Annotated in this window: 54 protein-coding genes and 1 pseudogene (1 of these 55 only partly in view); 33 read left to right on the forward strand and 22 right to left on the reverse strand. The window is 46.1% G+C overall.

Translation table 11 applies throughout. The features are described from left to right. Both QMK20_RS03085 and QMK20_RS03090 read left to right on the forward strand, forming a co-directional pair. On the forward strand, nucleotides 1-248 hold the 3' end of the coding sequence (locus QMK20_RS03085; protein WP_283654545.1) for a beta-glucoside-specific PTS transporter subunit IIABC. 1,609 nt of this gene lie to the left of the window's left edge; only the last 248 of its 1,857 coding nucleotides appear in the window; its start codon lies off the left edge, out of view; it ends in the stop codon at nucleotides 246-248. Beyond that, nucleotides 245-916 (forward strand): DUF4867 family protein, encoded by a 672-nt coding sequence (locus QMK20_RS03090; protein WP_283654546.1) that lies wholly within the window; start codon nucleotides 245-247, stop codon nucleotides 914-916. The genes QMK20_RS03085 and QMK20_RS03090 overlap by 4 nt, the downstream gene beginning before the upstream one ends. 91 nt (nucleotides 917-1,007) lie before the next feature. Here the strand turns inward: QMK20_RS03090 and QMK20_RS03095 are convergent, their stop codons facing one another. Continuing rightward, nucleotides 1,008-1,358: an Asp23/Gls24 family envelope stress response protein gene (locus tag QMK20_RS03095; RefSeq protein WP_283654547.1), complete on the reverse strand. Its 351-nt coding sequence runs from the start codon at nucleotides 1,356-1,358 to the stop codon at nucleotides 1,008-1,010. A 45-nt stretch (nucleotides 1,359-1,403) separates the two neighbouring features. Next, nucleotides 1,404-1,976, reverse strand: coding sequence for a TetR/AcrR family transcriptional regulator (locus QMK20_RS03100; protein ID WP_283654548.1), 573 nt, complete (start codon nucleotides 1,974-1,976; stop codon nucleotides 1,404-1,406). Between the two features lie 324 nt (nucleotides 1,977-2,300). Between QMK20_RS03100 and nirB the strand changes: the two genes are divergently transcribed. Next, nucleotides 2,301-4,730 (forward strand): nitrite reductase large subunit NirB, encoded by a 2,430-nt coding sequence (gene nirB, locus QMK20_RS03105; RefSeq protein ID WP_283654549.1) that lies wholly within the window; start codon nucleotides 2,301-2,303, stop codon nucleotides 4,728-4,730. 41 nt (nucleotides 4,731-4,771) lie between these two features. Next, entirely contained in the window at nucleotides 4,772-5,092 is a 321-nt protein-coding gene (gene nirD, locus QMK20_RS03110; RefSeq protein WP_283654550.1) for a nitrite reductase small subunit NirD, read from the forward strand. Between the two features lie 58 nt (nucleotides 5,093-5,150). On the opposite strand, the gene QMK20_RS03115 is transcribed toward nirD, so the two are convergent. Together QMK20_RS03115 and QMK20_RS03120 are read right to left on the reverse strand one after the other, a co-directional pair. Further along, the gene (locus tag QMK20_RS03115) at nucleotides 5,151-6,647 is read right to left on the reverse strand and encodes an exosporium glycoprotein BclB-related protein (protein WP_283654551.1); all 1,497 of its coding nucleotides are present in this window, start codon (nucleotides 6,645-6,647) and stop codon (nucleotides 5,151-5,153) included. Nucleotides 6,648-6,797: 150 nt separating this feature from the next. Next, complete coding sequence (locus QMK20_RS03120) at nucleotides 6,798-7,715, reverse strand: LysR family transcriptional regulator (RefSeq protein WP_283654552.1); 918 nt, start codon at nucleotides 7,713-7,715, stop codon at nucleotides 6,798-6,800. A gap of 126 nt (nucleotides 7,716-7,841) precedes the next feature. Between QMK20_RS03120 and QMK20_RS03125 the strand changes: the two genes are divergently transcribed. After that, nucleotides 7,842-8,888, forward strand: a complete 1,047-nt coding sequence (locus tag QMK20_RS03125) for a 2,3-butanediol dehydrogenase (protein ID WP_283654553.1) — start codon at nucleotides 7,842-7,844, stop codon at nucleotides 8,886-8,888. A gap of 107 nt (nucleotides 8,889-8,995) precedes the next feature. Here the strand turns inward: QMK20_RS03125 and QMK20_RS03130 are convergent, their stop codons facing one another. Both QMK20_RS03130 and QMK20_RS03135 read right to left on the reverse strand, forming a co-directional pair. Further along, nucleotides 8,996-12,898 carry an immunoglobulin-like domain-containing protein gene (locus QMK20_RS03130; RefSeq protein ID WP_283654554.1) on the reverse strand — a complete coding sequence of 1,301 codons (3,903 nt, stop codon included), beginning with the start codon at nucleotides 12,896-12,898 and terminating at the stop codon, nucleotides 8,996-8,998. 46 nt (nucleotides 12,899-12,944) lie between these two features. Further along, nucleotides 12,945-13,286 (reverse strand): tail fiber protein, encoded by a 342-nt coding sequence (locus QMK20_RS03135; protein WP_283654555.1) that lies wholly within the window; start codon nucleotides 13,284-13,286, stop codon nucleotides 12,945-12,947. A gap of 312 nt (nucleotides 13,287-13,598) precedes the next feature. Here QMK20_RS03135 and QMK20_RS03140 point away from each other — a divergent pair, with 312 nt between their 5' ends. Genes QMK20_RS03140 through QMK20_RS03150 form a run of 3 tightly spaced genes read left to right on the forward strand, consistent with a single transcriptional unit; the run spans nucleotide 13,599 to nucleotide 17,626 of the window. Further along, on the forward strand, nucleotides 13,599-15,308 hold the full coding sequence (locus QMK20_RS03140; RefSeq protein WP_283654556.1) for a spore germination protein: 1,710 nt from the start codon (nucleotides 13,599-13,601) through the stop codon (nucleotides 15,306-15,308). 30 nt (nucleotides 15,309-15,338) lie between these two features. Then, nucleotides 15,339-16,424, forward strand: a complete 1,086-nt coding sequence (locus tag QMK20_RS03145) for a GerAB/ArcD/ProY family transporter (protein ID WP_283654557.1) — start codon at nucleotides 15,339-15,341, stop codon at nucleotides 16,422-16,424. Nucleotides 16,425-16,426: 2 nt separating this feature from the next. Then, nucleotides 16,427-17,626, forward strand: a complete 1,200-nt coding sequence (locus QMK20_RS03150; protein ID WP_283656185.1) for a Ger(x)C family spore germination protein — start codon at nucleotides 16,427-16,429, stop codon at nucleotides 17,624-17,626. 98 nt (nucleotides 17,627-17,724) lie between these two features. Here QMK20_RS03150 and QMK20_RS03155 read toward each other — a convergent pair whose 3' ends face one another. Continuing rightward, nucleotides 17,725-18,273 (reverse strand): PadR family transcriptional regulator, encoded by a 549-nt coding sequence (locus QMK20_RS03155; RefSeq protein WP_283654558.1) that lies wholly within the window; start codon nucleotides 18,271-18,273, stop codon nucleotides 17,725-17,727. Between the two features lie 166 nt (nucleotides 18,274-18,439). Between QMK20_RS03155 and QMK20_RS03160 the strand changes: the two genes are divergently transcribed. Next, on the forward strand, nucleotides 18,440-18,931 hold the full coding sequence (locus QMK20_RS03160; RefSeq protein ID WP_014279672.1) for a phenolic acid decarboxylase: 492 nt from the start codon (nucleotides 18,440-18,442) through the stop codon (nucleotides 18,929-18,931). Nucleotides 18,932-19,033: 102 nt separating this feature from the next. Here the strand turns inward: QMK20_RS03160 and QMK20_RS03165 are convergent, their stop codons facing one another. Together QMK20_RS03165 and QMK20_RS03170 are read right to left on the reverse strand one after the other, a co-directional pair. Then, on the reverse strand, nucleotides 19,034-19,258 hold the full coding sequence (locus tag QMK20_RS03165; RefSeq protein ID WP_283654559.1) for a hypothetical protein: 225 nt from the start codon (nucleotides 19,256-19,258) through the stop codon (nucleotides 19,034-19,036). Between the two features lie 201 nt (nucleotides 19,259-19,459). Beyond that, entirely contained in the window at nucleotides 19,460-21,175 is a 1,716-nt protein-coding gene (locus QMK20_RS03170) for an MFS transporter (RefSeq protein WP_283654560.1), read from the reverse strand. Between the two features lie 168 nt (nucleotides 21,176-21,343). Between QMK20_RS03170 and QMK20_RS03175 the strand changes: the two genes are divergently transcribed. Continuing rightward, a complete protein-coding gene (locus QMK20_RS03175; RefSeq protein WP_283654561.1) occupies nucleotides 21,344-21,811 on the forward strand; it encodes an Lrp/AsnC family transcriptional regulator in 468 nt (155 codons plus the stop codon). Between the two features lie 72 nt (nucleotides 21,812-21,883). On the opposite strand, the pseudogene QMK20_RS03180 reads toward QMK20_RS03175, so the two are convergent. Together QMK20_RS03180 and QMK20_RS03185 are read right to left on the reverse strand one after the other, a co-directional pair. Further along, a pseudogene (locus QMK20_RS03180) lies at nucleotides 21,884-22,274 on the reverse strand (winged helix-turn-helix transcriptional regulator). Between the two features lie 155 nt (nucleotides 22,275-22,429). Next, entirely contained in the window at nucleotides 22,430-23,773 is a 1,344-nt protein-coding gene (locus tag QMK20_RS03185; RefSeq protein WP_283654562.1) for a glycoside hydrolase family 30 protein, read from the reverse strand. Nucleotides 23,774-23,968: 195 nt separating this feature from the next. On the opposite strand from QMK20_RS03185, the gene QMK20_RS03190 reads away from it, so the two are divergent. From QMK20_RS03190 to QMK20_RS03220, 7 genes are all read left to right on the forward strand, one after another. Further along, nucleotides 23,969-24,649 (forward strand): response regulator transcription factor, encoded by a 681-nt coding sequence (locus tag QMK20_RS03190; protein WP_283654563.1) that lies wholly within the window; start codon nucleotides 23,969-23,971, stop codon nucleotides 24,647-24,649. Beyond that, nucleotides 24,646-26,415 (forward strand): sensor histidine kinase, encoded by a 1,770-nt coding sequence (locus QMK20_RS03195; RefSeq protein WP_283654564.1) that lies wholly within the window; start codon nucleotides 24,646-24,648, stop codon nucleotides 26,413-26,415. Before QMK20_RS03190 ends, QMK20_RS03195 begins: the two co-directional genes overlap by 4 nt. A 24-nt stretch (nucleotides 26,416-26,439) precedes the next feature. Then, nucleotides 26,440-26,964 (forward strand): CDP-diacylglycerol--serine O-phosphatidyltransferase, encoded by a 525-nt coding sequence (gene pssA, locus QMK20_RS03200; protein ID WP_044645397.1) that lies wholly within the window; start codon nucleotides 26,440-26,442, stop codon nucleotides 26,962-26,964. A gap of 6 nt (nucleotides 26,965-26,970) precedes the next feature. Continuing rightward, entirely contained in the window at nucleotides 26,971-27,465 is a 495-nt protein-coding gene (locus tag QMK20_RS03205; protein WP_283654565.1) for a DedA family protein, read from the forward strand. Between the two features lie 86 nt (nucleotides 27,466-27,551). Further along, complete coding sequence (gene psiE / locus QMK20_RS03210) at nucleotides 27,552-27,968, forward strand: phosphate-starvation-inducible protein PsiE (RefSeq protein ID WP_283654566.1); 417 nt, start codon at nucleotides 27,552-27,554, stop codon at nucleotides 27,966-27,968. A gap of 56 nt (nucleotides 27,969-28,024) precedes the next feature. Beyond that, nucleotides 28,025-29,032 carry an AI-2E family transporter gene (locus tag QMK20_RS03215; protein WP_283654567.1) on the forward strand — a complete coding sequence of 336 codons (1,008 nt, stop codon included), beginning with the start codon at nucleotides 28,025-28,027 and terminating at the stop codon, nucleotides 29,030-29,032. Between the two features lie 98 nt (nucleotides 29,033-29,130). Next, the gene (locus tag QMK20_RS03220) at nucleotides 29,131-29,685 is read left to right on the forward strand and encodes an NADPH-dependent FMN reductase (RefSeq protein WP_283654568.1); all 555 of its coding nucleotides are present in this window, start codon (nucleotides 29,131-29,133) and stop codon (nucleotides 29,683-29,685) included. A 76-nt stretch (nucleotides 29,686-29,761) separates the two neighbouring features. On the opposite strand, the gene QMK20_RS03225 is transcribed toward QMK20_RS03220, so the two are convergent. From QMK20_RS03225 to QMK20_RS03235, 3 genes are all read right to left on the reverse strand, one after another. Next, the gene (locus tag QMK20_RS03225) at nucleotides 29,762-30,685 is read right to left on the reverse strand and encodes a ketopantoate reductase family protein (protein ID WP_349362255.1); all 924 of its coding nucleotides are present in this window, start codon (nucleotides 30,683-30,685) and stop codon (nucleotides 29,762-29,764) included. After that, nucleotides 30,685-31,026 (reverse strand): 3-methyl-2-oxobutanoate hydroxymethyltransferase, encoded by a 342-nt coding sequence (locus tag QMK20_RS03230; RefSeq protein WP_283654570.1) that lies wholly within the window; start codon nucleotides 31,024-31,026, stop codon nucleotides 30,685-30,687. The genes QMK20_RS03225 and QMK20_RS03230 overlap by 1 nt, the downstream gene beginning before the upstream one ends. A 385-nt stretch (nucleotides 31,027-31,411) precedes the next feature. Next, nucleotides 31,412-32,293 (reverse strand): metal-dependent hydrolase, encoded by an 882-nt coding sequence (locus QMK20_RS03235; RefSeq protein ID WP_283654571.1) that lies wholly within the window; start codon nucleotides 32,291-32,293, stop codon nucleotides 31,412-31,414. A 141-nt stretch (nucleotides 32,294-32,434) separates the two neighbouring features. Between QMK20_RS03235 and QMK20_RS03240 the strand changes: the two genes are divergently transcribed. From QMK20_RS03240 to QMK20_RS03250, 3 genes are all read left to right on the forward strand, one after another. Next, entirely contained in the window at nucleotides 32,435-32,806 is a 372-nt protein-coding gene (locus tag QMK20_RS03240) for an MmcQ/YjbR family DNA-binding protein (RefSeq protein ID WP_283654572.1), read from the forward strand. A 316-nt stretch (nucleotides 32,807-33,122) separates the two neighbouring features. Next, the gene (locus tag QMK20_RS03245; RefSeq protein ID WP_283654573.1) at nucleotides 33,123-33,749 is read left to right on the forward strand and encodes a nitroreductase family protein; all 627 of its coding nucleotides are present in this window, start codon (nucleotides 33,123-33,125) and stop codon (nucleotides 33,747-33,749) included. A gap of 46 nt (nucleotides 33,750-33,795) precedes the next feature. Then, nucleotides 33,796-34,746 (forward strand): ring-cleaving dioxygenase, encoded by a 951-nt coding sequence (locus QMK20_RS03250; protein WP_283654574.1) that lies wholly within the window; start codon nucleotides 33,796-33,798, stop codon nucleotides 34,744-34,746. Nucleotides 34,747-34,876: 130 nt separating this feature from the next. Here the strand turns inward: QMK20_RS03250 and QMK20_RS03255 are convergent, their stop codons facing one another. Continuing rightward, a complete protein-coding gene (locus QMK20_RS03255; RefSeq protein WP_283654575.1) occupies nucleotides 34,877-35,332 on the reverse strand; it encodes a MarR family winged helix-turn-helix transcriptional regulator in 456 nt (151 codons plus the stop codon). Nucleotides 35,333-35,656: 324 nt separating this feature from the next. After that, nucleotides 35,657-39,019, reverse strand: a complete 3,363-nt coding sequence (locus QMK20_RS03260) for a DEAD/DEAH box helicase (protein ID WP_283654576.1) — start codon at nucleotides 39,017-39,019, stop codon at nucleotides 35,657-35,659. A 273-nt stretch (nucleotides 39,020-39,292) separates the two neighbouring features. On the opposite strand from QMK20_RS03260, the gene QMK20_RS03265 reads away from it, so the two are divergent. The 6 genes from QMK20_RS03265 to QMK20_RS03290 all read left to right on the forward strand — a co-directional run bounded on the left by QMK20_RS03265 (nucleotide 39,293) and on the right by QMK20_RS03290 (nucleotide 43,430). Continuing rightward, the gene (locus QMK20_RS03265) at nucleotides 39,293-39,664 is read left to right on the forward strand and encodes a hypothetical protein (RefSeq protein ID WP_283654577.1); all 372 of its coding nucleotides are present in this window, start codon (nucleotides 39,293-39,295) and stop codon (nucleotides 39,662-39,664) included. A 136-nt stretch (nucleotides 39,665-39,800) separates the two neighbouring features. Beyond that, nucleotides 39,801-39,998, forward strand: a complete 198-nt coding sequence (locus QMK20_RS03270) for a hypothetical protein (RefSeq protein ID WP_283654578.1) — start codon at nucleotides 39,801-39,803, stop codon at nucleotides 39,996-39,998. A gap of 323 nt (nucleotides 39,999-40,321) precedes the next feature. Then, nucleotides 40,322-40,597 (forward strand): hypothetical protein, encoded by a 276-nt coding sequence (locus QMK20_RS03275; RefSeq protein WP_283654579.1) that lies wholly within the window; start codon nucleotides 40,322-40,324, stop codon nucleotides 40,595-40,597. A 53-nt stretch (nucleotides 40,598-40,650) separates the two neighbouring features. Further along, on the forward strand, nucleotides 40,651-41,928 hold the full coding sequence (locus QMK20_RS03280; protein WP_283654580.1) for a Tle-like phospholipase domain-containing protein: 1,278 nt from the start codon (nucleotides 40,651-40,653) through the stop codon (nucleotides 41,926-41,928). Between the two features lie 65 nt (nucleotides 41,929-41,993). Continuing rightward, nucleotides 41,994-42,236 (forward strand): hypothetical protein, encoded by a 243-nt coding sequence (locus tag QMK20_RS03285; RefSeq protein ID WP_283654581.1) that lies wholly within the window; start codon nucleotides 41,994-41,996, stop codon nucleotides 42,234-42,236. Between the two features lie 105 nt (nucleotides 42,237-42,341). Beyond that, nucleotides 42,342-43,430, forward strand: coding sequence for a site-2 protease family protein (locus QMK20_RS03290; RefSeq protein WP_283654582.1), 1,089 nt, complete (start codon nucleotides 42,342-42,344; stop codon nucleotides 43,428-43,430). A gap of 142 nt (nucleotides 43,431-43,572) precedes the next feature. Here the strand turns inward: QMK20_RS03290 and QMK20_RS03295 are convergent, their stop codons facing one another. Then, entirely contained in the window at nucleotides 43,573-44,490 is a 918-nt protein-coding gene (locus QMK20_RS03295; RefSeq protein WP_283654583.1) for an AraC family transcriptional regulator, read from the reverse strand. A 377-nt stretch (nucleotides 44,491-44,867) separates the two neighbouring features. Between QMK20_RS03295 and QMK20_RS03300 the strand changes: the two genes are divergently transcribed. From QMK20_RS03300 to QMK20_RS03325, 6 genes are all read left to right on the forward strand, one after another. Continuing rightward, entirely contained in the window at nucleotides 44,868-46,874 is a 2,007-nt protein-coding gene (locus QMK20_RS03300) for a beta-galactosidase (RefSeq protein WP_283654584.1), read from the forward strand. A 133-nt stretch (nucleotides 46,875-47,007) separates the two neighbouring features. Further along, nucleotides 47,008-48,804: a sensor histidine kinase gene (locus tag QMK20_RS03305; RefSeq protein ID WP_283654585.1), complete on the forward strand. Its 1,797-nt coding sequence runs from the start codon at nucleotides 47,008-47,010 to the stop codon at nucleotides 48,802-48,804. Next, nucleotides 48,801-49,868: a response regulator transcription factor gene (locus QMK20_RS03310; RefSeq protein WP_283654586.1), complete on the forward strand. Its 1,068-nt coding sequence runs from the start codon at nucleotides 48,801-48,803 to the stop codon at nucleotides 49,866-49,868. The genes QMK20_RS03305 and QMK20_RS03310 overlap by 4 nt, the downstream gene beginning before the upstream one ends. Before the next feature lie 173 nt (nucleotides 49,869-50,041). After that, on the forward strand, nucleotides 50,042-51,322 hold the full coding sequence (locus tag QMK20_RS03315; RefSeq protein WP_283654587.1) for an ABC transporter substrate-binding protein: 1,281 nt from the start codon (nucleotides 50,042-50,044) through the stop codon (nucleotides 51,320-51,322). A gap of 40 nt (nucleotides 51,323-51,362) precedes the next feature. Further along, entirely contained in the window at nucleotides 51,363-52,247 is an 885-nt protein-coding gene (locus QMK20_RS03320; RefSeq protein WP_044645320.1) for a carbohydrate ABC transporter permease, read from the forward strand. Then, nucleotides 52,244-53,071 carry a carbohydrate ABC transporter permease gene (locus QMK20_RS03325; RefSeq protein ID WP_283654588.1) on the forward strand — a complete coding sequence of 276 codons (828 nt, stop codon included), beginning with the start codon at nucleotides 52,244-52,246 and terminating at the stop codon, nucleotides 53,069-53,071. The genes QMK20_RS03320 and QMK20_RS03325 overlap by 4 nt, the downstream gene beginning before the upstream one ends. Nucleotides 53,072-53,619: 548 nt before the next feature. On the opposite strand, the gene QMK20_RS03330 is transcribed toward QMK20_RS03325, so the two are convergent. From QMK20_RS03330 to QMK20_RS03340, 3 genes are all read right to left on the reverse strand, one after another. Next, nucleotides 53,620-53,898, reverse strand: coding sequence for a hypothetical protein (locus QMK20_RS03330; protein WP_283654589.1), 279 nt, complete (start codon nucleotides 53,896-53,898; stop codon nucleotides 53,620-53,622). A 171-nt stretch (nucleotides 53,899-54,069) separates the two neighbouring features. Then, nucleotides 54,070-54,465 (reverse strand): hypothetical protein, encoded by a 396-nt coding sequence (locus QMK20_RS03335; protein WP_283654590.1) that lies wholly within the window; start codon nucleotides 54,463-54,465, stop codon nucleotides 54,070-54,072. Nucleotides 54,466-54,690: 225 nt separating this feature from the next. After that, on the reverse strand, nucleotides 54,691-54,969 hold the full coding sequence (locus QMK20_RS03340) for a hypothetical protein (protein ID WP_044645315.1): 279 nt from the start codon (nucleotides 54,967-54,969) through the stop codon (nucleotides 54,691-54,693). Nucleotides 54,970-55,492: 523 nt separating this feature from the next. Between QMK20_RS03340 and QMK20_RS03345 the strand changes: the two genes are divergently transcribed. Beyond that, nucleotides 55,493-55,936, forward strand: coding sequence for an AbrB/MazE/SpoVT family DNA-binding domain-containing protein (locus QMK20_RS03345; protein ID WP_044645313.1), 444 nt, complete (start codon nucleotides 55,493-55,495; stop codon nucleotides 55,934-55,936). Nucleotides 55,937-56,444: 508 nt separating this feature from the next. Here QMK20_RS03345 and QMK20_RS03350 read toward each other — a convergent pair. Both QMK20_RS03350 and QMK20_RS03355 read right to left on the reverse strand, forming a co-directional pair. Further along, nucleotides 56,445-56,900 carry a hypothetical protein gene (locus tag QMK20_RS03350; protein WP_283654591.1) on the reverse strand — a complete coding sequence of 152 codons (456 nt, stop codon included), beginning with the start codon at nucleotides 56,898-56,900 and terminating at the stop codon, nucleotides 56,445-56,447. A gap of 423 nt (nucleotides 56,901-57,323) precedes the next feature. Then, nucleotides 57,324-57,512 (reverse strand): aspartyl-phosphate phosphatase Spo0E family protein, encoded by a 189-nt coding sequence (locus QMK20_RS03355; RefSeq protein WP_283654592.1) that lies wholly within the window; start codon nucleotides 57,510-57,512, stop codon nucleotides 57,324-57,326. Nucleotides 57,513-57,671 lie beyond the last annotated feature (159 nt).

Below are 57,671 nucleotides of genomic sequence, written 5' to 3' on the forward strand. Positions count from 1 at the left end.
TTCTGGTTCACATCGGCATGGACACCGTCAAATTGAAAGGACTACATTTTAAAACGCATATCGCTGAGGGTGATCGGGTAACCAAAGGTCAATTGCTGGTCGAGTTCGATATTGAGGAAATTAAAGCTCTGGGCTATGACATTACTACACCGATTATTGTGACCAATACAGCTGAATACTCGGATGTTAAGATGCTGGGAAATAACCGAGTACACACGGGAGATTCATTGCTGGAGGTCAAGCTATGAAGACTATTGAAAGACTAAATCAAGTCAATGCACCTTTGGTCATTTATGAGGTAATGAGTAAAGCGTTCCGTACGTATGGGAGGCTGCTGACTCATTTTAATACCGCAGAGCTCACCAAGTATGCAAAAGAAACCACTAGCGTTCCCAATCAGGGAAATCATTATGTACCCTCGGTGGCAGAACTCGAAGCCTTTGGCGTAATTCGTCAGATTCAAGATGAGGTATACGGCCAACTCCCGATTCAGGCTGGCTTTTGCACAGGGCAGAATACGGGCCTGACCGGGCTGGAATATCATCAGGGCAGCGAGGTGGTGATTGCCGCGACGGACTGTATTCACCTTGTCGGCAGAGTGCAGGACATTGAAAATAATTCCTTTGACAGCGGAAATGTTCAGGCTTTTTTCCAACCCAAAAACACGGTGGTCGAGCTATATTCTACGACACTTCATTATGCTCCTTGCAAAGTTGACAGTGAAGGGTATTTGACAATAGTGCTTCTCCCGGAAGGAACTAATATGCCGCTTGTATCTGGAGAAAGCAGCCGGGGGAATCCAATGCTTACGAAGAAAAACAAATTTCTTATGGTTCATAGTACACAGACGGAAAAAATCGCGGTCGGGGTTCATCCCGGGCTGCACGGCAAGCTGCTGAATATTTCATCAATTTGAGTCAAAGTCAATAATTCATTAAGCAAAGAAACCGCTTCCGGAGCATGTTGAATGGTAGTTCCATTCTTCCAGAGGACGGTTTCTTTGTCGATTAATTAACGGATAGGGATATCCCTTGTACTTTGACGTTTATCATGCCAATGGATAGGCCCGTATATTTCTCAATGGCTTCCCGAACATTCTTCTGTAATTCTCTGCCTACATCGTACATTCTTGTCCCGTAATGAACGACAATGCTTAAATCGACATCCAGTCCTGATTCTGTCACATGAAGCTCAATGCCATTTTGCAGGCTTTTCCCACTTAACTTGTTAGTGATTCCTTCGACGACTCCTGTTGACATCGATGCAATTCCCATTGTTGCCGTTGCTGTCTTGCCAATGATTTTAGAAATAGCATCTTTGGAAATCGCAATACTCCCCAATACGTTTTGAATTAACATGTAGATTCCTCCTCGCGTGGTTCGCCTCTTCATAATCCAGTGTGATCAGTAATCAGTTGCTTTGAATCCATGGTAAAAAGTATTTACAACCAGTGCCGCCGCAGAATTTTTCGCAATATTGCCGTTCCTTACTTGCTGCCATGTTAGGAATAGCAGCGAGTAGAGGACATTCATGATCCAATCTTTATCGACATGCGGGTGAAAATAACCCTTTTGTTGCAATATTTCAATCACATGCAGGATGGGTTCCCTTAGCTTCTGATCCGCTCCTTCAATTTCCTTGTTGAAGTTGACGGATGCATCATGAGCAAGAAAATAAATTTTGTCTCCTAACGGAATAAGTGTCTCAATCAACTCTGGAATGTAATTTTCATAGTTTTCCTCGTCCAAGGAAATCCCTTTCATGGTTTCACTTACGACTTCGATGGCCCGAAATCCCAGATAAATCATCAGTTGCTCTCTGCTTTCAACATATCGATGCAATGTGGCAATACCAATTCCTGCATAATCAGCAATCTCATTCATGGAGGCGTTTGGCTTTTCAATAAGTAGCATGGTAGCAACATCCAAAAGGCTGTTAAGCCTCACTTGCTTGATCGTTGTCATGTCTTTCTTCATGGGAACTCCTTATTTATTTGATATCATATATTATTAATTGATAGTTTTTTGTATCATTTAATTGAATTTTAAATCAAATATTGAGAAGAGTCAAATAGGAGCATCCACTTTTCAAAAATCATCATAATAACTCAATTTCAATTTCAGTTTCAGTTTCTTACCTTAATCCCTTGAATCCGAATAGGGAAATCCCTCAACATTTAAGGTTTTAATTATATTGTGATTGTAATCACACATAACGCAACTCCCGACATTAGAATAGAAGCATAAGCAATATTCATAAGAACGCAGGCAATGTCGTCGAATGAATGGAGGAACCGGCATATGGCAAACAGTAAACAGAAGCTTGTTGTTATAGGGAACGGGATGGCTGGTATCAATACGGTCGAACAAATTCTAAAATTAACGGATAAATATGAAATTACGGTCCTTGGAAATGAGCCCCATCCGAACTATAACAGGATCATGCTCTCTTATGTTTTGGAAGGGAGTAAAACCATTGAGGACATCATTCTGAACGATTTGCAATGGTACGAGGACCAAGGTATTACTTTATATACTGGGAAAACGGTGCGAAGCATCGACGGAGAAAGAAAGAGGATTCACACTGAGGATGGACTTGAAATGGATTACGATGTAGCTTTGGTGGCTACTGGCTCTCAATCGTTTATCTTGCCTATTCCGGGAAAAGAATTACCAGGCGTCATCGGTTTTCGAGATATCGCCGATTGCTCGGCAATGCTTGAGGCGGCGAAAACTTATAAAAAGGCAGCAGTCATTGGTGGAGGGCTGTTGGGACTGGAAGCGGCTAAAGGTTTGGTCAATCTCGGCATGGACGTAACGGTCATTCATTTGATGGAGGATCTGATGGAGCGTCAGCTGGACCCGGAAGCTTCTACGATGCTGAGGGCAGAACTAGAACGTCAGGGGATCAAGTTTGCTATGCAAATGCAAACTGCAGAGGTGTACGGTCAAGATCGGGTACAGGGACTGCGGTTTTCGGACGGAAGCGAACTGGAAGCGGATTTGGTCGTTATGACCGTTGGGATTAAGCCTAATATTCAGGTGGCTGTGCAAAGTGGTATGGAAACGAACCGTGGAATTGTGGTCGATGATTGGATGAGGACCTCCATGCCGGATGTATATGCTGTAGGGGAGTGTGTTGAACACCGCGGGATCTGTTACGGCCTGGTTGCTCCGCTGTTCGAACAGGGAAGTGTAATTGCCAAACATTTGGCAGGTGCGGATACCGAAGGCTATATGGGATCGGTGGTTTCCACCAAGCTCAAAATTTCAGGAGTGGATGTTTTCTCGGCTGGTGAATTCATAACTGCTTCTGAGCATACGGTGATTGTAGCCAAGGATGAGTGGAAGCGCACTTACAAAAAAATACTGCTTCATGAAAACAGGATTGTCGGAACTGTACTGTTCGGAGATGTGAGCGAATCCGCCAGTCTTCAAAAATATGTGCGGCAGCAAACGTTGATGACAGATGAGATATATGGACAACTCATGGGTACCGGATGCAGTAAAGACGGGGCTAAAACCTTATCCGCTGAAACGATGGCTGATGACGAAATTGTCTGCGGCTGCAACGGTGTGACTAAAAAGGCGATTGTTGATGCGATCCATGAAAATGGATTGACCACAGTCGACGAAATTAAGGCATGTACCGGGGCAACGCGGTCCTGCGGAGGGTGCAAGCCGGTCGTTGAACAAATTCTCCAGTATGTTCTTGGAGACAGCTTCAAGACGGCTGCCAAGCAAGGAATATGTGGCTGCACAACATGGAGCCGGGATGAAATTGTTGCTGCTATCAAAACCAAGGGGCTTACAACGACACGTGAAGTTATGAATGTACTAGGTTGGCAGAATGATGAAGGATGCTCCAAATGCCGCCCGGCGCTGAATTATTATTTGGGAATGATTAACCCGGATACCTATGAAAATGAGGAAGATTCCCGGTTTGTGAACGAGCGACTGCACGCGAATATTCAAAAGGATGGAACATTTACAGTTGTGCCAAGAATGTACGGCGGTGTAACAACTCCGGAGGATTTGAAGAAAATAGCTGATGTTTCTCTTAAATACAACGTTAAAGTAGTTAAAGTAACAGGAGGACAGCGGCTGGATTTGATTGGTGTCCGTAAAGAGGATTTGCCTAAAGTGTGGGAAGAACTCGATATGCCGTCGGGATATGCCTATGCCAAATCCCTTCGTACAGTTAAAACCTGTGTTGGATCACAATTTTGCCGTTTTGGTACACAGGATTCTATGGGAATGGGAGAATTGCTGGAACGGAAATTTGAAAGATTGGATTTTCCGGCAAAATTTAAATTAGCGGTCAACGGATGTCCGCGCAACTGTGCGGAATCATGTACAAAGGATATCGGGATTGTGGGCAATGATGGAGGCTGGGAGATTTTTATCGGTGGAAACGGTGGTATAAAAGCGCGGTTGGCTGATTCGCTCTGCAAAGTGAAAACGGACGATGAACTGATTGAGATTGTGGGAAGCGTGATGCAACTGTACCGGGAAACAGGCCAATATCTGGAGCGTACTTCGGAATGGGTGGAACGGACCGGCCTTGAAGAGATTCGGGAGGCTGTCGTTCACGATGTAGATCATCGCAAAGCTTTAATAGAACGGATCGAATTTGCACTGCAACAGGTTGAAGACCCATGGAGAAAGATCATCAACGATGCCGATTCGCGCAAAAATTTATTTGAAGTAGTTACACCGTCTGTTGTGTGAATGTATTTAAATCATGCCTGGAGAAGGGAGCAATCAAGCGAATGATCAAACATGCTGAGTGGCTTATCGTCGGTCACAGTAAGGATTTTCCAAATAGAATTGGGCGGACGATCCGGTTGGATGATAACGAAATCGCAGTTTTCCGCACTTCGGAGAACAAGCTTTACGCTGTTGAAAATTCCAGCCCGCATCCTAAAGGGGGGCCGCTTACCGAAGCGATGGTATCCGGTCATTACATTTATGACCCGCTATGTGATTGGAAGATTGATTTGGAGACGGGTATCGTTCAAGAGCCTGATCACGGACAAATTAAAACATTCACCATTTGGGAAGATGGAGAAGAAGTGAAAATATCACTTTAATGCAAATAAGAAAAGGGCTCGGCAGGAACAAGTCCTGCTGAGCCCTTTTCGTCTTGGATCAGGTGATGGTAATGCCTGCGCTCGCATAACCCACGATGGTGTTTACGAGGGAGAGTCCCGTAGCTGTTGCAGAGAAGACAAGGAGCAGACGAGTCTGCGCGGTTACTGGTATAGCCAATCCGGTAGTGATGCCATTGGAAATGGTACCCAAGGCAATGATGCCAGTCAGTGGTGGAGCTAATGTAACGGTAGCCCCAGGGACCGCTGTAAAGGTGTTATCAGGTGTAGTCGAACTAAACAACTGGGCAGTAATCGTCGCGGTTGATCCAACGAGAGTTAGCGCAGCTGTTGTACTAAAATATCCAGCGATGGATGTAATTACGCCATCCCGTGGTACAGAAAAAGCAAAGTTAATCAGTGGCCCTGCAAGTGTGCCTGTCAGGTCAATGGTTCCACCCACAAGGCTAATGCCTGTTGCTGAGCTTCCAAAGCCGATCAAACTTGTGGTTCCAACCAGCCCGCCGACAATGGTTGTCAAAATTGCTGGTCCACCCGAAGCAAATGGAATGATTGCCCCCGAACCGGTGGCTCCAGTAACCCCTGCTGTACCCGTGGCCCCGGTAGCTCCGACAGCGCCCGCCGTGCCTGTGGCCCCGGTAGCTCCGACGGCCCCCGCCGTGCCTGTGGCCCCGGTAGCTCCAATGGCCCCCGCCGTGCCCGTGGCCCCGGTAGCTCCGACAGCGCCCGCCGTGCCCGTAGTTCCTGTAGCCCCAGCGACCCCCGCTGCGCCCGTAGCGCCTGTGGCTCCAACGGCGCCCGTGGCCCCGGTAGCCCCCCCGGCAGGTCCTGCCGCGCCTGTAGCTCCTGTAGCCCCGGTGGCTCCAGCAGCCCCGGCGGCGCCTACTGGCCCAGCGGCGCCGATAGGTCCGGCGGCTCCAACAGGTCCGGCGGCTCCAACAGGTCCGGCAGCCCCGACAGGTCCGACAGGACCAGCAGGTCCAACTGGACCTGCTGGTCCTGCCGCACCCACCGGCCCTGGTCCACCGACAGGTCCTGGAGCACCGCCCGGACCAGCAGGCCCAGCGGGCCCTTGTGGACCGGGGGTTCCTGCCGTGCCACCCAACGCAATACTGATAGCCGTTTCGGCATTTCTGATTGCACTGATCAAACTGTCTTTAAGAGCAGGATCAAGGGGTTCCTGCAAAATAATAGACAATAAGACTTCCAGCAGTTGTTGCAGTGTCGTTCCAACACCGATCGGGGAGAAAAGAGTGGCTTCCGACGCCACGATAGCCAGTTCCAACGCCGCTAATAAATCTGTCTTAGCCGAGCCTCTAAGTCTCAATTTATTTGCGAGAGCTAATAATCGCTGTAAAATCTGTTGCAATGAAGTTACATTAGCCACAGACGGGTTTGCGAAAACGAGCGGGATGATGGCGACTAATTCCTTAATCAGTTTGAGAAGTTCTTCCGTTTCTCTGCTAATTTTAGGTGGTTTGCAGTCCTCGTCTTTTTTTGAAGCACCACTGAACCTGAACGGTTTTCTGTGTTTCATGTTCAAATATCTCCTCCTTCACATTTCTCCCTACTGTAGAGGTGACAGGTGGATCATCGCCCCGTTTCGCAGATATTAACAATATATTTACTGAAGCGAAAAGGGTGAATCACCACACAAGAATTATTATTGGATGCTTGTACATAAGCTTTAATATCGATTTTCTGTATTTCCAAACCGGGCTTCCAACTTGTAACGCTGTATAAAATATTCGTTAATTGCGGAACGCGAGCTGTTAGCCGATCTGATCCAACCAAAATGAACAGGCTGCTGCGCAAAGCGCTCAATTTCCAATAGATGGACGGATTGGCCCCGCTCCATGGTCGCCTTTTGAAAGGAATAATCGTGACCTATCGAAATAGCCAGTCCTTCTAATATAGCGCTCTGAATTGCACTATCCGAGTTCGTCTTGAACAAAATATTCACGTCACCAAACTGCTCGGTAAAGTCTCTGATAAACATATCGATATAGTCATCCTTATATAAAACAAAGGAATAGGCTCTCATTTCCTCAGGGGTAATAGATTTCTGTGAAGCCAGCGGAGAGTTCCGTCCGGCAACAACCATCATTTTGCCTTGGTAGAGAGTATCGAAGGGTAGAGCCTCCTGCTGTAGTAAATCCTCGGGTAGAGCAATCATGCCCAGATCAATTTTACCTTGCCGCACCAGTTGAAGGGTCTTTAGAGAGCCTTGCTCCGTGATCTCAATGTGAACTTCCGGATGCTCCTTCTTTAGTGAGACAATAACGTTGACCAGTGTCGCCATTTCCGCAGGCATAGTGCCCAAACGCAGTAAACCACTTAAGGCGTGCTTCCGATTTTCCGATTCCAGCAGCATTTCTTGAATGATTTTCGTTGCTTCAAAAGCTTTCTTAATAAATAGCTGGCCTTCTTCCGTGGAGGTTGTACCGGATCTTGAACGGATGAACAGCTTGAGTCCAAGTTCTTTTTCGAGAGCGGTTATGGCCTGACTGATGGCGGATTGAGACACATGCAGACGTAGAGCTGCCTCGGAGAGTGATTTTACTTTATCGACCTCTACAACATAAGTTAATTGTTCCAAGTTCAAAACAACATTCACCCCACATATAAGTGTTACTTAATTAAAAGTAATTATAATTAATTTTAATTAACTTCTCAAGAAGAGTAAAATAACAATGACATAAAATTTGAAAGCGCTTAAAGGAGTGACATCATGAAAGCAGCCGTAATTTATGGAACCAAGGATGTACGTGTTGAAGAGGTCCAAGAGCCTGGCATACAGCCTGGCAAGGTCAAGGTCAAAGTTGAATGGGCCGGAATTTGTGGAAGTGATCTCCATGCGTATCATCACGGGGTAGGTGTATCTGAAACACCACATCCTCTTACCAAGCGCGGACTTCCACTGGTGCTGGGGCACGAATTTGCTGGAGTGATTACTGAGGTGGGAGAAGGCGTAGCCCATCTTTTGCCCGGAGATCGGGTGGCGGTTGAGCCGATTGTGTACTCACAGGATGATTATTATGTACAGCAAGGGAAGTATAACCTGGCAAATAATTTCGGATTTATAGGTCTTCAAGGTGACGGAGGCTTTGCTGAGTTCGCTCTGGTTGAAGCGCATCAGGCGCATAAGCTTCCTGACTCCGTGTCTCTTGAGGAAGGAGCCCTTATTGAGCCAACTGCTGTAGCAGTTCATGCCGTTCGGGAAAGTCAGTTGAAGATCGGGAATAGCGTGGTTGTCTTTGGAGCCGGCCCCATCGGTATTCTAACGATTATTGCCGCCAAATCGGCGGGTGCTGCGGAAATTATAGCCGTGGATATTTCCTCGGAAAGACTGGAGAAGGCTCTTGAGGTAGGGGCAACCGTTGTGATTAATAGTGCCAATGAAGATGTGACTGCCCAAATACTCTCCTTGCATGAATACGGGGTTGATATTGCTTATGAAGCGGCAGGCGTACAGGCTACGTTTACGAGCGGGTTGGAGGTGCTGAAAAAAGGAGGACAATTGGTCGTTGTCGCAGCATACGCGAAACCGGTGACTTTGGATGTGAACAGCATCCTGATCAAAGAAGTATCCATTCGAACCTCAATCGCCTATCGGCATATCTTCCCTGAAGTCATTGCTATGATTGCGGCAGGCAGACTGGATATTAAGAAGGTCATTACTCAAAAAATAACGCTGGATCGTATCGTAGAGGATGGTTTGGAGCTTTTAATTTCAGACAAGCGTCAATCTAAAATCTTAATTGATACGCAAGGTTAGTCCATATCATTCATAAACAAAGCGCGGTCTCCGAATAACTCGGAAACCGCGCTGTATTGGCTTATACTCCACTAATATATCTAAATTCATTAGGTACTTAATCAGTCTTATTTGAAAATACGTACCAGTAGTTCAGCCATCTCGCCTCTGCTAATGGCTGCCTTTGGTTTGAGCGTTCCATCAGGATATCCGCTGATCCAACCGGAGGAAACAGCCTTTTCGAAGGCGGAGGAAGCCCAGGAAGCGATCTGCTGCTCATCCTTATAGGATTGCAATTTGGCCGTGCCTGAAGCCGATGCCTTATCCGCTATCGCATGTGACAGGATCACCATCGCCTGTTCACGGGTAAGACGTTCATCGGGGCCGAATGTCTGAGCATTTAACCCTTCGATCCATCCCTGGCGATGAGCGGCATCCACGGCTGATGCAGCCCAGTGCCCATTCATATCTGTAAATGAGGTAGACACACTCTCATGTACAGTGGTTCCCAACGCTCGGGTCAGTATGGATACAAATTCTGCGCGGCTTACCGCACGCTCTGGACGCATGTTGCCATCTTTGTAGCCTTGTATCCAGCCTTTGGCTGCCAGCGATTGCAGGGACTTCGCCGCCCAATGGCCTTGGACATCCGGCCATACCGGAGCTGTGTCTTGCGAATCCGCTGAATTTGTTGTGCTGTCCTGAGCGTTTGTATTATCGGATGGAGACTTTGTATCAGTAGAGACAGCAATCGCAAAGGTACTAAACCGGGTCGTATCGAAACCCACAGCCGACAGATTTCCTTTGGAATCCCTCACTGCCGTACCTTTCAGAATCTCCTGCTCTCCATTGTCATGAATAACGAGAATAGAAAACTGGGGTTCTTTGCCCTGCAATTCACGGATGGATTCGGCATCCAGTGGCAGAACGATATGCGATGTGCCTGTAACGTTAGCCTTGATTTCCACAGACGCACCGATCAGCTTCAGATTGGATTGTTGTCCGGCCCAATCGCGGATCTGCTGTGTACGCTGTGCATCTGCCTGCTGGAATGACAATGCAACGTCCTGCTGACCCGAGAACATACGGGTTAAGGCATCACTGGATAGCATCAGTGTTCCATATTGGGATATGACCGCGGCCCCGACTTTATCCCATTTATTCAGCGAAGAATAGGGAAGAACAACACGGCTGGTATCCTTTTCCTGCTCTAGTTGTATATCTGCGTAAGCCTTGCCTTCCATGCGGGCCTGAGTGATTTGTCCATCCAGAAACGCCGCAGAAGGAGTATAGATGATGGCTTTTCCCTGTTCGGAAAATCCGGGTTGCAGTTGAATAAGAGAGTTGTTGTAGTCCTCGTCTCGGTCTTTTTTATTAGAATTGCCCGTGTCTACAATGACCTTAGCAGGAACGGTTACTTCGATTTGTTGTGTCAGGGCGTGAGAACCGTCGCTTACCTTGGTGACCTCCAGTATTACAGCAACCGTCGTTTGGGTTGCTGCCGGGAAGATAGCTCCATCTGTACGGATAATATCCGGCTGGCTACTACTGCTGATGGTCAGGCGGAAGCCCTCGGGCACTGCAGGCAGCTTGAGCAGGGTATTACTGGCGGCAGGTGCTGCCAGGCTTGTGATGGAATCGGCTACACGTTGGGCGGTTAATCCCTGTGCATACACTAATCTGGAGGGAGCACTTTCCATACTATTCACGATCTGTAGCACGTAGTAGCTGACTCCTTCAGGAGCAGGTGTAAATACATATTTCCCTTCTCCAGAAGCGGTTCCTTGCGCAATCAGCTCCTGCTGGGCATTGTACAGTTCAAGCCGTGCGCCCGGCCAAGCGCCTGTAACGATCACCGAGGCGGTAGCGTCATTGCCTGCTGCGGCTTCAATAGCACGGGGGAGCACGTTTATGTGACGTTCGGCTGGCTCAGCCGACCAACCAGATTGATCGCTATAAGCATAGTTCAATACATATACACTAGGCGCATTCGTATCCACGTTGCCGATACCTGACAGATCCGATACCAGAATATTACCATATACGCTGTCCAGCACGCTGGCTCCCGGATCGGTGAAGGTGCTGCCAGCTTCCAGAATGATCGGGTTGTTGCCGTTCAAACGTACATAGGGTGTATTCGGTAACGCCTTCAATACTGTGATTATGAATGTTCTTTGTACAGAGGTTGGGCCTTTGGATATAGTTGCTATTAATTGTACATTTACATAACCGTCTATAAACTTCGGCCGATTCACCTGACCCGTGTTGCTGAGAACGTCCGGTTGATCCGAGGACCAATCAATACGTGTGTCAAATGCTCCTGCATTGGGCAGAGTGATGGAATCCTTAATCCCCTGCGGGTAATCCAGTTTCAGAGTATCTGCTGCCAAATTCACAGCTTCATCAGCGCTTACGGGCAGTGAAGGCACGAGCAGGCTAAATGTTTTGCGAAGCTCCGCTCCGCCTCTTGCCAGAACAGCTTCCAGCGTAATAGTCTGATCACCCTGTACATAGCTCGGGAACGTGACATGACCGGTGTGATCCAGGAACTCGGGGTGATTCGAAGTCCATGACACCTGAACGCCGTTCAAACCTTCTTTCGGCAAATATACGTCCCCGGTTACGGTGGTTACAGGTACATCAAGTGCCGTGTAAGCTGCGTTTACGGCTTCAATATCGTTCATCGGCAGACTGAGCACATGTGCAGTGAAATTCTTTGTTTTCGTTAAGCCTTCGAGATGCAGGACAGCCGTCAGGGTAACATCTGTATTTCCATTAATATAGGAGGGTCTGCTAAGTGTTCCATCTGGTGCGATAACAAGTGGATTGGCAGAGGACCATTCGATCTGGACACCACCATAGCCGGACAGAGGAAGAGACAAATTTTCTTTCACCGCAGACAAATCGCCCAGTGACAGGCTATCTGCTGCCTGATCCAGTGTATCTTGTGCGGCTACCTTCAATACGGTAACCTCAAAAGTTTGGGTATCCGAAGCGGTTCCCTTTGTAATCGTCGCGGTCAGCTTTACTTTCCGATCACCCGAATCGTAGCGCGGGCGTGTGACAGCCCCCTCATTGGTGATGACATCAGGGGTATCTGAACTCCAGCCCACTGTCGTATCATTCAACCCAGCGAGTGGCAGCGTCAGCTTTTGGGATACCAAATCAGCTGTATCTCCAGGTGCGAAGCCTAAAGCAAGAGCGGCTTTTGCCTGTGCAACTCTCTCGGCATCGGTAAGTATGTTCACTTTAACCTCTGAGGGAGTGCTCTCCCCCTTAGCATTTACAGCCTGAACAGTGTAAAGGGCTTCACCTGGCGGCAATGCTGAAGTGTCTATGAATTGGGTTAAGTTACCTGTATAGAGCGTTACACTATCTCGTATGACTTTGTATGAAGTTGCATAAGGAACGGCATCCCAGCTTAACTCCACTGTATTTCCATTTTTGGTTCCTGTAAAATGACCCGGAGCCTGTGGAACGGGTAATCGCTCCCCATAAGCTGCGAATTCCATGATGGAAGCCCATTGATTGTTTCTCGCATTTCCTTGATCAATATATAATCGCAAGTACCGTGTAGTTACAGGAGCAATGCTCTTTTCAAAATTAGAGCTCCCATTATTCTGAACGGCATCAACAGTCACCCAATTACTTCCGTCACTGCTCGTTTGCAATCGGAAACTATATGGATCACGTTGATCTTGCCACCCATAAAGGATTCCCATACCTGCTACACCATATCGATCTACGATATACCAGTCTCTCAGATCTACCTGAATCCATTTTTCACCGTTGCTTGCTTGATACCAGCGACTTGTCGGTTCACAGGAACCGTCGACTGCTTTGCCGGGTTCATATGGCTGACTATAGCCGCTTGATGTGGCTGGTTTGTTAAGTACTACATTTTCCCAACCAGCAGCATTGGCTTCATTCGTCCCAATGAGCAAAGCTGCTCCGCCGAGGAAAGGCAGCAATGGAACCAGCAAGCGATAGGGTTTCAATTTGTTGCGTGTGAAGTTATTGCCTTCGAGCACGCCATCACCTCTTCTTCATTAATTAGCCCATCGATGAACACATTCATTAAGGGCGGGATGGGTACACCCCTTCGGTTGCGATATAGTAGTCTACATTCGGCATTGGGGAAGCCCCGCGCAAGTCGGGTAATGCAAATGTGTTCATTCCATCGCCGCCAAAATTAGTGCCCAGCAGACTGAATAATGCAGTATTCTGACTAATGCTCAAGAGCTGACCCTCGCATTTTAACCATCCCCTAGGAGCGAACATGTAAGGATACATCGTAACTTCCCCAATATAAGGCTCATACCCTGCGTGTGCCTGTTTGGGACTGATGGCCGTTCCCCCTAACAAAATGACCGCTAACAAACTCAATACAGCTGCTTTTTTCCAAAAATGTTTCTTCATACCTACAACCCCTTTTCAGATTCAAATAATGGACAACAAATCCAACGAATTTGTGAGATTAGTCACGGACTGAAATGATACTATCATGAATTTTGGCTTTTGACATCGCTAGATAACCATCAAATTAACCGTTTTATTCCTTTTATTAGACAATAATTTTATCCCACCAAGTAAGTATTCCTTAAAGGGAATATCCCTTGTTATGTCTCGAATGTGCATCTGATGGTGAGGTGCGGATCAATGCTCATGCATTTTTTTTCTAATCCCGGTAAATATATATACAAATCGGATGAAGGCGAAGGGGGAAGGGACATGTGGCAGGCAATTGTAACTCATATGCCCAAATGGACAGTGTTAGTACAGGCTATCTTTTTGTCCATTGTACCTTTACTCATCTTGTTGGCGGTTCGACAAATTAAAACGGTCGACGGCAGAGAAAGCAGACGCAAGGAACGAATAGAGCTGCTTGAAGAACGCGACCCTGCAGAGCAAGATGCTCGCGATCCTTCTGAAAGCAAGGATCCGAATGTTAGTAAGAATGAGGACGAAAGCTATTCTGAGGATTATGAGGCGAATGTAACGAAGATGAGACAAGCCATAATGGATATGGCGGATGTTAATCAAAAGTCTATTTTTCTGGATCATTTACAGGTCAGGGTAAGTCTGTTTTGTGTAGATGGCTTAACGGACAAGACCAGCATGGACCAAAATATAATCAAGCCACTGCTGGATTGGGGAAGCTCAGACCAAGAGGAAGAAATACCGCAAGGCGATGCACTCCGGGATATGGTTATCCGTCAAGTTATGCTTGTAGTGGAGACAGAGCATACGCAGGATGTGAAATATTCTTTGCAGAAGGTTTTGTTCGGCTCTATCGTACTCTTGATCGAGGGTACTTCAGGTGTACTTATTCTGGGTTCATCCAAGGGTAAAACTCGCGGAGTGGAGGAACCATTATCAGAATCGGTATTGCGAGGTCCACGGATTGGCTTCACAGAGGTGCTCAGCGATAATACGGCGTTATTGCGCAGACACGGAGAAAGTACCGAACTGGCCATGCACTCCTTCAAGGTCGGTAAAAGGGTGCAAAAGCAACTGATGGTTGCCTATTTCAGGGACATTGCTAATTTTGAGCTGGTAGAGGAGGTTAAACGGCGGATCAAAACCATTGATGTAGATGAAGTCATGGAGTCAGGCTATGTGGAGCAGCTCATTGAGGACAATTTTCTTAGTCCTTTTATGCAAATTCAAAATACGGAGAGACCTGACAGGGTGATGGCAGCTCTGTTGGAGGGACGTGTAGCTGTGATGTTGGATGGTACTCCGTTCGCCCTCCTTATGCCTGTAACCTACGATATGATGCTCCAGTCGCCTGAGGATTACTATGAGCGATGGCTATCGGGTTCCCTGATTCGGTTGCTGCGTTTTATGGCAACTGCTATCTCCCTGTTCGCGCCTGCTCTCTATATTTCCTTTATCTCGTTTCATCCCGGGCTTATTCCCACCATGCTGGTCATTTCTATCGTCAGCGCAAGACAAGGTGTACCCTTCTCTACATTGATCGAGGCGCTGATTATGGAAACCTCCATTGAAATTCTGCGTGAAGCAGGATTGCGTCTGCCCAAACCTATTGGGCCTGCTATGGGTATTGTCGGCGGTCTGATTATTGGACAGGCTGCGGTTAATGCCGGAATTGTAAGTCCCATTTTAGTCATTGTTGTGGCAGTTACGGCGATTTCTTCGTTTGCCACACCTGTGTACAGTTCCGGGATTTCGATGCGTATGCTTCGCTTTGCGGGGATGTTTGTTGCATCCATATTCGGTTTGTATGGTGTAATTCTGTTTTTCCTGCTGTTGGTTATCCATATGGCTAAGTTAAAAAGCTTTGGATTGTCTTATCTTAGTTTGACATCTCCGCGTTCGTTGAGGGACTGGAAGGATTACATGATTCGGGCGCCGTTACATTTTATGAAACGCAGACCCCGTCTGCTAAATCCCAAACAACCCAAGCGGAAAGGCTAGTTATTTAGGAAAGGAGGGAGCCACAACGATATGAAAAAACTGGGGGAGGATAAACTTACAACGTTGCAGACGACAGGGATTCTTGTCGGCTTTACCATGGCAGCAGGTCTGCTTACGCTTCCTCGGGTGGCAGTTAAGGCTTCCAAGACTCCTGATGTATGGATCTCCGTGATCCTGGGAGGATGCGTAGCTTTTCTGGCTGGCTGGATTATCGTGAAATTGAGTCAGACCTTTCCCCAAAAAACCTTCTACCAGTATGTACAGCAGATTACGGGGAAAGCGATCGGCAAAATCATTGGTATGCTAGTCGTGATTTATTTTGTAGCTTTGTGTGCATTTGAAATTCGCTCTGTGGAAGAAGTAACATCGTTTTTTCTGCTTGAGGGAACGCCCGCATGGGCTATTTCAGCACCGTTTATGTGGGTGTCGCTATATCTGTGCATGGGCCGCATAGGAGCGATAGGTAAGGTGTGCCAAATTATTTTACCCATTACAGCGTTTATCTTTTTGATCATCTGTCTGCTGAGCTTTAATATTTTTGAACTAAACAATTTGCGCCCTGTATTGTCGGAAGGGCTAAAACCAGTCATCAAAGCCATAAAGTCTACAAGTCTGACGTTTACAGGTAGTGAGTGCCTGCTCATCATTATTTGTTGTATGGAAAAGCCCGAGAAAGCAATGAGGGTGATTGGTTGGGGCTTCGGGATCACGGTGCTGTTTTATACGACTGCTGTGATCATGTGTATCGGTGCTTTTTCGGTGGAAGGTGTGGTGACTCGGACGTGGCCATTTCTGGACCTGGCCCGCAGCTTTGAAGTGGATTTTCTTGTATTTGAACGTTTTGAGTCCCTGTTACTGTCCATCTGGATCATGCAGATTTTTGCTACGTTCAGTATCGCCTTCTACTGTGGTACGCTTGGCCTCTCCCAAATTTTTAATACATCGTATACCAAAATGCTACTCATTGTTCTCGCAATTGTATACGTTCTGTCCCGAATTCCCAAAAATATTAATGAGTTGTTTTCGCTAGGCACGATGATCGGTGACGCGGCTATCCTTTTATACGGTTTGTTACCCTTGCTGCTACTGCTTATTTCACGCTGGAGGAGACTCTGATGATGAAGAATTTGCGCATCGTTTTTTTCGGAATAGCATTTCTTCTGATATGTTGTTTGCTAACTGGCTGTTGGAGCAGTAGACCGGTGGAGGATTTGAATCTGGAGACGGGCATCGCGCTGGATGTAGGACAAGTATCTCCGCAGGAAGCGTATATTGAACGGGAAGGAGGATACTATCCGAAGAAAATTCTAATTAAAGGAACTTTTCAATTTCTGCTCCCTGAAAGAGGTAAAGGCTCTGGAGGTGCCCCTGCACAAAATAAAACCTTTTACAACATGACTGAAACGGGGGATTCTCTTCTTGAAATGCTGCGTGAAGTTTCATTACGTTCCAATCGTCCTGCCATCGGGTTTCACTTGAAGACGATCATTATCAGTTCCAGTCTGCTACAAAAGCTTCCTATGTACGAGCTGCTGGACTTTTTTGCAGGGGATAATGATATCAGGCCGAGCGTTCAACTGCTGATCAGTACAGAGAAAGCGGGTGATGCGCTTGAGGAAAAAATCCCCGGAGAGACACCAGCCTTTATATTGAAGGATGTTTTTATCAACCGTAAACGGAATGCGCGAATGATCAAGCCCATGTCTCTGGTTAAAGTCATTGGGCCGATGAAGTCCCACAGCAGCTTTTTATTACCCAATGTGATTACCACAGAGAAAGAAGTAAAGCTTGCGGGTGCGGGAGTCATTCAGGGAAAGACGCAAAAATACATCGGTCTTCTAAACGAGTCTGAGGTTGAAGGTCTGATGTGGATGAAAGGTGAAGTGGATGGAGGTACCCTGAAATACATAAACCCTAAAACAGGGAGAAGTATCGTGTATGAGATCAATTCTGTCAAAAGCCGGATCAAGGCTACCGTTCATGGCAACGACATCTCTTTTCATGTTCACATGACATCGACAGGTCGTATTTCGGAAAACCTCAATCCGGGTCAGGATTTTTCAAAAAACCGTCTATTTTCACGAGTAGAGAATATCTTGCAGGAAGAAGCCAATACCACAGCCGAAAAAACATTGACGAAAATGCATAGGCTACAGGCAGATGTCGGAGGTTTCGGAGAAGCACTGCGGATTCAGAATCCTCAGGTATGGCGTAAGGTCAAAGGAGATTGGGACAAGACCTTTAGTACCATTCCGGTAACCTTCAGCACGGATATTCAAATTGAGGATTATGGAGCCTCCAATACCACGGCAGACTAAAAATATCATTTTGATGTGTTACCAAAAAGCCTTTAACACCATCCATTTTCGTGGTGTTAAAGGCTTTTATATTTCATGTCACTTTTTCATATTGAAGCCTAATCAAACAACGGGAGCGTATCTTCCAGCCACGAAACATAGCTTTCTTCCCGATTAATGGCACGGCTCAGCACCAGATAATGTCCGAATTGTTCAGAGCCGGGAGATTGAAGGTTTTCGTCCAGCAGTCGGAGTGCGGTCTTACTTTGGTATAAATACTCCAGCTTCTCTTTACGTTTGGTAATCTGGTCCTCGAACAATCGTTTGTTTTCTTCCTTCGAGATCGCTGATGAAAAATACAGCATAAGCATGAATTCATCCTTTTCCGTTTCCGGTAAATCTTTGGGACTCAGCAGCCATTCGGTCAGCTCCCGGGTTCCCTTGGGCGTGATGCAGTACAGCTTCTTTTCCAGCTTGGCTCCTGTAATCGAGGTGCGATATTCGATTAACTCCTCTTCGGTCAGCCTTTTGAGCTCAGGATAAATCTGACTGTGCTTGGCGCTCCAAAATTGCCCGATTTCCTTCTTGAATTGGCTCGTAATATCGTAGCCGCTCATTTCCTCTTTGTGAATTAGGCCCAGAATGGCATATTTTAATGTACGTTTCAACGTAGCTCTCCTCGCAATGCGGTATTTGACATTAGTATACCACAGTGCTACAATTTATATGTAATCAAAAACATGTTTAAGTTTACATGTTTAAAATTCAATACTTATTATTTTCAGCATGATGTTCAATTCATGAAAACTCATAATACAGAAAGAAGGATGCAAGATGGACAAGTTTATCGGCAGTCACATGATTTACACCTACGAGAATGGTTGGGAATACGAAATATATATTAAAAATGAAGATACCATCGACTATCGCATTCATAGCGGCATGGTAGGCGGACGTTGGGTTCGTGACCAGAAGGTCAACTTGGTGAAGCTGGTGGAGAATGTGTACAAAGTATCTTGGACTGAACCGACAGGTACAGACGTATCCCTGAACTTTATGCCAGAGGAAAAACGGATGCACGGCATTATTTTCTTCCCTAAATGGGTTCATGAGCATCCGGAAATCACTGTACGCTATCAGAACGATTTTATTCCGCTGATGGAAGAATCGCGTGAAAAATACGAAACCTATCCTAAATATGTTGTCCCTGAATTTGCAGATATTACATTCATTGAAAATGCGGGTGTAAACAACGAAAAATTGATTTCTCAAGCGCCATACGCAGGTATGACAGACGATATTCGTGCAGGTAAGCTGCAAGCATAATCAAACATTTGCTGATGGGTGTAAAGCCTGGGTCTGTGATAAGCAGTCTCAGGCTTTTTTGTGCTAATTGGAGAAGGGTAGGGATTAATCTGTGAGCGGGATTTAGAATGAATAGTAGACCAGACCATGCTCGATCAGATAAGAACGGCTAATCCGTGGTTTTACGATGGGCGTTGCAGGAGAGAGACTTTGCAGGTTCACGTGGGTGGTCAGGTCGGATAAGGCGGACAGAGCCAGCACTGCTTTGACATGTCCCCAGTTGTCAGCGTGGTACTGAATATATTGGTGAGCCTCGGTAAAGGATAGACCCTTGAGCAAGGTGAACACGGAAGCCCATCGGACGAGGTCGAAGCTTCCTTGATTTCAGGCAGCTCATAATCACAAACAAGGGCTTAAAATGAGGATGAGTAACGAAAACCGACTTTTAATACTCATGAAAGCGGATACTTGCCTCCGTTTCTTTTATTATCTTGCCGATAGTCCTTTAAATTGACAAAAAGACAACCCCGGATATCCCCGGGATTGTCTTTATGCTCTCTTAGGTCCAAAAATCATAAAACTGATCGCGGCTAGAACCCAGACACCAATACCGCCGTAGAGCATTATCAAGCCAAAGCCGTGCACAAGCGCTGCATGGACGACGGCTCCAGACGCATCCAGAGAGGAGAGTTCTGGCAAACTCTGCTTGAGAGATACAGTATTTCCGGCGGCTATTTTTTCGGCTACAGACCGCAATTGCACTGCATTGAGAGTCCCGGAAAGGGCACCCTTCAAATAAGACAGAATACCTTCCTGCAAGATGAATCCCATCACAGCGATGTTGATGGCTAGACTGATCAATCTGGCACTCATATCTATACCGGAAGCCATGCCTGCACGGGCACTCGGAACAGAGCCGGTGGTCGTGTTGGTCACAGGCGTGTTGGTTAAGCCAAGCCCAATACCAGCCAACAAGGAGCCAGGGAGCATGGTCAACCAACTGGCGTGATCGCTGCTGCTGCCATATTTCATCAAAATGAAGCCCATGCCGAGGATGAACAGACCTGATGGAATGACTATGCGCGGCTGATAGCGGAGCGAAAAACGCTCTGCCAGAGGCGGAATTACCAAGGTGGGCAGCGCATAAGCCAAGAGAGACAGCCCGGCGGCTACGATGCCGTAACCCAGGCCACTCTGGAAATAGATCGGCAGATAGATCATGAACGGCCAGAAACTGAAGTTCATGCCGATGGAGCCAAGGAGAGCGCCAGAGAAATTACGTATCTTGAATACGGAAAAGTCAAACATCGGATGGGCGCTGAGCTTTTCCGCAAATAGAAAAATAATGAAACTTATTGCTACTGCAATAAGGATGCTGATGGATGCTCTGCTGGTAAAGCCGAGTTCCGGCCCTTGCGTGATAAAGTATGCAAGGCCAAAAACTGTCAACGAAAGCGTGATGATGCCGATAATGTCCAGCTTTTTCACCTGCGGATCTCTGGACTCCTCTATGCCACGGAAAACAAGAATCAAAGTGAGGATGGTCAACGGAACGTGGACCAGGAAAACCCAATGCCAGTTCAACACGGCCACGATCATGCCGCCGATGATAGGTCCAAAACCGAGGCCGATACCGAACACAATCCCCCATATGCCAAAGGCCTTGCTGCGTTCTTGTCCTTCCTGAAACCGATGTGAAAGAATTGCTATCTGGCAAATCTGCATCGCACCAGCCCCCACCCCTTGAAGAAACCGACTGATGATCAGAACCGATGTGCTTTGCGCCAAGCCACAAATCAAGGATGTAATACCGAACAAGACGAGGCTGATAATGAAAATACGCCTCCTTCCATACCGGTCAGCCAGCGTTCCAACAGCCATCAGAACTGTGGCACATGCAATGGTGTAAGCGTTCATAATCCATTGCATATCCTTAAGATCGCCATGCAATACTTTTTCCAGAGTTGGCAGTATCACTGGCACACTGGAAATTTCGAGGCCGAACATCAATGCGGACAAACATATAGCAGCCAATGCAATTATATTTTTGCAGGAGAAGGATAGGCTCACTGAGAGGTCCCCCCCAGACTTTTGTTCACGGTCTGGACATCCGGCAGCGCAACTATAATATTGCGCCTCATTAAGCGCAACTTGTACACCAGCACCAACCAGCCTTTTTTCGTCAATTGTACGATCAATAGCCTCTTCAATATGTACTTCTAAATCTGCTACTGTTCCTGCCTTATTTAAAACATATTTACTCAAGGGCAGCCATCCTTTCTATCTTTTCATGTTTCACCTTATCGATGTGAGTTTTATTATATAATCTAAATCATTCATTTTACATAGCACAATCAATACATTATGATGATGAAACAAAGTAATTAAATGAATTTCTCATAAAAACATTAAATTTAAAGGAGGGCATTTAAAGTGGATCATGTAGACAAACAAATCCTCTTTTATCTTCAAAGTCAGGCAAGAATTTCAATGACGGAACTAGGAAAATGCGTGGGTTTGTCCCAACCTGCTGTAACAGAACGAGTTAAACGAATGGAAGAAAAGGGGATTATCAAGGAGTATCGCACTATCATCTCTCCTGAAAAAATAGGAAAGGATACGGCAGCCTATATATTGTTTCGGACTAGAGATTGCCATGCATTTCTTGATTTTGTCCATACATCTCCACATGTTGCCGAGTGCCACCGTATAAGCGGAGATCACAGTTATTTATTAAAAGTAGTGACCAACTCGACGCGCACCCTAGAAGAGTTTAGTAACCAGTGCGATAAGTATGGAACCTACACGAGCCTGATTGTCATGTCGTCACCGATCGATCATAGACTTCTCATTCATTCTCTGGAAGAAGCAAGTGGAGCTGCTCATTCAGAAAAAGATTAAGAATGAAAAAAGACAACCCCGGATATCCCATCCCAGGATTGTCTTCATCACGAAAATGTATAGTTAAGCTGATTAAACGGGCGTTACGTCCTGAATCGCTTCTTCTTCTTTCCAAATCACGTTCTCGCGATAGTTTGATCCCCAATCGTACATCGCTCTCAGTACCGGAATCAGGCTTTCGCCATGCTCGGTCAGTGAGTATTCCACATGCGGAGGGACGACAGGATAGACCTTACGAAGAATGAGTTTATCCTCCTCCAGCTCGCGCAGCTGGTTTGGTCAGCATTTTTTGCGTAATGTGGGGGATCAGCTTTTTCAGTTCACCGAACCGCTTGGTGCCTTCCAAGCCGAGATGCCACAAAATAATCAGCTTCCATTTCCCGCCGATGACGGCGAGGGTCAATTCCTTATCACAATTAATCAGCTTCAAATCAATCCGGTCTTTTACAGTAGTGATGTTCATCGACCTCCTGTCCGTAGTTACTCCAAGTATACTATTTATGGCTACTATACGCAAAAGTGGATACATCCATTTTGGAAACTAACCATACTTTTGGATACGGACGGACCGGACAGTGACACGTGATGCTGCACGAACAGCTGAGAAGCCTGCGACGGTTAAGAAGGAATGACGATGGTGTTAAATGATTCCGGCTCCAGCTCGAAATGATGTGTAGCCTCTCCAGCGGACAGATTCAGCACACGCGATTCGTGGAACGGATTGGCAATGACCACTACCGTTTGTCCGTCAGCATTGCGGAAAGCAACGGCATTTCCCGTCCATGATCCATGGAGTCCAATGCGTCTCGCACCCGGCAATACAAAATGAGAAAAGTGCTTCATCACGTAATATTCCGGGTTCAGGGTACGCTTACGATCCGCCGGATCAACGGTGATCATCGAATTTTGCTCCCATCCCCATGTGCTCTTGCCTTTCGGCTCCAAAACCATGTTCCAGTAAATATAAGCATTCACGCCATTGGTAAAGTAGTGCTGGTACAGGTTATATACATATTTGGCGTAGTCCCACGAATTTTCTCCGTTCCCGCACTCATTTTCTGTCTGCATGTAACGAAGCTCGGGATAGCTGGCTACGGTGCGCTGGATGGCGTTTTTGCCTGCCCACTGATAGCCCACGCCCTTAATATATTTGTAGGCCTCCGGGTCACTCAGCACGGTATGGGCATATTCATCGAATCCGGTCGAAGTCTTCTTCATTAATTCTTCCCACGGATCGGGGGCGTTAATGGTACCTAGCCAAATTTCCGTATCTAGTCCGTGTTTCTCGAAGGCGGGGCCCAAGTAATCGCGAATAAATTCACGCAGCTGTTCTCCGGTCCATACACAGGAAGGGAATTTTTGATCGGCAATGACTTCATTTTGAACATGGATCTGATGAATCGTAATGCCTGCCTCACGGTAAGCCTGCACAAATTTGACGAAGTATAATGCATACGCTTTCAAAATATCCTTTTCCCAGCGCAGTGTGCCATAATTGTAAGCCTTGGGCGATTTCATCCATGTCGGCGGGCTCCAGGGTGAAGCGAACAGCTTCAAGTCCGGGTTAAGTTGCAATGCTTCCCGAATGAAAGGAATGAGATACTGCTGATCACGCTCGATGGAAAAGTGCTTCATTTCCACGTCGCCATCCGTTTCATTGTGGCTGTACCATTCCAGCGCGTAGTCACTGGCTCCAATAGGGAGTCGGCAAATCGTGAATTTATGCTCACCCTCCGGGTGGAAGAGAGAATGAAGTACCTGCTCCCGTTCGTTGCTCTCCAAATGGTCCAAGGCCACATAGCCCAGTTCATTAAAACAGCCGCCAAAGCCTTCGACGAGCTGATGCGTTTCCCCCGTAATGGTCAGGTTGGCATGCTCTTGGGTTTCGCTAAGATGATGAGATTGGGATTGCCAGGCTTTTGCTTTGGAAGTGGAAAACCACTGAATGGTCTGATTGGTCATGTATTACCCTCCTGTTAACGCTTTTTGTATCTCTTCTTATTATAGGGTAGGATCATAGGAGATGAGATGGTCTGAGCCAAGACAAATTTGCCCTAATCCAAGCTAGATTCTGCTGATCGGAAGTGCCAAGAACACATAAAGAACACATCTCTTTGGTATGCTGATGTCCTAGAATGACCGAAAGAGGGAAGTCGATTGAATAAAAGGGTTCTTCTTGTGGAGGATGAAATTCGTATCCGTGAAGTCATTGCGGATTATTTTAAACAGAATAATTGGGAAGTCTATGAAGCAGGCAATGGAAAAGATGCGCTAATCTGGTTTGATTCGGTGCAGCCCGACCTGATCATACTCGATATTATGATGCCGGAGCTGGATGGTTGGGAGGTATGCCGTCAGGTTCGCAGCCGTTCCGGGGTGCCGATCATTTTGCTGACCGCCAAATCCGGTGATGATGATAAAATATTGGGCTTTGAGCTGGGAGCAGATGACTACGTTACCAAGCCTTTTAGCCCTAAGGTGCTAATCGCCCGCGCGAACGCGCTGATGAAACGGGTGGAGGGCCATGTGCTGCCTGAGTCGCATGTCCTGCGGTTCGGCACGGCCATTCTCAATACGATGGCTCATCGGCTTGAGGTAGATCAGGCGGCAGTCGAGCTGACGCCCAAGGAGTATGAGCTGCTGCGGCTGCTTATACATAACAAAGGTATGGTCATTTCACGGGATGCGATACTTAGCCGGGTGTGGGGGATCGACTTTGAAGGAGACACGCGGGTCGTGGATACGCATATCAAAAAGCTGAGAAGCAAGCTGGGCCGTGAATCTCGCCATATCCGGACCGTTTTTGGTACAGGCTACAGGTTTGAGGAGGAAGAATGAACAAACGGGGAGTTACCTTTAAGTTGTTCATTATGACCGTTGCATTTTTTCTTTGTTTTTACGGCATGGTGATTTTGTGCCAATTGCTTTTTTTTGAAAAATTTTATCAGCAACAGAAGATCGGGCGTGTGGAAAGCCGTTTGCAAAGCTTCGGTCAAAGCTATGTCAAGGAAGCCTGGGGCTCCGATAGGGTTTCACGAGAAGCAGCCCGTTTTATGTTTCAGAATAAGAACCAGTTGGCGATTGTCACGCTGGACGGCAAAGTAAAGCTGGATGACCCGTTCCACATCAATCTCCGAAAAGCAGACGGGCAGATCGTTAAAATATCGTTGTCTCTGTTTATGAGCCAGTTCGGAGATGAGCTGAGGGCGGCCCGGATTCAGCCGGGTGACACGTTAACCGTTGAAGGTGAAGTGTTGGAAACCGACGGCATCTCTTCTGCCAATTTCATTTATCCGTCGGGCATTCAAAAGCCTGGCTCCAAACATATAGGAACGACCTCGGAAGAGTCGAGCACAGAGGGTAGTGTAAGGTTGTCCGGTACAGTGACAGAAATTGTGCTGCCGGATCTGAAAACCTGGAGCCAGCGGCAAGGATTGCTGTTTAGTGCGCTGGAGGAATGGTTTCCTTTATCGCAGACCCATTTGGAGAAGCTCAAGAATTTTGAAGTGCTGGAGGAAGAGTGGACGGAGCCTTGGACGGGTGTGCGTAATGCGGTCATTGTCCATCCTGTACGACAAAGCACCGGAGAGATCGACCTGCTGTTCACAGTGACATCGTTGCAGGAAATCAGCGAGACGAATGAAGCTTTGCGCTGGTTCTATCTGTACCTGGGCATCGGGGGCTTTGCGCTGATTTTGATTTTGTCCTTGTTCTATTCCCGAATGGTGACCCGTCCGCTCATTGCCTTGAACAATACTGCCAAACGGATGGCTAAGCTCGATTTTACAGCCCATACACCGATTCGGCAAAATGATGAGCTGGGCAGCCTGTCCTACAGCATGTATACCCTGTCCCAGAACCTGGACACCGCTTTGCGCGAGCTTCAGGAGGCTAACCAGCAACTGGTTGAGGATATGGAGCAGAAACAGAGGATGGAGGCTGTGCAGCAGGACTTTTTTGCCAACGCCTCTCATGAGCTGAAGACCCCGCTTAGTATTGTTAAAGGCTTCGCCGAAGGGCTACAGGATGGCGTTAGTGCCGGGAAGCAGGACCACTATATCAAGGTGATTGTGGAGGAAGCGGACAAAATGGAGCGACTGGTCAAGGATATGCTGGACCTCGCCAAGCTGGAATCCGGTACCCTCAAGCTTCGCAAAACGACCTTTATACTGAGCGAGCTGGTGGAGGAAGTCGTGGACAAGCTGTTCCATCTGCTAAAGGAAAAGCATCTGGAAGCGGTCATTATCCCTGCTAATGAGCTGCCGATTCATGCCGATGCCGGATGGCTGGAGCAGGTGATTTTCAACTTCGTCATCAATGCCATAAGGCATGCTGAGGAAGGAAGCTCGATTACGATCCGTATCGAAGGCTCCGGGGAAATCAATACCTTTTCCATTCAAAATAAAGGAGAAACGATTCCCGACGATCAGCTGGAGCAAATTTGGGAGCGGTTTTACCGGGCCGAGCTTTCACGCAGCCGTCAGACAGGGGGAACCGGACTGGGACTGTCGATCGTCAAACGGATTTTGGATTTGCACGATTTTCGCTATATGGCGGAGAATACCAGGGATGGCGTTCGTTTTGTCGTCATATTCGGAGGTTAAGCTATGGCAAAGGAGTCAAGCAGTATGAAATGGAATTGGTTGCCCTCACTATGCACGATGGCAAATCTGGGGGCAGGGGTACTATCCCTGTTTTACACGATTCATGAACAATATACGACCGCTTTTATTCTGATTATGGTGGCTGCTTTGTGGGATGTGCTAGACGGTTTGCTGGCAAGGCTGCTGCATTGCTCCAGTGATTTTGGCAAGCAGCTCGATTCGCTGGCGGATGTGGTCTCATTTGGCGTTGCCCCTGCTTTCTTGACCTTGTTCTACCAACTGGGAGGTACACATTGGATGGGGCCGCTTGTGGCTGTTTTGTTTGTGATATGCGGTGCAGTGAGGCTGGCAAGATTCAACTTGATGGCTTTTAGTACAGGCTTCGTAGGCATGCCAATTACGGCTGCGGGTGTTATTTTGTCCTTTATGTTTTTATGGAGTGAGCATTTGCGACCCGAATTATTGCTTGGGCTCATGGTAGTGCTGTCTTTCCTGATGATTAGCCGTATTCCGTTCCCGTCCTTCAAAAAAAAACCGATCAGGAGGTAGCACCCTATGGAATGGGCTATGAGCATAATTACACAATACGGGTATATTGCTATTTTTGCACTTCTTGCTCTCGGGATTATCGGCCTTCCAGTTCCTGATGAAATTATTATGGTCTTTGTCGGCTATCTGTCCTCCATCATGGTACTGAATTATTCAATGTCTGTACTGGTCAGCTTTATGGGGGCCATGACAGGCATGATGATCAGCTACACGCTGGGCAAAAAGCTGGGACAGCCGTTGGTGGATAAGCACGGCAAGTGGTTCGGGCTGACACCGAAGCGGTTTGCAAGGGTGAAGGGGTGGTTTGCACGCTTCGGGCTGTGGACCATTCTGGTCGGTTATTTCATTCCGGGCGTCAGGCATGTGACAAGCTACTTGTCTGGAATTAGCGCAATGCCTGTTCGAAAATATATGCTGGTCGCAAGCGCAGGTTCTCTCGTATGGACCCTTATTTTTATCTCGATTGGTTATATTACCGGAGCGAATATACACTTTCAATAAGGTTACACCAAAAGTAATGTAGCATTTTTCATGAATTCCGCCGATAATATAATAAAGAAACTGTACAACCAGTGAGGGGATCTGTAGTGAACGCTTTTATGAAGCATATTGAAAAATTACCTGGTTTTCTGCAAATGATCCTGAATATCTCGTTGTTTCTGGTCGGACTGATTTTAAGCTTCTTGCTGCTGAAAGAAACATGGTCCATTTTCTCCTATGTTTTCTTGTCTGCAGAGTTGGATAAGAATTACTACGAATTCACGGAAGAGCTGCTTGTATTCTTTTTGTATTTTGAGTTCATCGCATTAATTGTTAAGTACTTTAAAACCAATTTCCATTTTCCTTTACGTTATTTCATCTATATTGGCATTACGGCTGTCATCAGGCTCATTATTGTAGATCACGATGATGCCAAGAATACATTTTGGTGGTCCATTGCCATCCTGGTCATGGTAGGTTCTCTATTGATCGCTAACAGTAAATTGTTAAAAAGAGAAAGCTGATCGTTAGGACAGATTACAAGGTTGACAGTCAAGAAGGAGAGAGGGAATAAAGACGAATGGTAAGAAATTGGATGAATCATGCGGGTGTTAGGCGGGGAGCCGTCCTTGCGATAATCATTTTGGTGTTGTTTTTATTAAAGAGCATGATGAATATTATTTTGTTAACCCTGCTGCTTACGATCCTGATCGGCAGTATATATAACGGAGTGACCAAGCTGATCAAGCGGTTCGCCAATGTGCCGCCTACGATTGTGTTGCTACTGGTGTATGTGTTGCTGATTCTGATCATCGTATGGGGAGTTTACCGGATGGTGCCGCTGATTAGCGTGCAGGTCAAGCAGGTGTATCTCATGATTCAGCAAGCGTATATGTACCCGGATCGTAACCAATGGAACGAAACGATTATCGAATTTATGGATACACTTAATGTTCAACGGCTATTTGAGCCTGGCTTGAATGCAGTCATGAAAGTAAGCCAATTGGGCACACAACTGCTGGTGTCGATTATTTTGAGCTTATTCTTCCTGATGGAAAAATCCTATATTACACGCTTTACAGCTACGTTTAAGCATAGCAAGCTGGGGTGGTTTTTTGAAGAAGTGGGTCACTTTGGCCGCATGTTCCTGGATACGTTCGGGAAGGTGCTGGAGGCTCAACTGCTGATTTCACTGATTAACTGTATATTGACCACGATTGCGCTCTGGATTATGGGTTTTCCCAATCTGCTCGGTCTTGCATTGATCATCTTCGTATTGGGTTTGGTTCCGGTGGCAGGTGTGTTCATCTCACTGTTGCCGCTCGGTCTGATCGCCTTTAGCGTCGGAGGCATTCATTATGTCATCTACCTGATCATTCTGATCGTGGTGATCCATGCGATTGAAGCTTATTTCCTGAATCCGAAGCTGATGTCATCCAAAACCAATTTACCGATTTTCTTTACCTTTGTCGTCCTGATTTTCTCTGAGCATCTGATTGGGATTTGGGGGTTGATTGTCGGTATTCCGCTGTTCGTCTTCTTCCTCGATCTGATCGGGGTACAGCGCAAGCAAGAGAAGGATACCTGATTTGACGAATGCCTGCGAAGCCGCAGGCATTTTTTAATTCTGGGTTATCTGTAGTACACTGAGTATAAAAGATGTTGCCAGTTAAATAAGGAAACGAGATGATATGGGTGGATCAGAAAATCAAGGTACTGGCTATATCGGGGAGTCTTCGTCAAAAGTCCTCCAATACAGCCTTATTAAAGGCTACCATTGGGTTAGCGCCAGACAATATGATATTTACGATGTATAACGGATTGGGTGAGCTTCCTCATTTTAACCCGGATCTGGATGTAGAAGACGGGCCGGCTTCCGTCAAGGAGCTGCGGGAACAACTGAAAGAAGTGGATGGGGTATTGATCTGTACGCCGGAATATGGGAATGGTGTTCCGGGTACTTTGAAAAATGCATTGGATTGGATCGTTTCTTCGGGCGAATTTGTAAATAAACCTACAGCAGTTATTAGCGCGTCACCTTCTCCTATGGGTGGGAATCTGGCCCATGCCTCTCTGTTGCTCACACTGCAAATGATCAATGCCGAGATTGTGGAAAATGGAAAGGTCATTATTCCGCATATCACATTGAAGCTAAATCAGGAAGGCGTAATTACCGATTCTGAAACCAGGCAGGAGTTACATGCATTACTTCAAGGGCTTGAGCAAGCTTGCTCAAGATAGACAGTATAGAGTAAAACAAAAGCAGAACCTTCATGAACACATCATGGAAGGATCTGCTTTTTAACTTAATCAAATGTTAGATAGTATCCAATAAGCTCTCATATACCTTTAATCGGGCATATACCGTTTCAAGTATCGGATATGCATCATTACTGCCAGAAGCCAATGCAAGAAGTGAACCATGCAGGTGACTCGCTTCAATCGGAAGCTTTTTATGCATATCACGTTGCATGGATGACATCATCTCCGGTCGTAAGGACTCCATCGTTTTCAATGTATGAGCTTCCATCTCTGAATCAATCGGCATCCCTGCGTTGCGAGCAAGTGTGACCATCTCATGCAGCAGCTTTTCGTATATAGCACGTGACTCTGCCGTGGCAAGTATAGTCCCGACAGAGGTATCCATTAGTGTTGTGATTCCGCTCAAGCTGGCAACAAATATATATTTCTGCCAAACTTCACGCTGGATATCCTGACTTCGTGTGACTGTGAAGCCTGCATGATCAAGATGATTCAGCAGTATTTGTGTACGCTCTGATTGCACACCGTTCCATTCACCGAAGACGATACGGTGGAATGGACTTGTCTGAACGACAGAACCATCATGATCTAGCGTAGTTTCGATATAACAAAGTCCGCCCAGCACTTTTTCCGGACCGAATTGCTTGCGTAAAGAGTCAAAATGTTCGTAACCGTTAAGTAACGGAAGAATCATGGTATGATCACCGATATAGGGCTCAAGATCGAATTGCAATTGGGGCAGATGATATGCTTTGACCGCAACGATAATGCAGTCGAACGGCTCGACAGCTTCACCATATGTAATAGCACGGATTGGCGTCTGGAAATCCCCATGAACACTTTTAACAATCAGACCGTTCTCTTCCAACTGAGATTTTTTGGAAGGACGTACGAAGAAGGTCACGTCTTCTCCTTTTTGAACAAGACGTCCCCCGAAGTAGCCTCCAATAGCCCCTGCACCTACAATCAAAAATCGCATCATAGGGTCCCTCCCTTTACTTTTGCATTCCCATACAGCCGTTCTACTACGTTCTCATCTGCCTTAAAAGCATGCTCTTCGCACGGAAAAGAACGATTCTTTACGTCTTCGACAAATTGCCCGATGCTGTCGGGGATCAGAGTACCTATATCCGAATATGTTTTTACGAACATTTTCTCCCGGTACGGAGAGGAGTATTGTAGCATGTCATGGTGGACTATACCAGCTTTCTCAGCCAAACGAGCAGACGGATAATCATACGCCGTAATCATGCTTATAGGTAAACCTTCTCGTTTCATTTTCTTTAATTGCAAAATATTAAGCGCCTTTGGAGTTGCCATGGTTACATTCAATCCTTTCCCTACCTTTGTTTTAGAACACACAAAAAACCTTTCAGCACATGGCCGAAAAGGTCCGAAAGGCAAAAAAAGAGTCAATTTGCGACCGTTCTTTTGTCTCGGTCCTTACGGATCAGAGCAAAATCCAACGAGTTCACCTCCATAGGCTCACACATCTACATATTGAATTACACTAAACTAGAGTACCGTTCGAAGTTGTCGATACAGCCTCTCACGGAAGTATATCAAAATATAGGGTTCTTGCATAACTTTCTCTGCAATACGAACAGAACAAGCCCTTCCAGCTTCCTAATGGGAAGTGAAAGGGCTGTTCAGCTTGCAGATACAGTATATGAAATATCGCTAAGTCTTCAGGACAAGTACAGCGTCACGGACGGTCGATAAATTCGTACAGAAAGGATTGACCCTCCCGATAGAAACGTGGGTCGTATACGCCCAGACGCTGTCCATCGTCTACAACGACCACGAAGGGTGACCATTGCACAAGCGTTTGTGACTTGGGATTGCTGGCAAACAGCAAATCCAGATTAGCCTGATCCTTGGATGGCAGCTCGGCTACTGTATGGAAGCCTGTCCATAGGGAGCCTTTGCTCAAGGTGACCACGGAGTTCTTTTTGCTAATTACCGTGAACATACCGGGGACAAAATCGGCAGATAACGCTGCCTGCTCATAAGGCGCTTGTGTCTTTTGCTGGTGCAGAATGAGCATGCCTTGGGCAGTTTGGACGGTGAAATGCAGCGCCATCAGCGTCCATACGATCCGGTAGACGGCCATCGAGGAAATTCGGGCAGAACGCCGGAAGCGGACATAGAGGAACCCCGCCAGCATCAACGCCCATAGAACAAGGTCCACAATCGGAATCGTCCCGAAGGTCACTCTCATCTGCGAGAAAGGTTCAAAATACCCCGTACCCCAAGCGTTAAACAGGTCGCTCGTATCGTGAATGAACACAGCCAGCAGGGCTATTCCAAACCACCGCCAGCCGGAGTGTTGGAAGAACAAGCGCACCAGCAAGGCAATAAATGCCGCCCATACGGGAACGAGGAACAGTGAATGGGTGAGTCCTCTGTGCCACATCTGGTATCGCCCTGACACATCCCACAACGTAGAAATCACATCTATATCAGGGATTTGCGAGCCAATAACGGTGGTGAATAGTAGTGCGCCCTTTTGCTTGCGCGTCATGTCCGACTTCTTGACTGCGCCGTATAAGGCCAAGCCGAACAGTGTATGTGTAATGGTATCCATAATGAGTCTCCTTTTGGCACAGATACTCTAATTGTAGCATGGTCCTGGTGTATTTGAAGAGTGCGGAGGTGATATAATAAGGATCAAATACGACTTTAAAAAGATTCATAGGATGAAGACTGAGCAGAGGAGAGAAGGCTGATGTATGAGAAGATTGTGGCATATGGTCTAAGCAAAAAAGAAGCGATAGAGGATTACCCTTTTGGTCCTGAGCCACAGGTGCTGAAGGTGGGAGGCAAAGTATTTGCTCTCTTAAGGCAAGCGAACGGTATTTGCCAAGTTTCTCTGAAATGTGATCCGGTTATTGCGGAAAACCTGCGTGAGCAAAACGAGGCGATTAAGCCGGGATATCATTTAAATAAAAAGCATTGGAACACGGTAACGGTCGATTCTACTTTCCCGCTGGAGGATTTGTACAGCATGATCGACCATTCGTACGATTTGGTTTTCAAAAGCTTGACCAAAGCGCAACGTGAAGCCATTACGATGAGAATACGGGCAACCGATCTGTGAAAGGTGTGTTATATGATGATTTCATTAGAATTTGTATGATGTTAATGGTTTATCATCCCAAATCTGTACCTCTATATATCGTTCCGGCCCTTTATCTCCATATGGATTCCAGTCTTGCGGCAATAGGTTTGCCGCCTTGGAGTATAAAGAGTTCTCTTACTTTAAACTCCATTCCTCGTCGAATTTTGAGATAGTCCGTGGATCAATTAAATACATACTTCTTACTAAGATTTTTACTTGACAGAAAACACATAAAGATATATTCTTAATTTAAAGATAATTCATTTAAAAATAATATCGAGGAGTGGAACTGAACATGAGCGAATTGGTAAATATTATTCAAGAGAGAAGATCGGCTTCTAAATTTATTCCTGATGTTACAATAGATAAAAAAGAACTGGAAGAGATATTCCAGCTAGTAAAGTTTGCTCCATCGGCTTTTAATTTACAGCATGCGCATTATATCGTGATACAGGATACAGATACGAAACAAAGACTGCATGACGAGGCAAGTAAGCAGTATAAAATATTAACGTCTTCGGCCGCAATTGTGGTGCTCGGGGATACCGAGGCGTATACGAAAGTAGCTGAATATAATGAAGGCTTTCTAAACCTGGGCGTTCTGAGCAAGCAGGAATATGACAGAGAGGTGGAATCGGTGACCCAGTTTTATCGCGAGCGGGGACCTGTCTTCCAAAGGGAAGAAGCGATCCGCAATGCCAGCCTGTCTGCCATGCAGTTCATGTTGATTGCCAAGGACAAAGGCTGGGACACTTGCCCGATGATCGGTTTTGACCCGGAGAAGGTACGGGAAGTATTGAATTTTTCTGAAAACTTTGTGCCAGTGATGCTGATTACCTTGGGTAAAGAAGATGTATCTGGTCAGCGTGCACGTGGATACCGTAAGCCAGTTGGGCAATTTGTCAGCTACAACGGATTTTGAAATATATAAATAAAATCAGATTAGATGAGGAAAAGGAGTGACTGAGATGTCATTGAAGACCGCAGGAATTCATCATATCACGTCCTTTGCAGCAGATCCGCAGGGCAATGTTGATTTTTACGCAGGCGTGCTTGGGTTGAGATTAATTAAAAAGACGATTAATTTTGATGCTCCTGAAGTATATCATTTGTATTTTGGTAATGAACAAGGCAGCCCCGGAACGATTATTACCTTTTTTCCGGCGCCGGGTACACGCAAGGGCAAGCTCGGAGGCGGGCAGGTAGGAATTACAACGTATGTCGTGCCGTCCGGTGCTTTGGAATACTGGGAAAACCGTCTGCACAGCTTGAAGGTATCTTTCACGAAGGCCACTCGTTTTGGCGAGTCATTCATCCAGTTTCGAGACAATGAGGGCTTGCATCTTGAGCTGGTGGAGCGGGAAGATGGCCCTGTGAACACGTGGACAGCCGGCGGCGTGCCAGCGGATAAAGCGATCAAGGGCTTTGGCGGCGCAGTGCTGTTCAGTGCTAATTCCAAGCATACGCAAGGCGTGCTGGAGAACATTCTGGGAATGACTCCCATCGGAGAAGATGCAGATGCAGGCTACATCCGCTATCAGGCGACTGGCGATTTGGGCAATCTGATCGACATTCCGGTCAAAGATGTACCGTGGGGCAACGGTGGTGCGGGTACGGTTCACCATATTGCCTGGCGTGCCCAGGATGATGCAGAACATCAGGTGTGGAATGAAACGGTTCGCCAGCATGGCTTTGGGACGAGCGGTATTGTGGATCGGCAATACTTCAATGCTGTATATTTCCGGGAGCAAGGTGGTATTTTGTTCGAGATTGCGACCGATCCACCCGGCTTTACCGTGGATGAGGAGCTGAACGAATTGGGGCACAAGCTGATGCTGCCAGAGTGGTTTGAGCCTCAGCGTTCCCTGATTGAGTCTAATCTGGTTCCCATTGAAGTTAGAGTATTGAAGCAGGATTAATCATGATGGATCAGGACATATAAGGATAAGTAAACAAAAGGTCCAATTGCGGGGTGCTTCTACGGCAATTTGGACCTTTTCGCTTTTGGATTTTTTCAGTGACATCTTGTCTTATGATATCCGTATGGGATTATCCCTCAATGTAGGTTTTGTTCAGCCGTACTAACAGCTCCCCGAATTTTTCCTGTTCCTCATCTGTCCAGTTCTCCAGCATTTCGCAATACCGGGCTACTCTCATTTTTTTGTCTTCCAGCAACAGTTTCTTACCCAGCTCCGAGATTTCAAACAGGCTGACGCGCCCGTCCGAAGGGTCGGATAGACGGCGAATCAGTCCCTTGGTTTCCAATGCGGCCGTTTGTCTGCTGACGGTAGAAATATCGAGCAGAAACATATCTGCGAGCGTTTTTACACGAGTGGGGCCATACTCCATGAGCTGCCTCAATAGCAGATACGTGGCGCGCTCCAAAGTGCCGATTTTGTGCTCAGACTGATCAATGTATACTGCGCGGCGTATAAATGTTGTTAACTCATACTCAATAAGCTCCACTGCTTTATTCCTGTGAGAATCATGAAGAGGATGGTTCATTGCAAGTTCCTCCTTAATGTGGTGATTCATCGGAATATTGGATTTACAAACCCACGTTGTTAATGTACTGCATCATTCAAATTAATCCACTATACTCAACTATGCAAGGTCCGTGGAATGTACCATTTCAACGGACTCTGGTTATGGTTTGAACATTGAAAAACATCCCCAGTCATTTCAGGTTGGAGGGCTAGTGAAGAAAGAGGGACGGTCATTACTGACCGGGTGGTTTGTCTGATCACAAAAAATAACCTGCACAGCCGTGTGAACCACACGGCGATGTGCAAGTTTATTTTAAATTGGATTCATAGCGGTTAAACCTGCCTAGATCATTAACAGTTCACGAATCTCCAGCTCGGTCAGTGCCGAAAGGGTTTCTTGTCCCGGTTGGATGACCTGGTCGATGAGATTTTTCTTTTTTTGCTGTAATTCATACATTTTGTCCTCTACCGTACCTTGCGCGACGAGACGAATCACCTGCACGACTTTTTTCTGGCCCATCCGGTGGGCGCGATTGGCAGCCTGTTCCTCTACAGCGGGATTCCACCACAGATCATACAAAATGACGGTATCTGCCCCGGTGAGATTCAGGCCGGTTCCTCCTGCTTTCAGAGAAATCAGGAACAGATCACGTTCTCCTTCATTAAAACGGCTGCATAGCTCCACACGTTCCGAAGCGGGAGTCTGCCCGTCCAGGTAAAAGTAGGGCACTCCTTCCTGAGCAAGCTCGCGTCCGATCAATTGAAGCATCGTCGTGAATTGTGAAAAGATGAGCATCCGCTTGCCCGAACTAAGGCATTCCGTAACGATCTCAAGCAACTGCTCAAACTTGGCTGAGCTTCCGGTGTAGCCCTCGATGAACAAGCCTGGATGACAACAGAGCTGGCGAAGCCGGGTCAGACCCGCAAGGATCTTGATCCTGTTTTTCTGGAAGCCTTCCTCATTCAGATGCTTTAATGTCTCATGCTGGAGCTTGGCCAGATAGGCGGTATACAGCTTCTTCTGATCCGGCAGGAGCCGTGACACCTGAACGGATTCGATTTTTTCCGGCAGCTCCTTCAGGACGTCACTCTTGAGGCGGCGCAGCAGAAATGGACGTACCCGCTTGGCGATCACATCCCGGGTGAGGTTGTGAAATGCTCTTTTTCCACCGGGAAATAGCTCGGGAAATACCACATCGAAGATGGACCATAGCTCCTCCAGTGTATTTTCCACCGGTGTTCCGGTAAGGGCAAAACGGTAACGGGCTTTCACATCCTTCACACTCTGTGCCGTTTGGGTGGCATGGTTCTTGAATGCCTGCGCCTCGTCCAAAATCAGCGTGTGGAACGATAGCTTGCCGTACAAGTCTGCATCCCGACGCAGCAGAGGATAGGAGGTGATGATGACATCATACCGCGCTGCGTCCCTAATGATTCGATTACGCTCATCCGCGATGCCGTCTGCAATAACGACGCGGATATGGGGTGCAAACTTCTCCAGCTCATTCCGCCAGTTGTATACCAGTGACGCAGGAGACACGATCATGGCTGGAAGCTGCTGACTACGGATTTCCGGCAGTACAGAGACGAGAAAGGCGATACTTTGCAGCGTTTTGCCCAGTCCCATATCATCTGCCAAAATGCCCCCGAAACGGTAATGCGCCAGCGTCTTGAGCCATTGAAAGCCGTAAACCTGATAATCCCTCAGGATTGGAGCGAGTGTGTCGGGTACTGGAAAGTCGAGATGATCTGGATTACGAATATTCTCCAGCAGTTGGCGAAACGTTTTGCCCAGCGTCAGATTCTTCCCTTGATCATGGGGATCTATTAAATACAGTCCTTGCGTAACGGGTATGCGAATTTGTGCGGCATCCAGGTCGCTTTTGCGAATTCCCGTTTCGTTCATGAACCGGATCAGTTCCTTGTATTCCTCTGTTTCCAGCGGCAGCAAAGCACCATTCGGCAAGCGGTGATATCTTCGCTTTTCCTCCAATGATTTTAGCAGCAGGCGGATTTCGGATTCCGGAATGCCTTCGATATCAAATTTAAATTCAAGCCAATCGGTACGTTCGTCCAGCTCTACTCGTACCTTCGGGGTAGGCAGAGTGTTGTTTATTTTCGATTTAACAGCACCTGTGGCATACACCTCTACCAGCTTTTCCAGCTGTGGCACCGTATGATACAGAAAATCATATTCCGCATCCTCATCTTCCATAACATATCCACTGTCTGTCTTGGCGAAGGAGCTATGCTCCATCAGATCCAAAATTTGTTGTTCCTGCTCCCCATCCCGTATCAGAATACGCTCGTTGTCAGGCTTCCGCTCGTCGGTTTCCAGTGGGTTCACGATGATTTCCCCGTATTGGAACTCCAGTCCTGCCAGCAGCTTGTCTCTTACCCGATCCAGATATAGTTTCGCCTTTAATGGCTGCTGTGTAACCCGCTCAGATACGGAACGGGTCATATGGACACGTCCAAGCTTCATCAGCCCGGGAACAACCTTGTCCATAAAGGACTCCATCTGTTCCGCTGCAATCTGAATCTTCCGCTTGTGATGGACTTCGACCATCCGTTTTAGCTCGGACAGACGTTGCAGCGGATCATTCTTTTGCTTTACGAGCTTGCCATCGGCAATGACGATGCCGTAGCCCTCCATAATGGTTAGATCATCCAGCCCTTGAATGCTTAGCTGGTAACCCTCGGTGTCAGCCTCGGCTTTATCGAATTCGAATTGCAGCGGCAGCATGTTGTCCGACTGAGGAATACCCTCGGTTGTGTTTCCGTGAATTTCAAACTGGACGCCCTGTGCTGCTGCCAGCAAGGGGAGCAGCTTTTCCCAGGCCGCAGGTGGAATGAGTAGCATCCGTTCTCCACTCATGTGGCTGCCAGAGGACGAATACGTACCCGAGGTTTCCCGGATCATCCGCTCATTACGGCGAACTTGAACCAACTGCTGAAGAATGGCGTCATGTTCGAGTCGAAATCGGTACAACTGAGGCTCGTATGAAAAGTTTCTCGTAAACATGTAGCTGTCGCCACGATCAATGCTGTCGAGAAATGGACGGATTTTCTGGACGATATACAATCGTTTGGGCCCGGCTTTCATCTCTATACCAAACATGTACTTCTGGTAACCGTAGGCAAAAGGACGGATCACAAATTGAAAATCCAGAACAGCGCGGGTATCCAGCAGGGTAGGAGTGCTGCGAAGTGGCTTCTTGCTGCTGAACAACTTTAACATACTGTCGGTCAACTGGAGGTCACTCTGCGTGATGCCGGAGAATCGTGCGGTCCGGGCGTGATCATACTGAGCAGCGGTAGCGGTATAGATTCCGTCTGCTTCAGTTCCTTCTACTGAGTCCGAGGTCATGTCCGAATGGAGTTTGGAAGCATAAGAACGCACAGACAGGCTTTTTCCGCTCAGCATTTCATGGACATTAATGAGAACAGCGGCAATATGCTTACAATACCGTCCGGTGGTCTGAAATGTGCTACAGGTGCATTCCGCGCGGATACTGCCATTAGGGCGGATCATAGTTGCAACGGCATAGAAGCGACTTCCTTTGATCGTAGCCTCATACACACCATCATCATGATCTATTTGCGTGAAGGCCACTCTTTTGGCCCGATAATAGGCGTCCCCGTCGTCATAAGCGGCTTGACTGCATAGCTGTCTAATGACCCGCCGGGTAAGTTCAAAGCTCATGGTTTGCAATCCTCTCCTGAGTCATTCCGTTTTCTTTTATGATAACAGAACAGGCGTGATCGTGGACACATGCGGATGGTTATTGAAATATATGGATAATATTATGCAGAAACTGAAACTAACAAACCATGCGAGTGGAAATACTCTACCATTTTAATACTATAGGCCGAAATGAGTATTATGTCTAAAAGCTTATTGAATGGGCAGGGGAACAAACGATACAATTTATGGAATGGGAAAGGGCTTCGTGGATATAGATAAAGACGCCTCATTGTGGAAAAGGTGATTAAAATTAGTCATGGCAGATTTATAAAGGGAATGATGTTGTGTGTAGTCCTCATTTTAGTACTGGGAGGATGTCAAAAGGAAAATACAGATGAAGATGCTGAACTGATTCATAAAGCCAAGGCTACAGCAATTAAGCATATGAAAGATAACTATGGTCTTGATGTAGAAATTACCTATGAACATAAGTTACCATCGTATGTCTCCAGTAAAATTGATTTCGAAGGTAATGTGAAAGGAAGTCTAGAACAGACCTTTGATATTGCCGTTGATTATAAAACTCAAGAAACTTCCAACTTTCTATACAACCCTGAATTGAAGAATGTCCTTATAGAAAAAGGATATAAATCAAGGGAATAATTATTATTCGCATATGTAAATAGACGTCGTTTTGGATGTAAACGAGGATATCTACGTGCTGAGAGAGGGTGACTGAGATTAGGCTACGGCGTCCAGTATTTGAAGGATAAGTATAAATTAAATGTAGAAATCACATATGCAAAAAAAAGTTTCAACTTATGTAACGAATAAGGTCGATATAAATGGTAATGTAATAGGCCATGCGGAAGAGGATTTCACCATTTCTGTGAATTACGAAACTCAAGAAACTTCGGATTTTGCTATAAGTCCCGAATTAGAAAAAGTCCTTATCGAAAATGGAACCTATCCAAATACAAATTCATTAGACAAGTAATTAATAGTTGGAGTCGAATATTATAAGGGCACAATGGAAATTATTATTGAAAAATATGGATAATTTTATTGTTGAACTGAAACTATTCAGCTAAGAACGTCAATTTTCTACATCCTTTTGATGCTGTGGACTTAATCATATCTTAAGCCTAAAGGCGTATTGTTTGTTTCCGTTTGAGAAAAGGTACAATTCATAAAAGGGATTTTGTGGATATAAGATGGGACGTTGTGCATATGAAAGGGATGATTAGAATCGGCCACCGATATCTAAAAGGAATGATGGTGTTGATAGCTCTTATTTTAATATTAGGAGGATGCCAAAAGGTGAGTAAAGATGAAGATGCTGAACTGACCAGTAAAGCCAAGGCTACGGCTGTTCAATATTTGAAGGAGGCCTATGGTATTGATGTTGAGATCACCTATGAACACAAGTTACCGAAGTATGTAGCTTATTCAATAAACTTTAAAGGAAATGTAAAGGGCCAAAAAGAACAGACCTTTGATATTTCAGTAAATTATAAGACACAGGAAACCTCTGATTTTATAATTAGCCCTGAGCTAGAGAAGGTCTTATTAGAGAAAGGATATGAATTGAGCTAGAGTTTGTAACTAATGTATCTTGTTTTAAGATGCGATGACAGGAGTTTTTATAAATGAGTATTTCAACTCGTGTAGACGATAAAACTTATAGAACAATGTCAAAAATAGCATATGAAGATCGGGAAGCAGGTGGAAAAGTAGAAGAGCTTCCAGGCTGGAGGGTACTGGACTCCATTAATCGTGAAGACTCAGGATTAGCGGCCACTACATTTTACAACGATGAAACGAATCAGGCTGTCATTGCCTATCGTGGGACGGAAACGGATGATCCACAGGATTTGTATAACGATGCGACCCTCGCACTTCCTGAAATTAACCGAAAAATTCATGGCAGTTTAAATATTCATTCGGATGCTTACAACGAGAATATGAAGAAAATGGACGACGAGTTAGGGTTCACGGCGTTCAACAACTGGATGGGGGAAAAAGAAAAGAGTGTAGATAAGGCTTTGTTCGGTAGCTCAAACCAGTTCTATCAGGCAGAGGACTATGCGAAGGATTTACAAAGCAAATACAAGAACTATAGCTTCTCGCTAACTGGACATTCGCTGGGAGGAGGAAATGCGCAATATGCAGCAGCTTACACGGGGTTAAGTGCTGTTACATTCAGTGCGCCTTCGGTTATTTCCAGCTTGACGCCAGAATACAGGGATAAAGCAGAAAAAGGCGAATTTGACCATCAAATTACGAATTTCCTTCATCCAGGTGATATGATAGCCAGCTTTATTGGGGGAGGATACGATCTTCACGTAGGATCTTCTTACCATATCAACAGTAATTATGAAACGGCTAATGACGGCATAGGGCTAAAAGAGCAAATTGACAACACGTTGGGCGGACCTTACTATCACTCCCTTGAGTATTATAAGTTTGATGAGAACGGCTATATCTCTAATCCGCTATACGATCCGGCAACAGGCGAACGAATTGCGGAATCTCCGCGTATTCCATCCGATTTCAACCTGATGGCAACGGTGGACGGCTGGCTGCATCAATTGGGGCAGACCTTCACTCAATTTCAAAAAAATGCACTCATAACGGCAGCTACATCTGCCTCTGCGGGTACGATTCAGGTTATGCCGGAGCATTTACTCGCTGTAGCCGAAAAATGGAAGGCAAACGCGCAACAATGTGATGCAGATTTCCAGCGTGTCAGAGCAAGGCTTTCACGTTATTTGCACAGTAGTCAGAGCCGACGACTACAGCCGATTGTAACGCAGCTTGATTCCTCCATGACCGAATTCAGCCAGTGGCATTTGCAGACCACCAATGAGTTTCTTTATTACCTCGAATACAAAGTAGAGCAGTTTATTCAGGCGGACATCAGCTAATAACAATGAACTAACGATACAAGGGGATGGCAACGTCATTCAATACATAGGAGGCGGACAGTGATTTGAACGGACAAATACGGGTCGAACTGGAAGAGTTATTGCTTGCGGAAAAGGAGCTGACATGGCTGCTCGCTCAGCTTCGCACGGATGAACAGGCGGCGCGCGTGTTGTATGGTCGTCTGCATGAATGGAGAGGGCATTCAGCTAATGTGATCAGGGACCAGATCGAAGCTTTTTTTTGCCGGGTTAGCGAACAGGATTCATGTCTTGGAGCAGCAAAAGGCAGAGCTAATTCAGTACGTTGAATTGATGAAGCGAACAGACGCTGTACATTAATTGAAGCAAGGAAGTTTTTACAAGCTGTACATAGCAGGATACAATGGAAGTGTAGAGAAAGGAGGCGGACGCTTTTGCAAAAAGATGATAAAAAGGCTAATTCCAAATCCGGCTCATCCAAATGGTATCTAGGCAGTGCGGCGGCGCTGCTTCTTTTGAAAGGGAAGTCGTTGCTGGCACTATTGAAATTCGGTAAATTCGGCGGTGCGCTGATATCTATGGCGACGACGATTGGCTTCTATGCGCTTCTGTACCCGTGGGGATTTGCGGTTGGTTTTGTGCTTTTGCTGTTTGTGCATGAACTGGGGCATGTATGGGCTGCCAAGCGGAAAGGACTTCCCGTATCGGCACCGTTGTTTATCCCTTTTCTTGGTGCGCTGATTACGATGAAACGGCATCCTTTGGATGCGCAAACAGAGGCGTATGTGGCGATGGGCGGCCCGTTACTGGGCACGGTTGGGGCTATGGCGGTATACGCGGGAGCCTATGCGACGGACAGTCCGCTATTGTACGCGCTGGCGTATGTCGGTTTTTTCCTGAATCTGCTCAATCTGCTGCCAATTCACCCGCTCGACGGAGGACGAATTTCCACGGCAGTATCGCGGTGGTTGTGGCTAGTCGGCTTGGTGGGTGGAATTGTTGTCATTGTGTATTTAAAATCCTTTTTATTTTTCCTGATATGGGCGCTCTTTGCCTACGATTTGTACAAAAAATATGTTAAACGCAATAAAGGAGAGGTCAAGGTCCAATCTTTATTGCAAAAGCCGCTGATTAACGTACAGCATCTGTATGAGCAAGGATACCCGCTACCCGGACCGGAGCATACCCGTCGACTATCTTTTAATACCTACTCGGATCTGGAAGGGCAGCAATATGTGACGGTGTATATGGAAAGTCTGGATGTGGAGCAGACGATTTTGCTGCCACAGCAGTGTCTTGTCCAGCATGTATGGCTGAACGGTGTGGAGCATATACCGACACCGGATGCGTATCAGCTTAAATTGTTGTGTGAGATTGATTACATTCCGTTTGAAAATGATAAATATTATGAAGTACCCACGTCGTCACGCTGGAAATTCGGGATTGGTTATTTGGGGCTGGCCTTGTTCTTGATGGGGATGATGTATGTAGTGCATCAGCATATAGGGGATATAAGGCTGTGACCCGAATACCCTGAAGGAGTAATCCTGGATGGAGCACGTGTCGATAGCAATAAAATAGAAAGAGCGCGGCAACCGGGATGTTCGGTGTCACGCTCTTTTTATCACTATGAAAATAGCGAAGTCTCTGTTACCGTGTCTCTATTTAGCTACCTTGTTCCTGCTCAGTAACCGGACTCAGCGTTTGGCGGTATTTGAGCGGACTGGTGCCAGTCCAGCGCTTGAATTGTCTGCTGAAATGAGCCAAGCTGGAGTATCCGAGCAGGGAGGCCACCTTGTTCAGCGGCAGATTGGGTTGCTGGATCAGCACTTTCGCCTCGTGCAGCTTCGTCTCCGACAGGTAGTGACGCGGCGAATAGCCGTATACCTTGCGGAATACCTCCTGTGCGTATCCGGGACTGATCCCGAGGGAGGCTGCCACATCCTCAATTCGGAACGTCGGCTCGGCAGATTCGTCATCCCGATAAGGCTTGAATCTGGATTGAATGGCCTCCATAATGGCCTTGGCATACTGAACGGATGAGGGCGAAAGCGTAGGCTCCATCCCGGTAGATATCATTTGCGAGAATATTCCGAACAGCTCAAACAAGGCAATTTGCATGCGAAAACGATCCGCTGTCGTATATTCTCCGTTCTCCTGCATCATGCCAATCCAGCTGTGCACGATCTTTTGCAGCTTCATGTTCGTTTCAGTACCAGCCGGAAAAAAAAGCTGATTGCTCTTAATCATCTCCTGACGGAACAATGGATCATCTATATTAAAATGGGTGCTGAAATAATACATCCCGTCTGGGGAAGCACATTGACTCACATGCTTGAATCCCGGTGGAATGATCAGAATATCGCCGACACCAACCGAATACACATTATTTTCCATGATCGTCTCCTGACGACCCTCCAAAATCAGTACAATTTCAAAACCGATATGCGACTCTTCTGGCATACACCAGTTTGCTTTTACCCGGTGTATATGAGCGCCGAAAAACTTTACATTCCAGTCAATGTTAGGAAGCCAGTGGCAATTTTCGAATAGAGCTGGATCAACTTCAGAATTCAATATCATAAGATCACCTTCGATTAGGGCAAATTTTACACCGCTTAGACAATCTCATTGTACCTAACATGTAACTATAATAAAAGAGCGTTTACAAATCCTATAATATAAGCTTTTATATAAAAGAGAGCGCTTATATAAGGATTGATTGAAAGCGGTACCATTTGCGATCAGGAGAAGCTATGGAAACAACATCAATCCGCATATGGTATGCGCTGGCTTTTGCAGGCTATATCCCGAATGTACCGCAGAGCGGACAGGTTCGCATGGCTGGCAATTACCCATAGCCGTTCAATCTCTGTCAAAACCGCATAAAAGCCACGGCATTTAAAAATAATGCGCATAGCACATGACACTCTACTACAAACATATTGGAGGACGACTTGATGAAAAAGCTGCTGTACGGCGTTGCTTATTATGATGAATATATGCCTTATGACCGTCTGGACCAAGATATTCAAATGATGAAGGATGCGGGTATCAACGTGGTTCGAATTGCCGAATCCACCTGGAGTACGCATGAACCGCAAAACGGAGTGTTTGATTTTACCTCCGTGGATCGGGTGCTGGATGCAATGCATAAGGCGGGCATTGAGGTCATTGTAGGCACGCCCACCTATGCCGTACCGACATGGCTGGTCAAGGAGCATCCTGACGTATTGGCGACAACTCCTCAGGGACCAGGTAAATACGGGGCCCGTCAGATTATGGACATTACGAACCCGGTGTACCTGTTCCATGCCGAGCGGATTATACGCAAGCTGATTGGGCGGGTGAGTCAGCATCCGGCGGTGATCGGTTTTCAGACAGATAACGAAACGAAGCATTACAACACAAGCGGACCGAATGTGCAATTGCAATTCGTTAAGCATTTGCGTGAGCAATTTGAATCACTGGAAGAGCTGAACCACAAATTTGGCCTTGATTACTGGAGCAATCGGATCAATAGCTGGGAGGATTTCCCTTCCGTGGTCGGGACGATTAATGGAAGCTTGGGCGCAGCATTTTCCCAATTCCAGCGCAAGCTGGTCACGGATTTCCTCGCCTGGCAGGTCGCGCTCGTGAATGAATACAAGCGGGAAGATCAGTTTGTTACGCAAAACTTTGATTTTGAGTGGAGAGGCCATTCCTTCGGCATTCAGCGGGATGTGGATCATTTTGCGGCATCCCAAGCATTTGATGTGACGGGAGTGGATATTTACCATCCAACACAGGATGATTTGACCGGGATTGAAATTTCCTTCGGTGGTGATGTGGCGCGCTCCACGAAGAATAATAATTATCTGGTGCTGGAAACGGAAGCGCAGGCTTTTACCCATTGGGTTCCTTATCCGGGACAATTGCGGCTGCAAGCGTTCAGTCATCTGGCTTCCGGGGCCAATATGGTGGCCTACTGGCATTGGCATTCCATCCATAATTCCTTCGAAACCTACTGGAAGGGTCTGCTGAGTCATGATTTTGAACCCAATCCTGTCTATGAGGAAGCACAGACGATTGGGAAGGATTTTGCAAGATTATCCCCTCATCTGGTAAACCTGAAAAAGAAAAACAAGACAGCGATCCTCGTCAGTAACGAAGCGTTAACGTCGATTGACTGGTTCAAGTTCAATATGAATAGTCCGTTGAATTACAATGACATTGTACGTCGCTTGTATGACGAGCTGTATAAGCTGAATATCGGTACGGATATCGTTCATCCGGGTACGGAGTCATTTGACGACTATGATCTCTTGATCGTACCCGTTCTCTACTCTGCACCGAATGCGTTACTGGAAAAACTGAACCGTTATGTGGAAAACGGCGGTCATGTGGTATACACGTTCCGAAGCGGGTTTACCAATGAGCATGTGCAGGTGAGAACCTCCCGGCAGCCTGGTGTGATTAGTGAAGCCTGCGGCATTCATTACAGCCTGTTCGTGGAGCCGAAGAATGTAACGCTTAAAGATAATCCTTTTGAGGTAACACCGGAGGAAAATCAGGTAGATACGTGGATGGAGTTGATTACACCGACAACTGCCGAGGTGTTGGCCTATTACGACCATCCGCATTGGGGCAAATATGCCGCAATTACGCAAAACCGCTATGGTCAGGGAACGGCGACCTACATCGGCTGTGTCGTAAGCCCGGCGGTCATTCGTGAGCTATTCCGTTCTGTCGCGAAGCAGGCGGGAGTGTGGGGAGTGGATCAAGAAGCGTCGTATCCGATCATTGTTAAATCCGGTACGAATGAGCTGGAACGGACGATCCGGTACTATTTTAACTATTCTGAACAAGCAGGCTCAGTTGTGTATCCGCATGGAGACGGCAAGGAACTGATTGGACAGCAGACAGTTACTCAAGGACAAACGCTTCAATTAGAGCCTTGGAGTGTTATAATTATCGAAGAAGCGTAAATGATGAGTAATGAGCTGAAATCGACATATAAATGAAATCATATATGTGTCCAGCCGGGAATACCCGGAAAATGAGCGCCCCTGCGTATAGCGGGGCGTTTTCGCATATGGCTGAACAGAGGAGAGCATCACTATGCCAACCCGAGTAGTCCGCTGGTTTCGGGCACTGACAGCCCCGTATCGACGCAGCATTCAGCTCAAGCTGATTTTGACGATGATCGTCCTTTCTGTGCTGCCAGTCATCGCCGTCACGGTGCTGGCTGCGGAAAAAAGCAGAGCGTCGATGGAAACCGAAGTGGTCGAGACGAACATGTCCAATATGAAATGGACAGGAGTCTATATCAGCGACCAGTTAGATCGTCTGAACCACCTGATTTACAGCATTCAGATCAGCCCCGATCTGAGCGATTATTTGAATGAGCGTGAGCCGGGCAATCTTTCCAGCCAATTTAATGCGCAGCGAAAAATGCTCAATACGCTGGCGAATGTATATTATTCGGCCGGGAGCCATGTCATCGGTATCCAGCTCTATTTGAAGCAGCCGCAAACGCTGTTTACCTTCAATGGAATGCAAAATGCCATTACGACAGTGAACGGTGTACCCCCTCAGTATGCCGAGATGTGGAAAGCGAATAAGGATTATTCGATTCGCACAAGCCACGCTGCCCCGGAACGATTTACACTGACCCGCAGTATTCGCCGTTTTGAGGATCAGAAGCAGACGGGAGCTATTTCGCTGGATGTGCTGTGGTCCCAATTTGATCAGACGCTGGGTTTGCTAGGGCGGGGAGACCAGCATCAGGTTTTTATTACAGGTTCAGATGGAAAGGTGATGTATCCGTCGCAGGTTCACCAGTCGCCTCCTGCGGAGGTACTAACAGCACTGCGTGATGTTCGGCCGGGTCCGGGAATGATCAAGACAGCCGGTAATTATGTATTTTATAATGATTTGGATGTGGTAGGGCTGCGGCTGGTCAAAATCGTACCTACTTCCTCCATTAACCACAGCGCTTTTTCGACCATGCTGTACGGGATTATTATAGGCGGGATCTCCATATTGGTTTCGATCTGCATTGCTGTTTTCATCGCATGGCGTACAGCACGTCCGATTGTCCATTTGGCGCGTTCGGTGCAGGAGCTGGATATGATCAAGGGACCTGCCGGAGAACCCAGTACACGCCCGGATGAGATTGGGTTGCTGGAAAGAAGTTTGCATGGCATGGCAGGACGAATCCGCGAGCATATCCAGACGGAATACAGTATGAATTTGCAAAAAAAGACGGCTGAGTTAAAAGCGCTCCAGGCGCAGATTCACCCCCATTTTCTGCAAAATACGCTGCAAATGATCGGTAGCATGGTATTTTCCCAAAAGCCGGAGGACACGTATGAGGTGATTCGGTCGCTGAGTGAGATGTTCCGCTACGTGGTACGGGAGCCGCAGGATATGGCCTCCTTACGCGCGGAAATTGACCATGTAGGCCACTATATGCGCATCCAGCAGCGGCGGTTTCCGCAACGACTGGTGTTTCAGGTGGAGACGGATGAACAGGCGCTGGATGTTCGTCTGCCCAAGCTGTCGCTTCAGCCGTTGCTGGAAAATGCGTTTCAGCATGGTCTGGATCGTAAGGCTGGAGCATGGCGGGTAGGAATCCGGGTGGAGATTATGAAAGAAGACCTATGCATTACAGTCTGCGATAATGGTAGCGGCATGGCACCCGACAGACTGGAAGAAGTACGGGCACGGCTGGAACATGCATCGGAGGAGCCGATCTGGGCGCAGGGTAGCCATATCGGATTAAGCAATGTGGCTTCACGGATACGGATGAATTTTGGAGTGAATTACGGGGTGACGATAGACAGTGAGCCGGGGATCGGTACACGTGTCACCATCCGCATTCCATTCACATCAGCAGGGGAGGGAAAAGGATGATCCGGGTATTAATTGTCGACGATGAGCCGTGGAACCGGGATATTCTAAAGACGTTCGGCGCATGGGAAAGGCTTGGAATGTCGGTGGTTGGTGAGGCTGAGGACGGGGATGAGGCGTTCAGGCTGGCCGGAGAATTATCCCCGCAGATTGTGATTACCGACATGCGTATGCCGGGCGCGGACGGAGTGGAGCTGCTGCAAGCGCTGAATAACCATTTTCCCGATATGAAGATCATTGTCGTGAGCGGCTATGACGACTTCGCGTATGCCAAACATGCCATTCGGTACAAGGCCGTTGATTACTTGCTGAAGCCCGTCAATCCCGTCGAGCTGAATGCGGTGCTGCTTAAATGCAAAGACGATCTGGAAGCCAAGGCAGCGGAACAGCAGCAGGAGGCGGCGGAGCTGGACTATGAGTTCTTCCACAAGCTGTCCCGGTATAAGCAACTGCTGCGGCTTTATTTTAATGAGCTGAACCGGGAAGGCGTACAAATGACCTGCAAGCAAATCTTGCAGGAGCTGGAGAGCTACGGGGAACCCGGTCCACATATGCTGGGCAGGCTGGTGCAGGAGCTTCTTTCCCAGCTTAAAGAGCTGGCAGCGTCCAACGGGCTGGATACGCCCACTGCCAAGGCTGGATTTCCGCTTTCGCAGGACACGCTATCCTCTGCGGATCGTGCGCTGGAGTTCGTATCGACATGGTATGTGCAGGAGCTGGAGCAGCTCATTCGGCAGCGGAAGTATAAGAACAAGCTGAATCTGGAGGAGGTGCGGTGCTATATGGACAGCCACTTTGCCGAGCCGATTACACTGGAGCAACTGGCGAAAAACTTTTTTGTCAGCAAGGAGTATATGAGCAAGGTATTCAAGCAGGAGTATGGTCAAAATGTAACGGACTATATCGTGCAGCGGAGAATGGAAAAAGCGCGCGAGTGGCTGGCAGATAAACAGATTTCGATTAAAGCGGTGGCGGAGATGGCGGGATATGAGGACGTATCGTATTTCTACCGGGTGTTTAAAAAGCATTTTGGCATGGCGCCCGGTGAAATGAGGAAGGAGCACTGATGTAGAGATGATAACAGCCGTAGTTTAAAAAAATCCAACCCAACAGGCTAATGGTGTCCAATGGCAGAAGTGACCTCCCACCCTATAATGAAAGCGTATACAAAACAAGTAGCACAAAGGAATTAGCAGCCAGTGGGTCACAGTTATTTTCAACTTAGGGGAGGTCATTTTGCATGAAGATGTGGAAAGGTGTATTGAGCACAATGCTGGTTGGCACGTTGTTGGCCGGGTGTGGAGCGAATTCTTCAGGTAGTGACAGCAGCGGTTCCGGTGGAGACGGTAAAACGGTTAATCTCAAAATGTTTATCGCACAGCCCCGTTTGAAGGAGCATTACGATAAATATATTAACGCATTCGTAGCGAAGGAAAAGAAAGATAAAAATATCGACGTTACGGTCCAATTGGAGATGCCGCCTTCCGACAATGCAGCACAAATTTTGAAAACGAGACTTGCATCCAACGATGCCCCGGATGTGTTCGCCCTGCATGCGGTGAATGAAATCCCTCCGTTTTATAAAGCGGGCTATTTGGAGGACCTGTCCGGGCAGCCATTTGTCAGCAAATTGATGGATAGTGTGAAGCCTTCGGTGACGACGAAAGACGGCAAGGTCGTGGCAGTTCCTTTGGAAACGATTTCATGGGGCTACTTGTACAATAAAAAGATATTTAAGGACCTGGACTTGAAGCCACCGGGAACGCTGACCGAAATGAAGGCTGTGGTCGAGAAGCTGAAAGCGAATAATGTGAAGCCGTTCCTGCTGTCCTACAAGGAATCCTGGATTCCACAGTTGTTCGTGCCACTGACAGCGGGTGCGATGATGAACACACAGAACAAGGATTTTATCGAACGGATGAATCAGGACAAAGGCTCTTTTTCCGAAATGAAGAGTATGTTCGATATTATTGATCTGGTGAACAGCAACGGTACAGACAAGGCGCTGGAAATTGGCGGGGATGATGGATCGGCGGCCTTTGCTGCGGGGAAAGCAGCGATGTGGATTCAAGGGCCATGGTTTGCAGAAACGATTTTGAAATCTGATCCGAAGATGGATTTTGGGGTAGCCCCGCTGCCGATCAACGACGATCCGAATGCGACACTGATCAATCTGTCCACTTCGACTTCGCTGGCTGTATCCTCTACAAGCAAGAACAAGGAGGTTGCACTCGATTTTGTAAACTATGTGTTGGACGACAAGGATTCCAGCGCGTTCTATGAATCATTGAAATTCAACCCAATCTCTAAAGTGCATACGTTCAAAAGCTATCCTTGGGTCAATGACGCTACCGAGTATGTGAAAGCAGGCAAGTCGTATCAAGATCCGTCCATCCCGCAAGCGGTCAAGGATGAAGCAGGCAAATCGCTGCAATCCTATTATGCAGGCCAGCTCTCGCAGGATGACGTGATTAAGGCGCTGGATAAGGCATGGAAATCGTATAACAAAGTAAACAAGTAACGGAAACCTATAGAATTACATCAGGAGGGGGGGAGACTCCATGCCCTTTAAAATCTATAAAAAATACGTGATGCTGCTGGCGTTTACCGCCCCGGCGCTGATCTTTTACGCCATCTTCCTGCTTATTCCAACGATCAGCGGTATGTACTACAGCTTTACAGACTGGAACGGATTGAATCCGAATTACAGCTTTATCGGCTTGGGAAACTTTGTCGAGGCGCTGAAGGAAGACCCGGATTTTCTCAATTCCCTCTGGTTCACGCTCAAATATGTACTGGTCATGATTGTACTGCAAAATGTGCTGGCGTTAGCTCTGGCGGTGCTGATTGAATCACGTACACGTACCAAAGGATTTTTTCGGACGATATTTTTTATGCCCAATATGATCAGTACCATTATTAGCGCATTTATGTGGACGTTTGTTTTTTCCTCCGTGCTGCCGCAGATTGCCGAAAAGACAGCTATCGCCTTTTTGGGCCAATCGTGGCTGGGCGATCCGAAGGTATCTTTCTTTTCCATCATTATTGTGTCGCTCTGGAATGGTGTCGGCTATATGATGATCATTTATCTGGCTGCGCTTCAGGGTGTACCGCAAAGCTTGAAGGAGGCCGCTATTATTGATGGGGCGAACGCGTTCCAGACGTTAAGAAGTGTGACGCTGCCGATGATTACCCATGCGATTACCATCTGTTTCTTCCTGACGCTGAACGGTGCCTTCAAGGTCTACGAGGTCGTCTATGGACTGACTGGCGGAGGGCCGGGGCGCAGTACGCAGGTGATTACGATGAACATTTATGAGGAGGCGTTTTCCAACAACTTCCGTTATGGTTATGCAAGCGCCAAATCCGTTATTTTGTTCGCCATCGTGCTGATCTTCACGCTGATCCAGTTACGTGTGATGAAGAAGAGGGAGGTGGAGGCATGAGTCTGAAAAAAGCCAACTCCTTGTTGATTACCCTGCTCCTCTGCGTGGGCGCTGTGGTGTCCTTCTTCCCGATCTACATGGCGGTGATTAATTCCTTTAAAACGCAGGGTGAGATGTTCGCATCCTTTACGTCGCTGCCGACAAAGCTTCATTTTGAAAATTACAGTCAGGCTTTTCACCAGACTCATTTGCTGAACAGCGCCCTCAATTCCACGATTATTTCTTTTATCGGCATTGGCGGCATCGTGATCTGTTCGGCGCTGGCGGGCTACAAGCTCTCTCGTACACGAGGGAAAATGAGCAGTGCGATCTTCTTCCTGTTTGTCGCATCCATGCTGGTACCGTTTCACTCCATTATGATACCGCTTACAAGGATGGCAAAGGATTTGTCCGTCCAAGGCAGTACGTATGGTCTGGCGCTGATCTATATCGGCTTGGGTGTGAATATGGCGATCTTTTTGTACCACGGATTCGTCAAATCCATCCCGCGTGAGCTGGAGGAATCGGCGCAAATGGACGGCTGTAATGAGTTCCAAACGTTCTTCCGGATTATATTTCCTTTGCTGCTGCCGATCACTGTCACGATTGCGATTTTGGATTTCCTGTGGATTTGGAACGACTTTTTACTTCCATTGTTGATGTTGACGGATGTGAACCACTACACCCTGATTCTTTCGACAAACATGCTGTTCGGGGAGTATAACAAGGACTGGTCGCTCATTCTGGCCGCACTTGTACTGACCTCCATCCCGGTGATCCTGATCTATTCGTTCTTCCAAAAATTCATCATGGAGGGCATAGCGGAGGGAGCGATTAAGGGATAAAGTGGAAAGCCTTCCTATCAACAAGGAAGGCTTTTTTTCTGAATCAGCTTTTTTCGCGCCAACGTTTCAATAAAAAGATTGGAAGGGTTACAAACAAAATTGCAAAGGCTACAATGATCCACCACTGAGGGTCAATGATATACAACACGACTCCGATCAGCAGGACTGTTGTTATTATGGAAATTCTCACTTTCAACATTGTTCTCTTACTCACCCTAGCTTCTAATTTTGGCAGCATTATGAGGGTGATTGCAGTCAGCGCCGCAAAAAATATGGAGGTGAATGAATTATAGATAATATCAGCTCCTATAGGACTTACAATAGTTCAACGTTTTATTGTGGAGGCACGTGTAGGTTATTGACCACCCATAGGTTTAAAAAGAAACAGAGAATAAAGATCGCTAAAATGGCTACGACAATGATTAAAATAGTTTTCTTATTCATTTTCCAAGTTAGATTCTAAAAACTCGATCCCAACAGTATCTATCATTTTAAAATCCCCCTTCAATGCACAGTAAGTACGATTATCGAGCAAAGTCAACTATCCCTCAGCCATTTTTTGAGTGACTTCTATTTTTACTCCAGCTATACAGGATGCGAACGATAACGACTGCACATCCAACAATAAGGACTGTTGTATGCCATGTCCACGCCTGTAGTCCGCTAAGGAATACAGGAGTTACACCCAAAGCGACTGCAAAAACAAGTCCTATAATGGTTACTATATCTGGAGCTTTGCTGTCCTTTCCTCTAGATCTCTTAAAGATGTTAAACAGTAAACTGCCAGCAAGGATTAAAACAAGGATCACAAACAAATAGATATTCATTAAATCACCCCTTAGTTACTTGAAATATCGTAGTAACCGACATGTAAATTGAGGGTTACACCTCGTCCCTGGTTGTTGGCTTCGATGATAGCGGCTGGCAAAGTCGTTCCTTGTAATCCAGGCACTGCCGCCATTAAAGCAAAGACCAGAGACGATGTGAACTGTATATTTTTAGCTTATAATAAAAAGTAAAAGCGAAATTATTATCAAAGTTAGATATATAATAGAAATCAGTTTTCCGATCATAGCTCCAAATTCTTTAGGATTTTTATATCCAATGATCAAACTAGGAATAAAGAAAATACTGGATAGAAAAATGGTGTAGTGAAACCCAGTATTATCAACACTGTTAGACCATGCGGGCAATCCTAAGAAGGAAAGCAACTGGTCCCCGAATATGTAATTGCCAAATTCAAAAGAAACAGCCATGCCAAGAAGAGATAAAAGCAGTGAAAGTGATCCCCAACCTATTTTTTTTTCGTTTTTCCTCAACAATTTGAAGATAATTAGTAAAATCGCAATGGCTTGTATGCTGTACGTCAATATTGATAAAAAAGAAAGCTCCATGAAGGACCTCCTTGAAATTATTTGTCTATGTATTATATGAAGTAAAGTCTACAAACAATACTGGTGGCCCTTAAAGATGTGTTAGAAGCCACCAGTAAAAACTAATTTATTGTTACATAATGAGAGCCAGTTACACTTTCACTGTATACTGTCCCAACACCTTGAAAGAAAATAACTAAACTATATCTTCCAGAGCCCTTTGTTAGCCACTTTTTGTTGTAATAGCTATTTTTTTGTTTTATTATCTCTGCCTTTTCTCCAGCCATACAGGATGCGTCCAATAACAAGAGCAGAACCAAGCACAACGACTGTATAGTGCCAAGTCCACTCTTGTATGCCACTGAGAAAGACAGGAGTGATGCCTAACGCCAGTCCGATCACTAATCCTATAATTGTTACTACATCAGGCGCTTTACTACCTTCTCCTTGTCTTTTCTTAAAGATATTAAATAGTATGTTGCCAGCAATGATTGCAATAAAAAGGACAAGCAAATATATATTCATAAATTATGATCCTCAGTTCTTAGTTACTTGTTACTTCGAAGTATCCGGGTGAAAATTAATAGTTACACCTCTTCCGTTATCGTTAGCCTTCAACCGATTTAGCACCAACGAAACTCCACTACTAAGTATTACCGATGGTACGCAGCATCCGAGAGAGTTAATGCATCCCCCCACCAGTACCAATTACCATGCATATTCGTACCAATCTCTTTGTAGTTAGGATTTGCGACAAGTTCCCCGTTTTTTTGTTTGCAAAATCCCGCTTTTAAGTTGTTCATTTACAGATTCAACAGCTTTTGAGTAGTTATCAAAGACCTTTTCGCTAACCACTTCTTTCATTACTAAACACAACCGTAACATAGATAAGGAATCATTTGTATAATTATTTTGAATAAAATGTAAAATCATACTAAGGTACCATACTACCACATTTATCCTTTCGTTTATAAAATTTCTCTCATCAAAGGCATATATTTCTATCTTTATGAAAATAAGGATCATATGTCTTGGAGGGGTGTATACTTTGAATGACGCGGCAATGAAAAGAAATTTAGATAGCCTAGGGAGAGTTGTAATCCCAGTGGAAATAAGAAATCGATTGGGTATCAACAAGAATACAGAAATGGAGTTTTTCATAACTGAAAGCGCTATTGTTATGCGTAGATCAGAAAGTGAATCATGTCTCCTATGCGGGGAAAACAAACAACTCATTCGCTTCAAAAAATCTTATGTATGTATCTACTGTGCAAATGGCCTCAAAGGGTACCCAATCCCAGAAAATCAGCTACCTTCTACATCAGAAGATATTCAAAATGTATCTGATGCACAAATGGTTAAGCTCCTGTTAGACCTCATGAAACAATATCCCGGTGCTTCCATGAAAACCTACGCGCAGCTATTGAAGATTTCACCAACTTATGTCTCTTTCCTTAAAAGTAAGACGACTGAATTAGATCCCCCTAAGTAAGACTAGGTGTTACAATAAATGGGCGAGCGACCTCACCACAAGTTTCTCGCCCAGAACCATTGATTGCTTGAGTACACTAGCGTGACCAAAGCCATGTTTATTTTGGAGATCATACAGTTGTTGTCTAGCTACTTCTACCGCTAACACAAAAGACCTCCTATAATTAAGGAAGCCTTTTGTGTTTGACCGCTGTGATAGAGCCTACAATAATTCAACTGTAAGTACGAAAAAGCATAAAGTCAAGTCCTATGGTGTTACGTTAGTAACAAACTGAGAAATTCCTACAATAACCAAGAAAATGTAGATTAAAACAATTCCCAAAACAGAGAACCCTACAATCTTCCATACTTTTTTCTTATTCATTAATCTCCTTGACTATTAGTTAGGGACAACACGAATGTTATTGACCACCCATACGTTTAAAAAGAAACAGAGAATAAAGATCGCTAAAATGACTCCGACAATGATTAAAATAGTTTTCATTAGTTAATTAAAATCCCAAGTATGGTTAGCTAATGTCTCCTGTGTACTGACCAGTAGTACCCCAAGCTTCGCCTCTAACTTCGTTACCGTTGGCTCTGAATTGAATTACATATTTTCCTGAAGGCATCCCATTAGGGAATGAATTAACGCTAGTCCACGTTAATGTGTCTCCTTTGCCAACAGTTTTATAGACATACTCTTTCCCGTTACCTTGCAAGCTCCAAGTGAGATTTGATGTTCCTGAATTCCGAACTTTAATCCTTACATGTCCATAACCTTTTTCAACAATTAAGCTCATCGTCGGACTTGTCCCACCAAGAAGCTCATGTACCTCTTGACCAGTTTGTTGGATAACTATACCTCCATGATCCTTCGATACTTCAATTCCCGTAACTGGTGCGGCAGAAGCAGCCAGCGGAGCTACTGCTGTAAGAGCCAATACACCTGTAAGGATAATTGCTGTACTTTTCAATTTTAACATACTAGCACGTCCTTTTCTATTTTTTGTATTACTACACAACAGTAACATATATAAGGTATCATTTGTATATTTTTATTGAAAAAAATGTAAAATGATGCTAAAGCATTATATAACCACATTTATCCTTTATATTATGAAATTCCATTCATTAAAATTGAAGGAGTGAACACATTGAGTGACGCGTTAATGGTAAGAAATTTAGACAGTTTGAGGAGAATTGTGATCCCTGTAGGAATAAGAAGGCGACTTGGCATTAACACGGATACGCCAATGGAGTTTTTCACTACGGAGGATTCCATCATCATGTATTAAGTAGGTAACTTATGTACATTTTCTCAAAAATAAATCAGAGGAGTGATGTCTTCACTAAGGCTATGCACTACATAAAAGGTGAGTAGTACCCCCAAAGGTTACTCACCCAAATCAGCTACATTTAAACAGTCGGATTTTTTTACGTCTATAATAAGTGTATTGATATTGATTGATAAGTTCGTCCAGAACCATTGATTGTTTGAGTACACTAGCGTGACCAAAGCCATATTTATTTTGGAGATCATGCAGTTTTTGTCTAGCTGCTTCTACATGGTGACTCAAAATGTTGTCGGTTTGCATCACAGTTCCCCCTTTGTACTCTTATTTTAGGGATTCATGTGGAAACCATTGAAAAGTAAATGTTTGGTACATGTTCTATATATTCCAAAGAGAAAAGACGTACTCTAAGAGTACGTCCCTTAATTCACTTCATCTAAAATGGGTTACATTTCGCCGTGG

It is taken from the genome of Paenibacillus sp. RC334 (assembly GCF_030034735.1).
GTDB lineage: Bacteria > Bacillota > Bacilli > Paenibacillales > Paenibacillaceae > Paenibacillus > Paenibacillus terrae_A.

Bases quoted from the DNA above. Each gene is read 5' to 3' on its own strand.
- QMK20_RS03100 (WP_283654548.1), bottom strand. From the start codon at position 1,976: ATGAAGAAAGACATGACAACGATCAAGCAAGTGAGGCTTAACAGCCTT.
- QMK20_RS03270 (WP_283654578.1), top strand. From the start codon at position 39,801: ATGCAAAAAAAAGTTTCAACTTATGTAACGAATAAGGTCGATATAAAT.
- nirB (WP_283654549.1), top strand. From the start codon at position 2,301: ATGGCAAACAGTAAACAGAAGCTTGTTGTTATAGGGAACGGGATGGCT.
- QMK20_RS03135 (WP_283654555.1), bottom strand. From the start codon at position 13,286: ATGAAGAAACATTTTTGGAAAAAAGCAGCTGTATTGAGTTTGTTAGCG.
- QMK20_RS03250 (WP_283654574.1), top strand. From the start codon at position 33,796: ATGTCATTGAAGACCGCAGGAATTCATCATATCACGTCCTTTGCAGCA.
- QMK20_RS03195 (WP_283654564.1), top strand. From the start codon at position 24,646: ATGAACAAACGGGGAGTTACCTTTAAGTTGTTCATTATGACCGTTGCA.
- QMK20_RS03225 (WP_349362255.1), bottom strand. From the start codon at position 30,685: ATGCGATTTTTGATTGTAGGTGCAGGGGCTATTGGAGGCTACTTCGGG.
- QMK20_RS03125 (WP_283654553.1), top strand. From the start codon at position 7,842: ATGAAAGCAGCCGTAATTTATGGAACCAAGGATGTACGTGTTGAAGAG.
- QMK20_RS03235 (WP_283654571.1), bottom strand. From the start codon at position 32,293: ATGGATACCATTACACATACACTGTTCGGCTTGGCCTTATACGGCGCA.
- QMK20_RS03240 (WP_283654572.1), top strand. From the start codon at position 32,435: ATGTATGAGAAGATTGTGGCATATGGTCTAAGCAAAAAAGAAGCGATA.
- QMK20_RS03315 (WP_283654587.1), top strand. From the start codon at position 50,042: ATGAAGATGTGGAAAGGTGTATTGAGCACAATGCTGGTTGGCACGTTG.
- QMK20_RS03350 (WP_283654591.1), bottom strand. From the start codon at position 56,900: ATGTTAAAATTGAAAAGTACAGCAATTATCCTTACAGGTGTATTGGCT.
- QMK20_RS03295 (WP_283654583.1), bottom strand. From the start codon at position 44,490: ATGATATTGAATTCTGAAGTTGATCCAGCTCTATTCGAAAATTGCCAC.
- QMK20_RS03230 (WP_283654570.1), bottom strand. From the start codon at position 31,026: ATGGCAACTCCAAAGGCGCTTAATATTTTGCAATTAAAGAAAATGAAA.
- QMK20_RS03090 (WP_283654546.1), top strand. From the start codon at position 245: ATGAAGACTATTGAAAGACTAAATCAAGTCAATGCACCTTTGGTCATT.
- QMK20_RS03150 (WP_283656185.1), top strand. From the start codon at position 16,427: ATGAAGAATTTGCGCATCGTTTTTTTCGGAATAGCATTTCTTCTGATA.
- QMK20_RS03325 (WP_283654588.1), top strand. From the start codon at position 52,244: ATGAGTCTGAAAAAAGCCAACTCCTTGTTGATTACCCTGCTCCTCTGC.
- QMK20_RS03205 (WP_283654565.1), top strand. From the start codon at position 26,971: ATGGAATGGGCTATGAGCATAATTACACAATACGGGTATATTGCTATT.
- QMK20_RS03335 (WP_283654590.1), bottom strand. From the start codon at position 54,465: ATGGAGCTTTCTTTTTTATCAATATTGACGTACAGCATACAAGCCATT.
- QMK20_RS03310 (WP_283654586.1), top strand. From the start codon at position 48,801: ATGATCCGGGTATTAATTGTCGACGATGAGCCGTGGAACCGGGATATT.
- QMK20_RS03255 (WP_283654575.1), bottom strand. From the start codon at position 35,332: ATGAACCATCCTCTTCATGATTCTCACAGGAATAAAGCAGTGGAGCTT.
- QMK20_RS03095 (WP_283654547.1), bottom strand. From the start codon at position 1,358: ATGTTAATTCAAAACGTATTGGGGAGTATTGCGATTTCCAAAGATGCT.
- QMK20_RS03330 (WP_283654589.1), bottom strand. From the start codon at position 53,898: ATGAATATCTATTTGTTTGTGATCCTTGTTTTAATCCTTGCTGGCAGT.
- pssA (WP_044645397.1), top strand. From the start codon at position 26,440: ATGAAATGGAATTGGTTGCCCTCACTATGCACGATGGCAAATCTGGGG.
- QMK20_RS03320 (WP_044645320.1), top strand. From the start codon at position 51,363: ATGCCCTTTAAAATCTATAAAAAATACGTGATGCTGCTGGCGTTTACC.
- QMK20_RS03300 (WP_283654584.1), top strand. From the start codon at position 44,868: ATGAAAAAGCTGCTGTACGGCGTTGCTTATTATGATGAATATATGCCT.
- nirD (WP_283654550.1), top strand. From the start codon at position 4,772: ATGATCAAACATGCTGAGTGGCTTATCGTCGGTCACAGTAAGGATTTT.
- QMK20_RS03355 (WP_283654592.1), bottom strand. From the start codon at position 57,512: ATGCAAACCGACAACATTTTGAGTCACCATGTAGAAGCAGCTAGACAA.
- QMK20_RS03140 (WP_283654556.1), top strand. From the start codon at position 13,599: ATGTGGCAGGCAATTGTAACTCATATGCCCAAATGGACAGTGTTAGTA.
- QMK20_RS03115 (WP_283654551.1), bottom strand. From the start codon at position 6,647: ATGAAACACAGAAAACCGTTCAGGTTCAGTGGTGCTTCAAAAAAAGAC.
- QMK20_RS03260 (WP_283654576.1), bottom strand. From the start codon at position 39,019: ATGAGCTTTGAACTTACCCGGCGGGTCATTAGACAGCTATGCAGTCAA.
- QMK20_RS03160 (WP_014279672.1), top strand. From the start codon at position 18,440: ATGGACAAGTTTATCGGCAGTCACATGATTTACACCTACGAGAATGGT.
- QMK20_RS03245 (WP_283654573.1), top strand. From the start codon at position 33,123: ATGAGCGAATTGGTAAATATTATTCAAGAGAGAAGATCGGCTTCTAAA.
- QMK20_RS03185 (WP_283654562.1), bottom strand. From the start codon at position 23,773: ATGACCAATCAGACCATTCAGTGGTTTTCCACTTCCAAAGCAAAAGCC.
- QMK20_RS03340 (WP_044645315.1), bottom strand. From the start codon at position 54,969: ATGAATATATATTTGCTTGTCCTTTTTATTGCAATCATTGCTGGCAAC.
- QMK20_RS03220 (WP_283654568.1), top strand. From the start codon at position 29,131: ATGATATGGGTGGATCAGAAAATCAAGGTACTGGCTATATCGGGGAGT.
- QMK20_RS03215 (WP_283654567.1), top strand. From the start codon at position 28,025: ATGGTAAGAAATTGGATGAATCATGCGGGTGTTAGGCGGGGAGCCGTC.
- QMK20_RS03145 (WP_283654557.1), top strand. From the start codon at position 15,339: ATGAAAAAACTGGGGGAGGATAAACTTACAACGTTGCAGACGACAGGG.
- QMK20_RS03305 (WP_283654585.1), top strand. From the start codon at position 47,008: ATGCCAACCCGAGTAGTCCGCTGGTTTCGGGCACTGACAGCCCCGTAT.
- QMK20_RS03280 (WP_283654580.1), top strand. From the start codon at position 40,651: ATGAGTATTTCAACTCGTGTAGACGATAAAACTTATAGAACAATGTCA.